General features: G+C 43.1%; 43 protein-coding genes (2 of these 43 running past the window's edge). 17 read left to right on the top strand and 26 right to left on the bottom strand.

The window, feature by feature from the left end:
* On the top strand, positions 1-491 hold the final stretch of the coding sequence (locus G5B30_RS01910; RefSeq protein WP_165318260.1) for a hypothetical protein. The gene continues 970 nt to the left of window position 1, outside the view; the window shows 491 of its 1,461 coding nt (coding positions 971-1,461); its start codon lies off the left edge, out of view; the stop codon is at positions 489-491.
* A gap of 119 nt (positions 492-610) precedes the next feature.
* Here the strand turns inward: G5B30_RS01910 and G5B30_RS01905 are convergent, their stop codons facing one another.
* Together G5B30_RS01905 and uvrA are read right to left on the bottom strand one after the other, a co-directional pair.
* Positions 611-1,297 carry a M15 family metallopeptidase gene (locus G5B30_RS01905; protein ID WP_165318259.1) on the bottom strand — a complete coding sequence of 229 codons (687 nt, stop codon included), beginning with the start codon at positions 1,295-1,297 and terminating at the stop codon, positions 611-613.
* A 112-nt stretch (positions 1,298-1,409) separates the two neighbouring features.
* Entirely contained in the window at positions 1,410-4,256 is a 2,847-nt protein-coding gene (gene uvrA / locus G5B30_RS01900) for an excinuclease ABC subunit UvrA (protein ID WP_165318258.1), read from the bottom strand.
* Positions 4,257-4,523: 267 nt separating this feature from the next.
* Here uvrA and G5B30_RS01895 point away from each other — a divergent pair, with 267 nt between their 5' ends.
* The 6 genes from G5B30_RS01895 (at position 4,524) to G5B30_RS01870 (ending at position 14,933) form a co-directional block, all read left to right on the top strand.
* Positions 4,524-5,093, top strand: a complete 570-nt coding sequence (locus tag G5B30_RS01895; RefSeq protein ID WP_165318257.1) for an RNA polymerase sigma factor — start codon at positions 4,524-4,526, stop codon at positions 5,091-5,093.
* A 171-nt stretch (positions 5,094-5,264) separates the two neighbouring features.
* A complete protein-coding gene (locus tag G5B30_RS01890; protein ID WP_165318256.1) occupies positions 5,265-6,431 on the top strand; it encodes a FecR family protein in 1,167 nt (388 codons plus the stop codon).
* Positions 6,432-6,626: 195 nt separating this feature from the next.
* Positions 6,627-10,040: a TonB-dependent receptor gene (locus G5B30_RS01885; protein WP_240903064.1), complete on the top strand. Its 3,414-nt coding sequence runs from the start codon at positions 6,627-6,629 to the stop codon at positions 10,038-10,040.
* Between the two features lie 7 nt (positions 10,041-10,047).
* Positions 10,048-12,030 carry a RagB/SusD family nutrient uptake outer membrane protein gene (locus G5B30_RS01880; RefSeq protein WP_165318254.1) on the top strand — a complete coding sequence of 661 codons (1,983 nt, stop codon included), beginning with the start codon at positions 10,048-10,050 and terminating at the stop codon, positions 12,028-12,030.
* Between the two features lie 20 nt (positions 12,031-12,050).
* Complete coding sequence (locus G5B30_RS01875; protein WP_165318253.1) at positions 12,051-13,409, top strand: DUF4959 domain-containing protein; 1,359 nt, start codon at positions 12,051-12,053, stop codon at positions 13,407-13,409.
* Between the two features lie 42 nt (positions 13,410-13,451).
* Positions 13,452-14,933, top strand: coding sequence for a metallophosphoesterase family protein (locus tag G5B30_RS01870; protein ID WP_165318252.1), 1,482 nt, complete (start codon positions 13,452-13,454; stop codon positions 14,931-14,933).
* Here G5B30_RS01870 and G5B30_RS01865 read toward each other — a convergent pair.
* Entirely contained in the window at positions 14,930-15,346 is a 417-nt protein-coding gene (locus tag G5B30_RS01865; RefSeq protein WP_165318251.1) for an OsmC family protein, read from the bottom strand. The two genes, G5B30_RS01870 and G5B30_RS01865, sit on opposite strands and share 4 nt — an antisense overlap.
* Positions 15,347-15,505: 159 nt before the next feature.
* Here G5B30_RS01865 and tpx point away from each other — a divergent pair, with 159 nt between their 5' ends.
* The 3 genes from tpx to G5B30_RS01850 all read left to right on the top strand — a co-directional run bounded on the left by tpx (position 15,506) and on the right by G5B30_RS01850 (position 18,250).
* Complete coding sequence (gene tpx, locus G5B30_RS01860) at positions 15,506-16,003, top strand: thiol peroxidase (protein ID WP_165318250.1); 498 nt, start codon at positions 15,506-15,508, stop codon at positions 16,001-16,003.
* A gap of 79 nt (positions 16,004-16,082) precedes the next feature.
* Positions 16,083-17,237 (top strand): GDP-mannose 4,6-dehydratase, encoded by a 1,155-nt coding sequence (gene gmd, locus G5B30_RS01855; RefSeq protein WP_165318249.1) that lies wholly within the window; start codon positions 16,083-16,085, stop codon positions 17,235-17,237.
* A gap of 77 nt (positions 17,238-17,314) precedes the next feature.
* The gene (locus tag G5B30_RS01850) at positions 17,315-18,250 is read left to right on the top strand and encodes a hypothetical protein (RefSeq protein WP_165318248.1); all 936 of its coding nucleotides are present in this window, start codon (positions 17,315-17,317) and stop codon (positions 18,248-18,250) included.
* 4 nt (positions 18,251-18,254) lie between these two features.
* Here the strand turns inward: G5B30_RS01850 and G5B30_RS01845 are convergent, their stop codons facing one another.
* The 5 genes from G5B30_RS01845 to G5B30_RS01825 form a co-directional block, all read right to left on the bottom strand.
* Positions 18,255-18,854 carry a hypothetical protein gene (locus tag G5B30_RS01845; protein WP_165318247.1) on the bottom strand — a complete coding sequence of 200 codons (600 nt, stop codon included), beginning with the start codon at positions 18,852-18,854 and terminating at the stop codon, positions 18,255-18,257.
* Between the two features lie 102 nt (positions 18,855-18,956).
* Positions 18,957-20,426, bottom strand: a complete 1,470-nt coding sequence (locus G5B30_RS01840) for a glycine--tRNA ligase (RefSeq protein WP_165318246.1) — start codon at positions 20,424-20,426, stop codon at positions 18,957-18,959.
* Positions 20,427-20,583: 157 nt separating this feature from the next.
* On the bottom strand, positions 20,584-21,045 hold the full coding sequence (gene bcp / locus G5B30_RS01835; RefSeq protein ID WP_165318245.1) for a thioredoxin-dependent thiol peroxidase: 462 nt from the start codon (positions 21,043-21,045) through the stop codon (positions 20,584-20,586).
* Positions 21,046-21,076: 31 nt separating this feature from the next.
* The gene (locus tag G5B30_RS01830; RefSeq protein ID WP_165318244.1) at positions 21,077-22,795 is read right to left on the bottom strand and encodes a M23 family metallopeptidase; all 1,719 of its coding nucleotides are present in this window, start codon (positions 22,793-22,795) and stop codon (positions 21,077-21,079) included.
* A 7-nt stretch (positions 22,796-22,802) separates the two neighbouring features.
* Positions 22,803-23,414, bottom strand: coding sequence for a fumarylacetoacetate hydrolase family protein (locus G5B30_RS01825; protein WP_165318243.1), 612 nt, complete (start codon positions 23,412-23,414; stop codon positions 22,803-22,805).
* Between the two features lie 363 nt (positions 23,415-23,777).
* Here G5B30_RS01825 and G5B30_RS01820 point away from each other — a divergent pair, with 363 nt between their 5' ends.
* The 6 genes from G5B30_RS01820 to G5B30_RS01795 all read left to right on the top strand — a co-directional run bounded on the left by G5B30_RS01820 (position 23,778) and on the right by G5B30_RS01795 (position 33,065).
* The gene (locus tag G5B30_RS01820; protein WP_165318242.1) at positions 23,778-24,347 is read left to right on the top strand and encodes an RNA polymerase sigma factor; all 570 of its coding nucleotides are present in this window, start codon (positions 23,778-23,780) and stop codon (positions 24,345-24,347) included.
* Positions 24,348-24,406: 59 nt separating this feature from the next.
* Entirely contained in the window at positions 24,407-25,543 is a 1,137-nt protein-coding gene (locus G5B30_RS01815; RefSeq protein WP_165318241.1) for a FecR family protein, read from the top strand.
* Between the two features lie 232 nt (positions 25,544-25,775).
* A complete protein-coding gene (locus G5B30_RS01810; RefSeq protein WP_165318240.1) occupies positions 25,776-29,066 on the top strand; it encodes a TonB-dependent receptor in 3,291 nt (1,096 codons plus the stop codon).
* A gap of 3 nt (positions 29,067-29,069) precedes the next feature.
* Positions 29,070-30,701 (top strand): RagB/SusD family nutrient uptake outer membrane protein, encoded by a 1,632-nt coding sequence (locus G5B30_RS01805; RefSeq protein WP_165318239.1) that lies wholly within the window; start codon positions 29,070-29,072, stop codon positions 30,699-30,701.
* A complete protein-coding gene (locus tag G5B30_RS01800; RefSeq protein WP_165318238.1) occupies positions 30,698-31,513 on the top strand; it encodes a metallophosphoesterase family protein in 816 nt (271 codons plus the stop codon). The genes G5B30_RS01805 and G5B30_RS01800 overlap by 4 nt, the downstream gene beginning before the upstream one ends.
* A gap of 4 nt (positions 31,514-31,517) precedes the next feature.
* Positions 31,518-33,065 carry a phosphodiester glycosidase family protein gene (locus G5B30_RS01795; RefSeq protein ID WP_165318237.1) on the top strand — a complete coding sequence of 516 codons (1,548 nt, stop codon included), beginning with the start codon at positions 31,518-31,520 and terminating at the stop codon, positions 33,063-33,065.
* Between the two features lie 72 nt (positions 33,066-33,137).
* Here G5B30_RS01795 and G5B30_RS01790 read toward each other — a convergent pair whose 3' ends face one another.
* The 5 genes from G5B30_RS01790 to G5B30_RS01770 form a co-directional block, all read right to left on the bottom strand.
* A complete protein-coding gene (locus tag G5B30_RS01790; RefSeq protein ID WP_165318236.1) occupies positions 33,138-35,600 on the bottom strand; it encodes a glycosyl hydrolase family 95 catalytic domain-containing protein in 2,463 nt (820 codons plus the stop codon).
* A gap of 87 nt (positions 35,601-35,687) precedes the next feature.
* Positions 35,688-36,671: a class 1b ribonucleoside-diphosphate reductase subunit beta gene (gene nrdF, locus G5B30_RS01785; RefSeq protein ID WP_165318235.1), complete on the bottom strand. Its 984-nt coding sequence runs from the start codon at positions 36,669-36,671 to the stop codon at positions 35,688-35,690.
* A 132-nt stretch (positions 36,672-36,803) separates the two neighbouring features.
* On the bottom strand, positions 36,804-38,909 hold the full coding sequence (nrdE, locus tag G5B30_RS01780) for a class 1b ribonucleoside-diphosphate reductase subunit alpha (protein WP_165318234.1): 2,106 nt from the start codon (positions 38,907-38,909) through the stop codon (positions 36,804-36,806).
* Positions 38,869-39,276 carry a class Ib ribonucleoside-diphosphate reductase assembly flavoprotein NrdI gene (gene nrdI, locus G5B30_RS01775; RefSeq protein ID WP_165318233.1) on the bottom strand — a complete coding sequence of 136 codons (408 nt, stop codon included), beginning with the start codon at positions 39,274-39,276 and terminating at the stop codon, positions 38,869-38,871. The genes nrdE and nrdI overlap by 41 nt, the downstream gene beginning before the upstream one ends.
* A gap of 30 nt (positions 39,277-39,306) precedes the next feature.
* Positions 39,307-39,540 (bottom strand): glutaredoxin domain-containing protein, encoded by a 234-nt coding sequence (locus G5B30_RS01770; protein WP_165318232.1) that lies wholly within the window; start codon positions 39,538-39,540, stop codon positions 39,307-39,309.
* A gap of 389 nt (positions 39,541-39,929) precedes the next feature.
* On the opposite strand from G5B30_RS01770, the gene G5B30_RS01765 reads away from it, so the two are divergent.
* Positions 39,930-42,344: a prolyl oligopeptidase family serine peptidase gene (locus G5B30_RS01765; RefSeq protein ID WP_165318231.1), complete on the top strand. Its 2,415-nt coding sequence runs from the start codon at positions 39,930-39,932 to the stop codon at positions 42,342-42,344.
* 73 nt (positions 42,345-42,417) lie between these two features.
* Here the strand turns inward: G5B30_RS01765 and G5B30_RS01760 are convergent, their stop codons facing one another.
* The 13 genes from G5B30_RS01760 to G5B30_RS01700 all read right to left on the bottom strand — a co-directional run.
* The gene (locus G5B30_RS01760; protein ID WP_165318230.1) at positions 42,418-43,272 is read right to left on the bottom strand and encodes a hypothetical protein; all 855 of its coding nucleotides are present in this window, start codon (positions 43,270-43,272) and stop codon (positions 42,418-42,420) included.
* Between the two features lie 238 nt (positions 43,273-43,510).
* A complete protein-coding gene (ilvA, locus tag G5B30_RS01755; protein WP_165318229.1) occupies positions 43,511-44,758 on the bottom strand; it encodes a threonine ammonia-lyase IlvA in 1,248 nt (415 codons plus the stop codon).
* 23 nt (positions 44,759-44,781) lie between these two features.
* Entirely contained in the window at positions 44,782-45,939 is a 1,158-nt protein-coding gene (locus G5B30_RS01750) for a 2-isopropylmalate synthase (protein WP_165318228.1), read from the bottom strand.
* A 25-nt stretch (positions 45,940-45,964) separates the two neighbouring features.
* The gene (gene leuB / locus G5B30_RS01745) at positions 45,965-47,041 is read right to left on the bottom strand and encodes a 3-isopropylmalate dehydrogenase (protein WP_165318227.1); all 1,077 of its coding nucleotides are present in this window, start codon (positions 47,039-47,041) and stop codon (positions 45,965-45,967) included.
* Positions 47,042-47,098: 57 nt separating this feature from the next.
* Positions 47,099-48,565, bottom strand: a complete 1,467-nt coding sequence (locus tag G5B30_RS01740; protein WP_206366973.1) for an ATP-binding cassette domain-containing protein — start codon at positions 48,563-48,565, stop codon at positions 47,099-47,101.
* Between the two features lie 15 nt (positions 48,566-48,580).
* The gene (gene leuD / locus G5B30_RS01735; protein WP_165318226.1) at positions 48,581-49,183 is read right to left on the bottom strand and encodes a 3-isopropylmalate dehydratase small subunit; all 603 of its coding nucleotides are present in this window, start codon (positions 49,181-49,183) and stop codon (positions 48,581-48,583) included.
* Positions 49,184-49,188: 5 nt separating this feature from the next.
* A complete protein-coding gene (leuC, locus tag G5B30_RS01730; RefSeq protein ID WP_165318225.1) occupies positions 49,189-50,586 on the bottom strand; it encodes a 3-isopropylmalate dehydratase large subunit in 1,398 nt (465 codons plus the stop codon).
* A gap of 116 nt (positions 50,587-50,702) precedes the next feature.
* Positions 50,703-52,184, bottom strand: a complete 1,482-nt coding sequence (gene ilvC, locus G5B30_RS01725; protein ID WP_165318224.1) for a ketol-acid reductoisomerase — start codon at positions 52,182-52,184, stop codon at positions 50,703-50,705.
* Positions 52,185-52,225: 41 nt separating this feature from the next.
* Entirely contained in the window at positions 52,226-52,696 is a 471-nt protein-coding gene (locus tag G5B30_RS01720) for a DinB family protein (protein ID WP_165318223.1), read from the bottom strand.
* 11 nt (positions 52,697-52,707) lie between these two features.
* The gene (gene ilvN / locus G5B30_RS01715) at positions 52,708-53,298 is read right to left on the bottom strand and encodes an acetolactate synthase small subunit (protein ID WP_165318222.1); all 591 of its coding nucleotides are present in this window, start codon (positions 53,296-53,298) and stop codon (positions 52,708-52,710) included.
* 1 nt (position 53,299) lies between these two features.
* Positions 53,300-55,042: a biosynthetic-type acetolactate synthase large subunit gene (gene ilvB, locus G5B30_RS01710; protein ID WP_165318221.1), complete on the bottom strand. Its 1,743-nt coding sequence runs from the start codon at positions 55,040-55,042 to the stop codon at positions 53,300-53,302.
* A gap of 111 nt (positions 55,043-55,153) precedes the next feature.
* The gene (gene ilvD, locus G5B30_RS01705) at positions 55,154-56,854 is read right to left on the bottom strand and encodes a dihydroxy-acid dehydratase (protein ID WP_165318220.1); all 1,701 of its coding nucleotides are present in this window, start codon (positions 56,852-56,854) and stop codon (positions 55,154-55,156) included.
* Positions 56,838-57,671: the 3' portion of a branched-chain amino acid transaminase gene (locus tag G5B30_RS01700; protein WP_165318219.1), read on the bottom strand. It continues 57 nt past the right edge of the window; 834 of the gene's 891 nt are visible here — the last part of the coding sequence; the start codon falls outside the window, past its right edge — the gene reads right to left on this strand; its stop codon occupies positions 56,838-56,840. Before G5B30_RS01700 ends, ilvD begins: the two co-directional genes overlap by 17 nt.

Here is a 57,671-nt window from a genome sequence, read left to right as displayed (position 1 = left end):
CGAACGGAAATGCCATGGTATACGGAGTGGTTGATCAGATTGAGGTGATGCAGGATGAGAGTTTTACATTTACTTTAGATAGATGGTATAGCCAGGTCTCCTTTGCGTTTACTGACACTGACTTAAGTCTGGCCGATCGGATAGTTGTCCGACCATTACATGCCCCCTTTTATTTTGTTCCTTGGGGGGAGATGATAGCTGATCCGATGCTGGATGCTACTGAGCTTGTTTTTGAAGAAGGTTTTGCTTCTGAAAAACAAATCATATTTAATCAGTTCTTAGGTCCACTGATAGAGGTAGGGGAGGTTTCTTATCAGCTTGAGGTGTATGCAGATGATCGACTGCTTCGGACCTTCACGGTGGGTGATAATATGAAAAATAATATGCAGCTGACCTTCACGGGAGAATTGATGGAAGATGTAGAAGCCCGGGGTGGTTTCCTTATCGATAAAAATGAAGTTTGGGAAGGCGTAATAGAGGCGGCTTTTTAAAGTAATTAGTCAATAAAAAAATGGTTTGAAAGTTATAGCTGATTTTCAAACCATTTTATGATGCTATTTCCTTTTTCAGCAATCTTCCTATTTCATTGTCTCACCCCACTGCTTGCAAGCTATCGCACTTTAAAATCAAAATAAATTTCCGGAAAGGGCTCGGCTCTGAGGGTATAATGCCACCACTCTTCGCTATAAGGCTGAAAGCCATGACGCATCATAATATTTTTCAGCAACTGACGGTTGGCTTGTTGTTGAGCGGTAACCTGTCGGCTGTCATGATGCGATATTTCACCAAAAAAATCGAAGGGGGCGCCCATATCCAGATCTTGTCCCGTTTGCAGATTGATTATAGTGAGATCGACCGTGCTGCCACGGCTATGCCCCGAATGACTAGCAATATAGCCTAATTGAAACAGCTTGGGTTTAGCCAGATCAGGATAAAAAACCGATTTCATAAGCGTATCGGTTGGTATTCTTGACCATCGGATAAAGTGATTAACAGCGGTCTGGGGTCGGTAGGCATCAAAGATCTTCAGACCAAGCCCGTTTTTATTAAGCTCTTTCTGTACCTTTTGAAGTGCTTGAGTGGCCGGTATACTTAAAATGGCAACGGGCTGTTCGTAGCCGTCTACTCGTCTACCCATAAAATTATAATCACTATAATATCGAATATCGTAAACGATATTGGGTATGACATCGTGTATATACACAAATCCCTTTGGTAGCGTAAGTGTATCGGTCGGTTGGGCGGAGCTGAACAATCCAATAAATAGTAAGCCAGCTATAAGTAAGATTTTTATCATAAAAAAGAATCCTATAATATCCTAATACCGGCTTGCCGGCAGAAAGCTAAGATAAAGTTTTATAGAATAGATTGCGAATTAAGGTTGATCTTTTTTGTTGTACAAACTCGATTTATGATGCCATTTCTTTTTTCAGAAATCTCCCTGTTTCACTGTTTTTTTGCTTGATCAGGTCTTCTGGTGTTCCGGCGAAGAGCAATTCTCCTCCGTTTTTGCCACCTTCGGGGCCCATGTCGATAATCCAATCCGCAACCTTAATGACATCAAGGTTGTGCTCGATGATTAATACCGTATTCCCACGATCCACAAGACGATTAATAACACCCAATAGTACATTGACATCCTCGAAATGAAGCCCTGTTGTGGGTTCGTCAAGGATATAAAAAGTATTACCCGTATCTTTCTTGGAAAGTTCTGTTGCGAGTTTGACCCGTTGTGCTTCGCCGCCTGATAGTGTCGTTGACGACTGCCCTAACGTAATATAACCAAGCCCGACATCTTGTAGTGTCTTAATTTTACGGTAAATAGAGGGTATATTTTCGAAAAAATCCACGGCCTCATCGATGCTCATATCCAATACATCGGAGATGGATTTGCCCCGATAGCGAACCTCCAGTGTCTCTCGGTTATAACGTTTGCCATGGCAAGTCTCGCAGGGTACTTGTACATCGGGTAGAAAATTCATCTCGATAATCTTCATACCTGCGCCCTGACAGGTCTCACATCGCCCCCCTTTGACATTAAATGAAAAACGCCCCGGTTTATAACCACGTATTTTTGCTTCAGGCAGTTGGACGAATAAGGTACGGATATCTGAAAATACACCCGTATAGGTAGAAGGGTTGGAGCGAGGTGTACGGCCGATAGGGCTCTGGTCTATTTCAATGACTTTATCAATGTTTTTCAAACCGCCTACACCTTTATAGGACATTGGCTTAGATTTGGCCCGAAAAAAATGATGGTTGAGAATAGGGTAGAGTGTGCCGGTAATTAAGCTGGATTTCCCTGATCCGGAGACACCTGTGACTAAAATAAGTTTTCCAAGCGGGAAATCGACCGACACATTTTTTAAATTGTTTCCTGTCGCACCGGTGAGCGAAAGGGTCTTTCCGTTTCCAGTTCGGCGTGTTTTAGGGATACTTACCTCTTTTTTACCATTGAGATAAGCGGCGGTGAGGGAGGGTGCCTTTAAAATTTGTTCAGGTTCCCCTTGGGCGACGACTTTTCCGCCATGCACACCGGCAGCAGGTCCCATATCAATGACATAATCCGCATTTAGGATCATGTCTTTGTCGTGCTCGACGACTAAGACAGAATTGCCGATATCTCTTAAATTCTTCAGGGAGCTGATGAGTCGCTCGTTATCCCGCTGATGCAGGCCGATACTTGGTTCGTCGAGGATATAGAGCACATTAACGAGTTGTGATCCGATCTGTGTCGCCAGACGGATCCGTTGGGCTTCCCCACCCGAGAGCGTTTTCGATGATCGATCGAGTGTCAAGTAGCTTAAGCCTACATCCAATAGGAAACCGAGGCGTGTGCGGATTTCTTTCAGAATTTCGGTGGCAATGATCTGCTGTCTTTCATCCATGCGATCTTCGAGACCGATAAGCCATTCTGTTAGGGTGGAGATATCCATGGCGGCCAATTCGCTGATATTTTTGCCGTCGATCTTAAAATGTAAGGACTCCTGTTCGAGCCTCGTGCCCTGGCATGCCGGACAACAGATTTTTGTTCTCAAATCCTCCAGTAGTGGCGAATCATCATTTTGTCTACCATGCATTTCTTCCAGCATTTTCAATAGGCCGGAAAAATTGATCCGGTATTCCCGGGCGCCATATGCACCATAAGAAACCGTAAGTGGAATAGGTTCATCAGCACCAAACAACAGCATATCGATCTGATCTTCGGCAAGTTTTTCCAAGGGAGCAGTTAGGGAAAAATCAAACTTATTTGCAAGCGCTTTGATTACAGCGAAGTTCCAAGATTCGCGATACGGGCCTAACGGAGCGATGCCCCCTTTTTGTATACTGATTTTACGGTCTGGAATGATGATGTTTTTGTCAATCTCAAAAATATAACCTAAACCGTCACATTTTGGACAGGCACCATAGGGCGAGTTGAACGAAAATGTATTGGGTTGCGGCTCGTCGTATGAAATACCGGATTCGGCATCCATCAGATATCGACTGAAAAATTGTTCTTTGGTGTTGTCTCTATTATTGATTTTTATAATACCTTTCGCAACCTTCATCGCCTGTAATACCGATGTATATAGACGTTTTCTGTCCTCCTGTGATACCCTAAGCCGGTCAACGACCACTTCGATATCGTGTACCTTGTAGCGGTCTACCTGCATTTTAGGGATAAGGTCAAGTATTTCTTTGTCCACACGAACTTTGGTATAACCCTGCTTGCGTATCTGTTCAAACAACTCGCGATAGTGACCTTTCCGTCCCTTGACAATCGGAGCGAGTATGTTAACATCATCTCCATTAAAATCTTTCAATAACCTGTCCACAATCTGGTCGTCCGACATGCGTTCCATTTTTTTGCCGGTAACATACGAAAAGGCTTCGCTGGCACGAGCATACAAGAGGCGTAGAAAATCGTAAATCTCCGTAATCGTACCTACTGTTGATCGAGGGTTTTTACTGGTTGTTTTTTGCTCGATAGATATAACAGGACTTAACCCCGAAATCTTGTCGACATCGGGACGCTCCAGTCCGCCAAGAAACTGGCGGCTATAAGCCGAGAAAGTTTCCATGTAACGCCGTTGACCTTCTGCATAGATGGTATCAAAAGCAAGAGACGATTTGCCCGACCCGCTCAGACCAGTGATTACTACCAGCTCATTTCGGGGAAAGGATACATCTATATTTTTGAGATTGTGAACACGGGCACCAAAAACTTCTACTTCTTGCTGATCTCCTAAATCTACTGCTCTTGTCTTAGCCATCTTATTTATTTTTTGCAACCTGCAAATTTACGGAAATAAAACGTCTTTTATACGTCCTATTAAGTTTGCATTTCTAAGAAGACTTATCTATCTTCGGATAATTATAAACACATGCTAATTTATTGTTGCAGCAAAGTTTTCTTTATATTACCATACTGTTATCAAATTTATTTTGACCTCTGGTGGTGTTGATGAACAAAATAAAATTTATAGTTTTGAATTGTTGCCTAGGTAATTTTTTAAACAGATGATAAGGAAATAGATCCAATGGAGTATTCGCAAATGATCGATAATCTAAGAAATGGTAAAGAAAGCGGCTTGATAGCGGTTTATAACCTTTATAAGCGCTCGCTACTTTACTTCTCTTCGCAATTTGTGGACCGAGAGACTTCGGAGGAAATTGTTTCGGATATATTTGTTAAGGTGTGGCGATTAAGGAAAGATTTTGAAACCGAACAAAAATTGAAGGCATTTTTATATATATCAACGAAGAATGCCTGCTTTAACCATTTGAGGAAGCCACAGACCCGATGGAACATGGAAGATATATCGAGCTGGAACGATATATTATTTGAAGATGCCGAGGTGTACACTAAGATTGTCCAGGCAGAATTGTTGGAACAGATTCACAGAGAAGTTGCAAAGCTATCACCGAAACAGCGCGAGGTATTCAATATGACCTATTTAGAGGATATGACGGTAGAAGAGATCGGCAAAAAACTTCGGATTAGTCCTACAGCCGTGTACGTACACCGAACCAGAATGATCGCCTTTCTTCGTAATTCAATAAAAATAAAGGATGCTTTATATATCTTATTTTTTGTATTAGCCTTCTAGTGATATACCTCCTTGTTTAATACCTCTTCTGCATTCATAATGTTGGATTAAGGAAACAGTTGACGGATACTGTGTTTTTATTTTATCGTGATAATCGATCGATTTTGAGTTTTTTAATAAAACTATGAAAGATATCTTTCAAAATGGTGTTTTTATATTAAACACTTGATCATGCACCCTATAGACGATGTTGTCCGGCTTTTGAGAGGTTACCTGAAAGGAGAGATACATCCCGATACAAGCGTAGAATTATATAACCTTTTGAATAAATATCCTACGCTCGTGGAACTTGTCAGGAAGTTGGATAGCGAAGAAAGTCTTAATCGTGCTTTAGAAGATTATAAGCGTTTCGCTAACCAAGAGGCAGAAGAGGATGATATGTTGGCGGGTATATTATCCCGGGTCAGAGAGACAGACAAACCCATGATCGTTCGACGCTATTGGCCAAAAATAGGAATAGCGGCATCTGTGTTCCTCTTGTTATTCATTGGATTTTATGTCTTTAGCAATCGTTTTATCAATAATGACGAGACCGTGGCTTTAGTAGCAGATTTTGATCCCGGTAGCAACAAGGCTATATTGACCACTTCAGACGGTAGAGAAGTAACGCTCAGCTCTTCCTACGAGGGTATTATAGTCGGCGATCAGTTGGTCTATGAGGATGGGTCAGTGCTGTTGAATGAAGAGGAGATAGATATGGATGGAGCTTTGACGTTAACTACGCCGCGAGGCGGTCAATATCAGGTGTCTTTGTCGGATGGAACAAGAGTATGGCTAAATGCCGATAGTAAATTGTACTACCCGCGAGTGTTCTCTGGTAACACCCGTACCGTTCAAATGGAGGGAGAAGCTTATTTTGAAGTAGCGAAAAATGAGCAAAAGCCTTTCATCGTACAGACAAATCGGCAAAAAGTAGAAGTTTTGGGTACACATTTCAACGTCAACGCTTATAGTGAAGAACCTATATCTGCGGTATCTTTGCTAGAAGGAAAGGTAAAAGTATCACTAGCAAACCAAGCTGAAGAGACACTTCTCCCCGGGCAGCAATCATTAGTAAAAAATGATGTTATCTATGTGCAGAAAATAGACATAGCGGAGAGCGTTGCTTGGAAAAATGGAGAGTTTATGTTCAATAATGAAAGTTTAAGCAGTGTCATGCGCAAATTAGCGAGATGGTATGATATAGATGTGGATTTAGCCTCGGACGTCAAGGATATCTCAATATGGGGATCAGTATCTCGCTACGATACATTTGATGAGGTATTACAGGTAATAAAAATGATTGATGAGCATATTCAATTTAAGATCGAAGGGAGGAGGGTTAGCATTATGCGGTAAGCAAAATCTTTAATAATATGCAAGATTTGAAAAAAAGCTAGAGAAGGTGGAGCTTCCCTAGCAGACGGTTCAATTCTTGAAAAATGTACTAAAGCAATAACATTTATAAAACTTAACCAGTCAAAGGTAATGAAAAATTACGTTTTATCCTTTGGGACAAGAAAACGGTTCCCTAAATATGAATATCTACTTATTATGAAGATGATCGTTTTGTTTCTTTTGATTACAGTATCTCAAATACAAGCAGGCGTATTAGCACAAACGGTAACTATCACTAGGAAGGATATGGCCATCGTTGACGTATTTCGTGAGATAAAGAAGCAGACGAGCTATACGGTAATCTGTAATACTGCGATCATCCGAGGAACCCCTGCCTTGGATATTGATTTAAAGAATATACCACTAGATAAGGCGCTGATGACAATCTTAGAGCCGAATGAATTGACCTACATCATGAAGGGGAAGGCGATTGTTATTAAGAAAAAGGCTTCCAAAGCTCCTGAGGTTTTATCGGGGAAAAATAGGCTTACAGCTGTTCAAGAGCAACTGATTACGGGGTTGGTGACCAATACTTCGGGACAACCGCTACAGGGTGTAACGATTACTGTGAAAGATAAAGGCCATCTCAAAACAGGTACAGATCTCAATGGCCGTTTTGTTCTGAATGTCGCTAAAGGAGAGACTATTATCATCTCTCTAGTTGGACATATCACGCAAGAATTGCTGATCGGTGATCAGAAGGAGATTGCTGTAATCATGGAAGAAGATCTCGAGGGCCTTGAGGAAGTGGTCGTGGTAGGTTTCGGAACACAGAAAAAAGAAAGTGTGATTTCGGCTATCACCTCAGTTTCTCCGAAAGATTTAAGAGTGCCCAGCAGTAATCTCACCACAGCTTTAGCCGGGCGTATCGCGGGTATGATTTCTTATCAGACCAGTGGTGAACCCGGACACGACAATGCAGATTTCTTCATTCGGGGTGTTACCACCTTCGGGACGGGTAAAGTTGACCCGCTCATATTAATTGATAATGTAGAAGTCTCTGCAACGGATTTGGCAAAGATGCATCCAGATGATATTCAGAATTTTTCTATTCTGAAGGATGCAACAGCAACTGCTTTATACGGTGCTCGTGGTGCGAATGGGGTGATACTGATTACGACTAAAGAAGGTAAAGAAGGTAAAGCTAAGGTAAGCGTACGTTTGGAAAACTCTTTTTCAGAACCTACTTCTACCATCAAAATGGCCGACCCTATTACATATATGCGTTTAGCCAATGAGGCGGCTTCGACACGCGATGCGCTGGCAAGTACTCCTTACCTGAATAGCAAGATCGACGCCACCATGAATCCTGACCGAAATCAATTTGTATACCCGGCAGTAGATTGGATGGATATGGTCACGAAAGATATAGCCGTAAACCAGAGGGCAAACCTGAACATCTCAGGTGGCGGTACGGTAGCGCGCTATTACATTGCGGGTTCTTTTGCCAAAGACAACGGTATACTGAAGGTGGATCAACGGAATAATTTTAATAGTAATGTCGATTATGAACAATATATGCTCCGATCTAATATCAATATTAACCTAACACCGTCAACAGAAGCTATTATTCGTTTACACGGCACGTTTGATGATTATAACGGACCAATTTCAGGTGGTAGCGATATGTATAAAAAAGTCCTTCAAGTGAGTCCTGTGCGTTTTCCAGCCTATTTCGAACCGGATGAAACGTTTGCTGGAGCGGGCCATATCCTGTTTGGAGGATACGAAGACGACAAATACATGAACCCCTACGCGGAACTGTTGCGAGGCTATCGACAAGAAAGCCGATCTAAGATGATGGCTCAGATGGAGTTGAAACAAGATCTGAGCAATCTGGTGCCAGGGCTTACAGGTAGGGTGTTAGGTAATACCACGCGAATATCGGGATTTGATCTTACGAGAGCCTATGATCCATTTTACTATCAGATCTTACCGGGACAGTATGATAGGTTCACTGATGAATATAGGCTAGCCGAATTAAATCCTACCACTGGAAATGAATATATTGTCTATAACCCAGGATATAAAACTGTACAGAGCTCTTTTTACGGCGAAGCGTCTTTGGCTTATAACCGGACTTTCAATGAAATACATGCCGTCAGTGGGATGGTCGTCGGTATCGCTCGTAATTCGCTAACTGCAAATGCTAGCACCCTTGCGGCTTCCCTACCCCAACGTAATCTTGGTTTATCCGGAAGACTTACGTACGGTTACAACAGTCGTTATTTCGCGGAATTTAACTTTGGTTACAATGGATCTGAAAAGTTTGACAGGGGACATCGCTGGGGTTTTTTCCCCTCTGTGGGTTTGGCATGGTCTATAGATAAAGAAGATTTTTGGAGAGGTGAGCTGAAGGAGGTTATTTCCAAATTGAAATTGCGCGGCACATATGGTCTTGTCGGAAATGATGAGATAGGTTCGCAACGCTTCTTTTATCTTTCAGAAGTCGGCATTGGCGATGGAGGAAATTTCTCTACGGGCTATAATTTCAATGGTATCGACCATAATGGCGTATTGATACGAAATTATGCTAATCCAAACATAGGATGGGAAATAGCCCGAAAGACTAATTTGGGAGTAGAGGTGGGACTTTTTAATGGGAAAATAGATATGATCGCGGATCTATTCCATGAATATAGAACCAATATTCTTCAATCTAGAGCGGATATTCCAGCCGAAATGGGACTCTGGAGTACGCCACAGGTGAATGTGGGTGAAGCACAGGGGAAAGGTATCGACGTGTCTCTGGATTATAAGCACAGCTTAATGGGTGGTGCTTGGTTGGTTGGAAGAGCAAATTTTACATATGCACATTCAACTTATGTGTATTACGAAGAGGCAGAATATTCGCGTCTCAATATGGACTGGTTGTCGAAGAAAGGACATGCCGTCAGACAACAGTGGGGATATGTAGCTGAACGGCTTTTTATAGACGATGCCGATGTCGCAGCTTCTCCCCGTCAGGAGTTTGAAGAATATATGGCAGGCGATATAAAATATAAAGACATTAACGGTGATAATGTTATCAATGAATTGGACAAAGTTCCGATTGGCTACCCGACTATTCCCGAAATAAATTATGGTTTTGGTCTGTCTGCTGGATATAAAAACTTGGATGTATCTATCTTTTTTCAAGGTTCCGGCCGGTCGTCATTTTGGATTGATGCGGCGGCTATGTCCCCTTTTCGGGAATATTCGTCTGGTGGGAAGACGCTCGAAACAGGCTTAGCCCAGTTTATTGCCGACGACCATTGGACAGAGCTGTCTCAAAACCCCAATGCTGCCTGGCCCCGATTGTCGAATAGACTTATTGATAATAATAATCAGCGAAACACTTGGTTCTTACGGAATAATTCATTTTTACGGTTCAAGAGTGCAGAGGTGGGTTATGAACTTCCGAAAAAATGGGTTGAGCGAGCTAAGCTAGCTTCCTGTCGTTTTTATCTAAGCGGCACCAATCTATTGGTGTTCAGTAAATTTAAGGAGTGGGATGTCGAGATGGGGGGTAATGGATTGGGGTATCCGCTTCAGCGCGTTTTTAATTTAGGTGTTAATCTTTCGTTTTAATAAAAACATGAAAAATTCAACTAATATAAGATATACAGGGCTACGCCGTGTCAGCAATCGAATAAACATATATCTGCTGTGGATATTGTCCTTTTATGCAACAGCATGTGGAAATTTTCTGGATGTTATTCCCGACAATATTCCTACTGTTGACCATGCGTTTAAAACTCGTTATCAAGCGGAGGCGTTTCTATATGGTTGCTTCAGTTTTCTCCCTAACTTTGCTGATGCAGGTTCCAACCCTGCGTTGCTCGGTGGTGACGAAACTTGGTATATAGATCCGGTAGATGGTATGAGTCCACGACTTTGGTACATTGCACGAGGGGCACAAGGAACTAACGAGCCTTTGGCCAATTATTGGGCAAGTAAGCAAAATTCAAACGTTCTGAATGGTGGGAGTCCAATTTTTACAGCACTGAGTGACTGTAATATTTTTTTAGAAAATATACATATCCCTTATGACTTAGGCGATGAAGAGCGTAATCGTTGGATTGCCGAAGTCAAATTCTTAAAAGCCTTTTATCATTTTTGGCTATTCAGAATGTATGGACCTATTCCGTTGATCAAGGAAAACCTACCTCTCAGTGCCAAGGGAGAAGAGGCTCAACGATACCGCGAACCTGTAGATGACGTTGTCGATTATATTGTTTCGCTAATCGATGAAGCGATAGAAGACTTGCCTCCTCAGATAGAAGATCAAGCTAATGAATTGGGTCGCCCTACGAAGGCAATCGCATTAGCTGTTAAAGCCCAAACATTAACCCTTGCCGCAAGCCCTCTGTTTAATGGCAATACAGATTATGCGGGTATTGTAGACGAACGGAATATAGAGCTTTTCCCGCAGACGTACAGCCAGGAAAAATGGGAGAGAGCTGCTGCGGCGCTAAAAGATGCGATTGACGCGGCACATGAAGGCGGTCATAAATTGTACGATTTCACAGTAACAAACCCCAGTAATGCGGCACAATTGAATGAGAAAACAATTCTTGCTATGCAGGTGAGAGGAGCAGCTACGGAACAGTGGAATGAAGAGATCATATGGGGAGATTCCGAGACCAATACGTTGGCTTTACAAAGAGCCTGTCATCCTGTCTTCTTTGTTGCGCAAAATGGTGGAGGGCTATACCGGACTTTTGCACCTACTTTACAGGTCGTCGAACAATTTTATACGAAGAATGGGGTACCTATAGAAGAGGATAAAGACTGGGTCGGCGTGGATCCCATGGAGATAAAAGCAGCTACTGCAGCCGATAAATATTATATCCGGGAGAATCATCGTACCATCCAGCTTCATTTTGATCGGGAGGCTCGCTTTTATGGGTCTATTATGTTCGATGGGGGGACGCTCTATGGCAATAGTAGAATTACTTCCGATAATAATATGTGGGTAACCGATCTGCAGGCGGGGAAAGTAGGGGGCGGCGCCAATCCAGTGCAGCGGTATCCTTCGACAGGCTATATCTGTAAAAAATGGCTTCATTTCCGTTCTGCAGTGCCGGATAATAGCAACTCTTTTACGGCCCATCGGTATGCTTTTCCCATTATTCGGTTGGCCGATCTCTATCTAATGTACGCCGAAGCATTGAATGAATCTCTTCCTGCGCCTACAGCGGAGGTGTATAAGTATATTGATGAAGTCAGGGTGCGCACTGGCTTGAAGGGTGTGGTGGAAAGTTGGCAGGATTATGCTATTGATGCGAATAAACCGTTGCGACAGGAAGGTATGCGCGAAATTATTCGACGGGAGCGACTAAACGAATTAGCCTTTGAAGGCGCGCGCTTCTGGGATCTGAAACGATGGAAACTTGCCGAAACATATATGAATCGTCCCGTGCGAGGCTTGAATATTCGTGGCGAAACACCCGAGGATTTTTATCAAGAAACAGAAATATATCCCTTGACCTATAAAAAAAGAGACTACTTGTGGCCCATCAAACAGAGTACACTGCTTACCAACAGGAAATTGGTGCAAAATATAGGATGGAATTAACGGAATGAAAACGCATAGATATGAAAAAGTTAGCATTATATATAGGTGTGCTTGTGTCCGCTCTATTGGAGGGATGTACAGAGATAAAAGATTGGAGCGATCCACAAGATAAAGTGCCTCCAGGTAGCATTACGGATGTACAAGTTGAGAATACAAATGGAGGCGCAATACTGCACTATACATTGCCCGAAGACGAAGACTTGTTAGGAGCGAAGGCTGTTTTTAAATTCAGCGAAAATGAAGAACCTATGGAAGTTTATGCCTCGGCATTCAATAATTCAATTGTTTTAGAAGGGTATGCCAATACCGATGAACATGTTGTTCAGTTGTATGCTGTAGATAAAAGCGATAATTTGTCGGAACCTGTATCGGTAACCATTAAACCGTTGACTCCTCCTGTGACGCTCATACGTCGGACATTAAAGACACAAGAGACATTCAGCGGTGTACGTGCAAGGTGGGAAAACCCTTTAAAAAAGCCTATTGCAATATCGTTGTATACCATTGACCCCTCTGGAGAACGGACGCTTTACGAACGCCATTATTCCAGCGCCGAAAATGGCGGTTACACGTTCAGGAATTTCGAGGCTATTGAGCAGCCCTTCTCTCTTGAAGTGACTGACCGATGGAATCATGTTTCGGCTCCTTTAGACACCCTGCTGACGCCGTTATATGAAACACAAATATTAGGGAAGGTAAATAACACTAACCTGTGGGATTTGTATGATTATGACCACAGTGTCTATAGAGGCGAACTGCTTCAGGCAAATGCTGGATCTCAAGGGGTCTACCGTGGTCGGGTACGGAATCTTTATGACGATAATACATGGGATAATTCTGGCTATTTTTACTATCGACCACCTACAATGAACCAATACGTTCCGGGAGCAAGTACGTCCGCATTCCCATCCCCCAATTATGTGACGTTTGACTTGGGCGTAGCAGCTAAGTATAGCAGATTTAAATATTATACGCGGGGGCGGACACCTTACTATTCCGCTTGGGTGTGGTATGAATTTGAAGTCTGGGGAACAAATAATCCAAAGAAGATAAACGAAATTGGTGACGGCAGTCAGGCGGATAACCTCAAGTACTGGACCTCGTGGCCTGACGCTGGAGGCACCGATGAATGGAAGAACGATTGGGAAAAGCTGGCAGATTGTGAAATTAAGTTTCCTTCAGGAACGCCTGCTAATGCACCACAGGTTGAAAGTGCTGAGGATGTTGCTTTTGTTATGGACGGTTTTGGTTTTGATATTGATCCGAATATGACAGGGAAAGCTTTCCGTTATATACGGTTTGTTCTCAAAAAGAACAATACAGACAACGTTCCTTATATTCAATGGAGCGAGCTGCAGTTCTGGGGTTCATATCAATAGTAAAAGAGCGCATATTTAACCAAAATCACCTGTGTCAAAAAAATGAAAAGGTTTATTCTTATTTTGTTCGTTTTTATTTCGGAATATTCGCTGGTGCAAGCCAACCGGGTTGTGTATCCGTGGCGAGCGTGTCCGGCTATTGTGTTAGTTGGGCAAACAATAGACATCCTGTATGATAATACGACGGATATGCCAGTTGATTCGGTCATTTTGGAAGGCCCTTATAACCGGATGGTTTTGTCGGTTGATAGCGTTAGAAAGGGATGGTTTGAATATGATACTTTTACTAAAGCTGTTGTCAACAATAAAATTCGAATAACTATTCCTGAAGGTACGCCGGAAGAACTGTATGATTTGATCATCAAAAGCAATGGTGAAACGAACATCTCAAAACGATCTGTTAAAGTATTGAAAACCTATCGTAATCCTCATCGTTTTATTCATATCAGTGACCCGCATGTGTCTCGGCAGTGGGTAGGTTCTCCAGAAAATGGCTATGCTAAAGAACTGGAGTTATTGGATCGCTTTATTGAAGTAGCAAATATTATTCATCCCGAATATATTATTGTAACCGGTGATATTATTCATGACTATACACGTTTTGATGCGGACTCACTAGGGTGGGGCGGTACAGTTCGTTCCGGGTTTAAAAATCCTCCCTTGGCAGAGGAGAAATATAAGAATTTCTTTGAGGGGGCACATGGATTTTCGGGGGCGTATGGCTTTGATGCCCCCGTATTTTCTATTCCTGGAAATCACGATTTTTATGGACCGAAAGCAGACGATTTTCCGGCAAAAGCTGCCCAGTGGAATCGGCTGATGGGGAAAAGGACTTATGGGTTTTCCTATTTGGATACACGAATTATTGCTTCGGACGATTATTTGGGAGACCCGCGAATAGATATTCCGGATAAGGCACCCTTGAGCGGACTTCAGGGCATATTATTAGAAAGCTTCCTGAATACCGCCGGACCCGGCAAGATTCGTATACTTGCGCAGCATCGGCACAATCGTGTTGATACTGCCTTTATCAATCGACACAAGATCAATGTCGTGCTTAATGGGCATAGTCACCGTCCACGTGAGGCGTTGGTGGGGACAACGCCAACCCTCAGTATTCGGCCAGGGGCAGTATGCAGGAGTGGCGAGATCGCCAACTGGAAAAAGACCTTGGGTTTCTTTCGTGTGTTTACAATTGATGGTGATACCTTCACGTATTCGAAACCACTTCGGTTCTGTAAAAATCCTACTGCAGCTTATGAAGAGTTAATCATGAATCTGACGTTGAATTTCAAGAAAAGCAATATGGGGGAGTCGACGTCCAATGAAGCTCTAATAAGCAATGGCTTTGATGTTGACTTGCCGAACTGCAACGTGCGATTTGTTATGGCCAAGGGAAAATACAAAATTTCGGAAGGAGTTGTTTATCAGATTATTGAAACTTCAAAATTCTCTGTATTAGATGTACGTGTCGACGTAGAAGCGCTGAGTAATAAAAAGATAAAAATCACAAGACAATTCTAATTCACCTGGATACTGTACGTAATCTCTACTCCTCCAGCAGCGAGCATATCATGTACAGAACAATACTTTTTTACAGCAAGCTCTGCTGCCTTTTGGGCTTTTATCTCGTCAATTTTCCCTTTTAAGGAAAAGCTGATATGTATACTTGTGAAAATGTTAGGCACTTCCTCCCGCCTTTTGCCACTCACCTCGATGTGGATATCATCGATTTCCTGACGTTGTTTTTGGAGGATGGTGGTTAGATCGAGTACACTACATGATCCCAACGCCATGAGCACGAGTTCCATGGGGCGAACTCCTTTTCCTTCGCCTCCAATTGCTTCCGAGCCGTCAATGTGTACTTTGACGTCGGAAAGGTTGCTGGAGGCTTCAAAATGAACGGCTTTATTTACTCTGTTTAGCTCTACTTTCATGTGCTTGTCTTTTATTGTGTAAGACAAACTTAACTATTTTTACGCATCCTACAAGCATAGCTTGTGTTTTAGAAAAATCATTTTTTTAATTATTTCGAACGACCGTCCCTTTTATTTGTTATCTTACTTACCGTTCACTAAACATTAAAACATTACGATATGAGTCAAGTAAAATTTAAAGGAAATACGGTCAATACAGCAGGTGATCTACCTAGCATAGGAACTAAAGCACCCGACTTTTCATTGACCGCTGGTGATTTGTCGCAGAAATCTTTAGCAGATTTTAAGGGTAAGAAAGTAGTCTTAAGTATCTTTCCGAGTATTGATACAGGTACATGTGCGGCTTCCGTACGTGCATTTAACGAGAAAGCAGCTCAATTTGAAAATACTGTTGTCCTTTGCATTTCCAGAGACTTGCCTTTCGCGCAGGAGCGCTTCTGTGCTGCAGAAGGATTGGATAATGTCATCACCCTGTCGGAGTATAAAAATTCAAACTTCTCCGATGCGTACAACGTGAAGTTTGTAGACGGTCCATTGGAGGGATTGTTGAGCCGTTCCGTTATTGTGCTGGATGAGACAGGTGAAGTCATCTATACCGAACAAGTTGCAGAGACTACAAACGAACCGAATTATGATGCGGCTATAGCAGCATTATAGTCGTTCTATAGGTGATTAAGCCCATTTAAAATCACATTATCATGCAATATTATCCGATTTTTTTGGATAATATTGCATTATGAAGGAAACAGAACACCAAAAAGTTGCGCTGATAACAGGTATAACGGGGCAAGACGGTGCCTATTTAGCGGAATTTTTGTTGAAGAAAGGATACCAGGTTCATGGTCTGAAGCGAAGAAGCTCTCTCTTTAATACGGACCGGATAGACCACCTGTATCAGGATCCACATTTAGATCATCGCAACTTTATACTTCATTTTGGTGATTTGACAGATTCGACCAATCTCATACGGATCATTCAGGAGATTCAACCCGACGAGATTTATAATTTGGCGGCGCAATCGCATGTCAAGGTGAGTTTTGACACACCCGAATATACGGCCAATGCGGATGGTATTGGAACGTTGCGAATTTTGGAAGCGGTGCGGTTATTGGGTATGAATCAACGGACAAGAATTTACCAAGCTTCAACCTCCGAACTGTATGGACTGGTTCAGGAAACTCCGCAAAGTGAGACTACACCTTTCTATCCAAGAAGTCCTTATGCCGTTGCTAAATTATATGGATATTGGATCACCGTTAATTACCGGGAAGCTTACGGTATGTATGCGTGTAATGGTATTCTGTTTAATCATGAAAGCCCTATTCGGGGCGAAACCTTTGTCACCCGAAAGATTACACGTGCAGTGGCGAAAATCGCTTTAGGATTGCAAGATAAGATGTTTCTGGGTAATCTATCCGCACAACGAGACTGGGGGCATGCGAAAGATTATGTAGAGGCGATGTGGCTTATTCTCCAACAGGAGAAACCCGAGGACTTTGTAATTGCAACTGGTGTAACGACTACTGTTCGCGACTTCGTAAGACTGAGTTTTGCTGAGTTGGGGGTTGATGTAGAGTTTAGCGGTAGGGGTGAGCAGGAGAAAGGCGTTATCATTGACAAGGATAGCGAGCAGTTGTTGGCGCATGGTTTAAATCCGGACACTATTAAACTTGGTCAGACAGTAGTTAAAGTGGATCCTGCATATTATCGCCCGACGGAAGTGGATCTACTCATTGGAGACCCACGTAAAGCACAGGAGAAATTGGGTTGGAAGCCTCAGTATGATTTACAGCGGCTGATTGCGGATATGGTGTTTTCCGATCTAAAGCTTATGCGTAAAGAGCAATACCTTAAAGACGGAGGGTTTGACATTTTAAATTATTTTGAATAATAATTATCCATTTGGAATAGTTTTTGTTACGTGATTGTTACAAATGCGGGATTGTCGTTGGATAACTTATTTTGGTAATGGAAGTACAGACTAGTAAGGAAAATAAAAGTGAAATTCAGGTAAGAAAAAAAGATAATTCCAAGGTTTATTTTTTTATCATCGCTATTGTTGCTCTTCTTTTGACGAATGTCTATTTCTACGTGAAGTTCAAGTCGTCAGGAGAAAAACTATATACTATCGCTTTGCAGAAAGAAAATCTGCAAATAGAGATCGATAGGATCGAGGCAGAATTGGATAACATCCAAAGAGAAGGAGAGACTATGGGCTCGGAAGATATTGTGTTGAGCGAGCAGAAGGTGCGGGAAGGAATAGCAAATTTACGTTCAAACCTCGACGTTGCTAACCTGTCTGAAGATCGCTTAGCAGATTTGAAATCAGAAGTCCGACTATTGAAAAATAGCGTCTCCGACCTAAAAGTCAGAATTGAAGAACTCAACCTTCAAAATGAACTTCTGCAAAAAGAAAATGAAGAACTGAATAGTACTGTTAATTCGCAGACAGACAAGGTTCAGACGTTGGAACGCAGCAATCGTGCCTTACGGGAGAAGGTGGGAGTAGCCTCATCCATTAAAGTCTCTAATATGGTGATTAATGGGGTTGAAATCAAGCGAAGGGGTAACCGTGAAATTGAGACAAAAGCCAGGCGGGTAGACGAATTACAAATTCAGTTTTCAATCGCTGACAATCCATTAGCGACGAAGGGAAACAAAGATATTTATATACGGATTGTAGATCCAAATGGTAATCTCATTGTGAAAGAGGAAAATATCTTTCAGGTCAATAATGATGATCTGCAATATACGTTCAAAGAAACCATACGTTTTACAAACAATGGCGAAGAATACGAGTTCTTATGGAACAATAATAATCAAGGCTTCCGGAAGGGTGCATATACTGTACTTTTGTATGCGGATAATGCTATTATGGGCCGCGCGAGTATCGTCTTAAAATAAGCTCCTATCGGAGCTTATTGATTTCTTTTTCATTCTGTTCCAAATCCCTACGAAGTTCTTTCAACTTAATTTTTTCTTTGCTGATTTTAATTTTTACTTTTTCCTGATCGATACCACTTAGTTTCTTCCGATCCATTTTTTTGTCGAAGTCTTTTTGGAGTTTTTCAATTTTCTTTCCTTGCTTGACAATTTTCTTTTCGAGTTTTTCAGACTTCTTTACCGCCTTATTATATCTTTTTTCAGCTTTCTTTCGTGCTTTTTCTGCTTTTGCAAGTTCCTTTTCACGCTTTGCGAGCTTCTTTTCTCTTTTCTCTGCTTCTTTTTCTGCCTTAACTCTTTCTTTCTCCGCTTTTAATTCCGCTTTTCGGGCCTCCTCTTCTGCTTTTGCTATTCGTTTTTGCTCCGCCGCAGCTTCCCGTCGTTCTGCATCTATTGCCCGTTGTTTTTCAGCAGCTAACCTTTTTTGTTCAGTGTCAATCTGAGAGATAGGAATAGTGTCTAGCGCAGTTTGTTTAATTGGTGTGTCGCTTTGTGCATACGATAGGTGTGTACCGATTATGCCGAAGAAAATAATACATACAAATCTTGTAATAGTCTTTACCATAGATAAATTAGTTAATGTGTATGGTACAAAAGTACAAAAAGAAAAAGGCAACACCTTATATTGTATTGCCTTTATCCAATTTTGTAGTATTTGTTCGATAGCTTAGATGAGCTGCTCTAAGAGTTTCGTCCAACTGACCCGTTCACCGATAATCTGGTGTAATTGACCAATATGTATACGCTCTTGCTCCATGCTGTCGCGATGGCGTATGGTGACTGTTTCGTCTTCTAAAGTTTGGTGATCTACCGTGATACAAAATGGTGTGCCGATAGCATCCTGACGACGATAGCGTTTACCAATTGAATCCTTTTCATCGTATTGAATGTTAAAATCCAGCTTTAGCTGTGCCATGACTTCACGTGCTTTTTCAGGAAGACCATCTTTCTTTGTCAAGGGAAGTACCGCGGCCTTTACCGGCGCAATAACAGGATGGAATTTCAGAACAACCCGTGAATCTTGTTTTTCCGCAGTGGATAAATCCTCGTGCACTAATGAGTTAGCCAATATACTGAGAAATAATCGATCGAGCCCGATCGACGTTTCAACAACATATGGAATATAATTTTGATTGATCTCCGGATCAAAATACTGCATTTTTTTCTTCGAATATTCCTGATGTTGCTTTAAGTCAAAATCCGTACGAGAGTGGATACCTTCTACTTCTTTAAAACCAAAAGGGAAATCATATTCAATATCCACTGCTGCATTCGCATAGTGTGCCAGTTTTACGTGGTCATGAAAACGGTATTTGGAGGGGTCCGCACCTAAAGCCAGATGCCATTTTAAACGCGTCTCTTTCCACTTTTCATACCATTCTAATTCAGAACCAGGGCGAACAAAAAATTGCAGTTCCATCTGCTCAAATTCGCGCATCCGGATAATAAATTGACGAGCAATAACCTCATTACGGAATGCTTTACCGATCTGTGCAATACCAAAAGGTATTTTCATCCTTCCGGTCTTCTGGACATTTAAGAAGTTTACAAAGATTCCCTGTGCCGTTTCAGGACGTAGGTATACTTGTTCTGCACCGTCGGCCATAGCGCCCATCTGTGTGGCGAACATCAGGTTAAACTGACGTACATCAGTCCAGTTTTTTGTGCCTGATATAGGACATACGATATTATGTTCCTCGATGATGGCTTTTAAGCGAACTAAATCATCTGCATTCAACGCATCGTCCAGATCTTTTTGGAGTTGTGCAGCCTTATCCGTTTTTCCGTCTTTTTCATAGCGATCAATCTTATCTTCGATCAGTTGGTCTGCACGGTACCTTTTTTTTGAATCTTTATTGTCGATCATCGGATCATTGAATCCATCAACATGCCCCGAAGCTTTCCATGTTGTTGGATGCATAAAGATAGCGGCATCTATCCCGACGATATTTTCGTTCAGTTGCACCATGGACTTCCACCAATAGGTCTTCAGATTATTCTTTAGTTCGGAACCTAGCTGGCCATAATCATACACGGCACTTAGGCCGTCATAAATTTCACTGGAAGGAAACACAAAACCGTATTCCTTAGCATGTGAGATAATGCTCTTGAAAAAATCGTCTGTCTGTTTGCTCATAAGGGCAAACTTAGATAAATTGCTGTTTATATACAATTATATTAAGATATAAACAGCAATTTTCGTTCTCTCCTCAGCCTTTGAAAATTTTCTATAGAGGAAATATAGATATTAGTATTTAGATTTTAGATATAAGATTCTTCAGTACGATCTCGGTCTAAATCACCAAATCCCGAATCTGCTGTGACGCATTCTTATTGTTTACTTTTTTGATGATGTGTTGGATAATACCGTCTTCATCGATCACGAAAGTGGTGCGTGCTGTACCCATATATTTTATGCCGTACATGTTCTTCTCTACCCAGACGCCGTAGTCGCTGACGATCTTTTTATCTTCATCGGCCAACAAAGTAAACGGCAATTCGAATTTGGCAATGAATTTTTGATGCGATTGTTCGCTATCGATGCTTACGCCGATGACTTCAAAGCCGTCATGCAGCAAGCTCTGGTAATTATCCCGGAAATTGCAGGCTTCCGTCGTACAGCCTGGCGTGTTGTCTTTCGGGTAGAAATATAAAATTACCTTTTTACCCCTAAAATCTGAAAGCTTAACGGTTTCACCATGTTGATTCTTCGCGATGATTTCTGGCGCTTTATCCCCTTTTTTTAGCTCTGTCATATCTATTAAATTTTAAAGTGAGACATGGTCTCTATCGTATAAATGTTGCTTCGTATACACGTTCATTGTCTTTCCAGTCCCTGACGATCAGCTTCAACTTATGTGTGCCTTTGGAAAGATCTTTATCAAATCTATGCCACAAGTGTCGGTTTTTAGAATCATATTCCATTAGTACCCATTTGTCGTCTATATAGCCGTTGAAAGACTGTATACCCGAAAAGTTATCCGAAATTGTAAAATCTATCTTCGATTGCCGGGCGACATTCTTGCCATTGGTCAGATTACGTGCGGTGATTGTAGGTGGGATAGTATCTACGGCAACATAGAATGATCCTAAATTTCGCGTATTGACCGTCACCCAGCCATTTTCGAACTTACCACCTTCCGAACCTGACTGAACGGATGCAATCAAGGCTTTACTTTCCAGATGTTTGGGAAGATCTGTGGGTTTGATCTGGAGCTTATAAGTCGAAAAAAGAGGGGTAAGGTTATTGCCGATGTGATGTAGATGTGAATAGGCGTTCGTTATCGGTGCACTTTCCTCATACATGAAATCCAAATCACCGTATAACACGCCGACCGGCATTTCGAGTTTTACGGCAGGAGTTGCAAAAGTATTCGCTTTATTATAAGCGAAAAGTTCACCTCGGATAGTGTTAGCAAGAGGTTGAAAACTACTGTTATGCTGTACCTTGAAATTTAATTCACTGCAATTGCCTTTCACATCTTTGACCACATACTTGACTTCGTGTACCGCATTATCCTTGAGTTCCATGATTCCTCCATTTTGCAGATGTTTAAATAGTTCGATAGGATTTCCCGGATCTTTAAAGCTTTTCTGTACCTTATTTTTTGACAATTTCCAGTACGGGTAATCGATATAGGCATGTATAGCTCGGCTGGTATTGAAGTCCAGCTCTTCAAAAACTACGGACGATAGCAGTTTCCCGTCCAGAAATAGCTCGATGGAGTATACTCCATTTCGAAATCCGCCAGCCCGATGTCTGTCGGTGGTGTTGATGCCCAGCCCAAAGGCACCATTAACCGATATAGGAGCGTCATTGACAAGTGCGTAGCGACCTGACCCGATGGCTCTAATACGCTGATGACGTCGCGGCGTATGTTCGTTGAAAATTTTATCATGGAGATCATAAACGGTTATCCCGTTAATTGTTGGAGGAAAGTTGTCCGTAAAACGTAGGCCAAATAATTGTGGATTAAGTGGCCGTTGTGTCTTGGTATCCCGTATTTCGAAGTGCAGATGCGGTCCTGCGGAGCCTCCGGTATTTCCGGCATTTCCGATATATTGTCCTTTGGTGAGCTTGACTTGTCCCACTTGAAGCATGATATCCACATCAAAACGCTGTTGCTTATATTGTTCAGCGCGCACGATATTCGTCAGGGCGTCATTAAATCTATCCATATGGAGATACACCGTCGTATAGCCGTTTGGATGATCGATATACACCGAATTACCACCGCCGCCGATCTGCACGCGCACGCGGGATACAAACCCTTCAGCTGCAGCATGTAAAGGCAGACCTATTCGCTGTTGCGTACGATAATCGTCGCCAGCATGAAAATGCGTGCTACGTAATTCGCCGAATGTCCCCGAGGCATCGGGAGGAATGTTCAGTGGATTACGAAAATAACCTTGCGGGTAAGTGCGTGAAGTAGTGATGCCTTTCTGTTGCGCAGATGCCAGCTGAAAAGTGAGAAGTAGCGCTATAGTCAGTTTGAAAATGTACATCTTCCTATTATTTAATCGTGCAGGTAAACATGGAATTACCTTGCAAAAAGCCTTCCAAGCTGTCGCCAATCTGTACAGACCCTACGCCCTCAGGTGTTCCCGTATAAATGAGATCACCTTTACGTAAAGTAATATACTGAGAAATAAACACGATGAGATCGTCAAAACTGAAAATAACATCTTTGGTGTTGCCTTCCTGTACGATATTATTATTCTTTCGTAATGAAAACGATAGATTCTGTACATCATCAAATTCCTCCTTGGGAATAAGCGGACTGATAACGGCAGAATGATCAAATGCCTTCGCCAGTTCCCAGGGCAATCCTTTTTCCTTGTGCTGATTTTGGATATCGCGTGCGGTGAAGTCTATGCCAAGACCAATAGCATCATAATAGCGATGTGCAAATTTTCGGGACACATGCTTCCCCTCATTACAGATGCGAAGTACCACCTCCACTTCGTAATGTATATCTTTCGAAAAATCGGGGTAGTAGAAGTCTTTGTTATCCTTTAGTACGGCTGTATCCGGTTTTAAGAAAATGACGGGCTTTTCCGGGACAGGGTTGTTAAGCTCCATTGCGTGATTACGATAGTTACGGCCAACTGCTATTATCTTCATCGGTTTAATTTGCTTTATAGTCAATTCTATTTAAAAACAAACTTAGATAAAATGCTTGGCATATACGAATGAAAGAGTTAGGACGTTTGTACAGATGGCTTCGCTCTTCTTATGAAAATGAGTACTCGTTTTATTCAAATTGAGTACTCATTTTGTACAAAACGAGTACTCAATTTATAAAAGTCGCTTAGGCGATTTTTTAAAGTGGCCTAAACGGTTTGATTATCTTGCCTAACAGACTAATTCATGTGACCTGTTGCATTTAATAAAAATATAATATATTTATAACCTGTTAGCGGCATGAAGTGCTAAAAAACACGCTAACTTTGTAGCCAGTTTGCCTGCTTCGTAAAAGATCAAGTATTGGAAAGGTATAAAGAATATTCGGATTTGGACTTGCTGATTAAGCTGCGTGAAGGTAGCCAGTCGGCCTATACGGAAGTCTATAACCGTTTTAAATTGCCCCTTTACACTTTTTTATGGGAGAGAACGCATGACAGGGAAATTGTACGGGATATTTTGCACGATGTCTTTTTGACGATTTGGGAGAAGCGGGGCGATATACAGTATGAGACCTCTCTCTCGGGCTACCTGTTCTCTTCGGTGAAGAATAGGCTTTTGGATTGTATTGCACGAGATAAGGTAAAGCAACGTTATATCGATAGCTTTTACAGTTATGTAAATGCCACAGAAAATACCACTGACCATTTGATCCGCACCAAAGAGCTGTCTACACGTATTGCGGAGGAAATTGCTGACCTGCCGCCGAAGACACGAGAGGTTTTTGAGCTCAGCCGTACATCCCACCTAAGCCGGAAGGAGATTGCTTCGAGACTTGGCGTTTCCGAAGAGACCGTGAAAAGTCACATGTATCAGGCCTTGAAAACCCTCAAGCTGAAATTGGGCCACTTACTACATTTTATTTTTTTATAATTTTTTCTAACCCTTTTGCCGGGCTTTCCCGTCTACCTACTAAATTATAGCCAAGGTATATGGAGAAGTCAGAGATTATTACCCTATTTGAGCGATATAAAAGAAGAGAGTGTACGGCGGAAGAAATTCGTCTGTTGCAGGAATGGTTGGACCGTGGAGAATTTGGTGCAGATAGAATTTCCCAAGAGGAGATACGGGATGATTTTAAACTCTTGGAAGCCAGACTTCCATTAAGACGCTCTGAGAAAACGCGAAGACTATATCGCCGGATAGCAGGCTATGCAGCCTCGATTGCACTTGTTTTGGGTATAGCCTACTATTATTATCCCTTTGGCTCTTCGACCCCCCCCGATGGGACAACTCCAGTCGCCTTGCAGGCCTTAGAACCAGGAAGCAATAAAGCCATATTACAGCGTAGCGACGGCACTTCCGTAGTATTGGATACCTTGACCCAAGATCGGTTGGTCAACATCGATGGTGCTTGGGTAAAGCTGACTACCGATGGGCAGTTGATTTATCAGGCTGGGCAGGCATCCGGTACAGCAAAGCAGAACCAGATCATTACCCCAAAAGGCGGGCAGTATGAGGTCCGTCTTGCGGATGGTACACAGGTATGGCTCAATGCCGGGTCGAAGCTGTCGTTCTTCAATAATTATGACAATCAGCCGGAACGGCATGTAGCATTGGAAGGAGAAGCTTATTTCAAGGTCAGCAAAAATGCAGATCAACCCTTTGTAGTGTCTGTTAATGATCAGCACGTCAAGGTTTTGGGTACCGAGTTTAATGTCAATGCCTATGGGGACAATACATATATAAAGACCAGCTTGGTCGAGGGCTCGGTACTATTCAACGAGAGCCGTTTGAAGCCGGGTGAATCGGCCATCTATTCGGATGAGAAAGTACGTGTCATTGAAGAAAATATGGACGATATCATTGCCTGGAAGAACGGCTATTTTGTATTTTTTGAAGAAAGTCTGGAGGAGGTCATGAAAAAGATAAGCCGCTGGTACGATATCGATGTTTCCTTTGCAGACGAAGGCGCCAAGTCCATCCTTTTTGGAGGAAGTATCTCGAAATATGAAAATGCCTCACAGGTATTTAAGATGATCGAGAAAGCCGGTGATGTAAAGATAACCGTGCAGAATCGTAAGGTCATAGTCAATAAAGTTCAAACTACTAAAGAGTCGAAAATATGAAGAAATAAAGATCAGGGAAAAGATAAGGAAAATTGGGAGTGCTGGAACCACCCCCAATCTCGAAGTATCTAATTAAAATCTAAAAACTGTTTAGCCAATTAAAAATTAATCAGACTATCAAATGTATAAAATTTACACGACAATTTTATGTCGGTGGGTCTTGGCGTTACAAAAGCGTTCCTCAAGGGGAATCCACCGATTCGATGACGGTATTTTAAAAAGAAAGTTCATCATGCGGATTAATCTCATCTCTCTTTTAATCTTATTGGGTTTTGTGCATGTATTCGCCATAGGCCATGCCCAGAAAGTATCCTTCAAAGCTTCTACTTCCTCTGCTGAGCGTCTCTTCAGTGAGATCCGGAAGCAAACCGGCTATTCTGTCCTGTATTCTGGGCTTCGGCTCAAGCATGTGCAGCTGTCTAATATTGACTTTCAAAATGTTTCTTTGAAAGAAGTATTGGATCAGGTAGCACAGACACAGGGATGGGATTATGAGGTGGAAGATAAGACTATTATTCTAAAGCCAAGAAAAGTAAGCCACATGCCGGCCCGTAGGGCGGTAGATATTCAGGTGCCCATACAAGGTGTGGTCAAAGATACGCTGGGCAATACGATTTCTGGAGCAACGGTACGTATTAAGGGGCAACCGGGATCGGGCGTGAGTTCGAATGCTCAGGGGACCTTTTCTATTGCTGCGGCAGAAGGAGCAGTCTTGCAGATCAGCATGATCGGTTATCTGAGTCAAGAGATCACCGTGGGAGCGGATAGGAAGTTAGAGATCATGCTGCAGTCCGATCTTTTGGATGTCGAAGAAATAGTCGTATTGGGCTTTGGTCAGACCCAAAAGAAGATAGCTCAAACAGGTTCTACGGCATCGATCTCCAATAAGGAGCTGATGCAAAGCCCTGTCAGCAACATTACCAATGCGCTGGCGGGAAGGCTGCCGGGACTGATCGCTATACAGCGTTCAGGTGAGCCAGGCCGGGATAAATCTGATCTGTATATACGTGGTGTCGCTACATTAAACAGTGCGGCTCCTCTAGTGACTATCGACGGTGTACAAAAAGAGTATTCTGCTATTACGACCCTGGATCCGAATGAAATAGAGAACATCACTATTTTGAAAGATGCTTCGGCCACGGCACTATACGGCGTTAAAGGTGCCAATGGGGTCATTATCGTGACGACCAGGAGAGGGAAGGAAGGAAAAGCGACGATAACCGGGCGTACACAGACGGCCATACAGTCGCCTACACGAATCCCTGAATTCTTGGATTCGTATGGTTTTGCGACCTTGTATAATGAGGCTTACAAAAACGATAATCCCACTTCCAGTACCATACCTTATCCGGATGATGTCCTGGAAGCTTACCGCACCGGATCTGATCCGCTCAAATATCCCAATGTAGATTGGGCAAAGGAGCTTTTGACCAATTCATTGTCTTCGCAGACAAATTTCAGCTTATCCGGCGGCAATACGAAGGCACGATATTTTGTCAATATGGGATATATGTATCAAGATGGTATCTATAAGACCGAACCGAATGAGCTCTATAACAATAACTTTGAGATGAAACGTTACAATTTTAGAAGTAACGTAGATATTGATTTTGATGAAGACCTATCCCTTGCGCTTAATCTGTATGGAGCTATAGAGGACCGTAATTATCCACGAGTATCGGCAGGGGTCATGTTTGGCTCTATTATCTCACGTATTCCACCCAATGCGTTTCCTATCCGATATCCGACTGGATTCTGGGGGATACATCCTACGGGGTATTCGAGCCCACATGCCTTGATCAATAGCTCTGGTTTTACGCAAGAGTTCAATTCGTCATTATCCGGGATGGCCAGCCTGACCCGAAAGCTGAACTTCATCACAACAGGACTATCCATAAAAGGTAATTTTTCTTTTGATGGTTATTTCAAGAATAACTTTTCGCGGAGCATGAATGTGCGCAAGGCGGTGTACCTGGGAACCGGTGACTATAATGATCCTACAAACTACAGTTATAGAGACCAAGATCTTCCGCTCGGTGCGCCTACGGCTTCATATGGACAAAATCGGGATACCTGGCTGGATCTCAGCTTGAATTACAACCGAAGTTTCGGAAAGCATAATTTCATCGGATTATTATTAGCCAATAGGCAGCAACATATCCTTGGCGGGCAGATTCCGTTTGTTTCACAAGGTCTGGTCGGCCGTATCGCCTATAATTATCAAAATGAGCTGTTTGCTGAACTGAATGCCGGATACAGCGGTACGGATAACTTTGCCAGGGAACATCGTTACGGCTTCTTCCCGGCGGTATCTGTGGGTTGGGTAGCGATACAAAACCATCCTATGATCAATTTATTAAAATTCCGTGCTTCTCATGGTATCTCCGGAAATGACCAGCTGACCGTGACAAACAGACGTTGGTTATTCATCGAGGAATATATGGCGGGGACAGGCTATAGTTTTGGAGAGACCTTAGCCAATATACCCGGAGTGGTCGAAGGCCCTCTGGCCAATCCTTTGGTCTCCTGGGAAACGGCATACCGCTCGAATGTCGGTTTTGAGCTGAATTTATTTGGATCCAGGCTTTTCAATGCGACTATAGATCTGTTTTACGAAAAAAGAAACGATATGTTGGTGCTGCCACAGAGTATTCCGTACATGAGTGGGGTTCCGTCGGATAACCTGCCTCCGGCAAACTTTGGGAAGACAGAAAATAAGGGCTTTGAAGTGGAAGTCAAGCATGCACATAAGGTAGGCGCAGTCAATTATTTTGTCAACCTGAATACGTCCTTTGCCCGGAATAAGATCTTGGAAATGGATGAAGAAACAAGGGCATATCCTAATCTGATTCGTACGGGTCAACGTATCGGTCAAGAATTTGGATTGAAAGCGATTGGCTTTTTCGAAAACGAAGAAGATATCATTAATAGCCGACAGCAAACTTTTGGAAGGGTCATTCCCGGAGATTTGAAATACTATGATGCAAACGGTGATGGTATTATAGACAACAATGACGTCATGCCGATCGGAAAGAGTACAATTCCCGAAATGATGTACGGACTCTCGGGAGGAGTAGACTACAAGGGATTCGATGTGAGCTTTCTGTTGCAGGGCGCCTCGGGGTTTACCTATACCCGTGAATTGGAAACGGCATATGAATTCTACAACGGGGGGAAGGTCATGAAAAGCCATCTTGGGCGTTGGACTCCGGAGACTGCGGCAATAGCTACTTATCCGGTATTGCATGCTGATTTTAACGATAATAATCATCGTAAATCGTCTTTTTTCGTACGGAAAGGAGATTACCTGCGGTTGAAAAATGTGGAAATTGGCTATACTTTCCGAAATGTCAATCTATTTGACAAAAAGCGGTTGAACAATATCCGCCTATATGCGAATGGGATGAACCTGTTCACCTGGGATAAGACCGAGGGCGACTTTGATCCTGAGTCTCCGGGAGGCCGATATTGGACCTATCCACAAGTGCAGATATTTAATTTTGGTTTATCTACAAATTTTTAACTCATGAAAAGACTGATTTTTATACTCACTATACTATTTTTATATAGCTGTGATATCGATAAATATTTGGATAAAGCTGAATCGGGAGGTATGACCTTAGACGAAGTTTTTGGAGACTATGGACAAGCAGAGCGTTTCTTGTCCAATATCTATTCCAGACTGCCGGTAGATTATGCTAATAAGTACACCAACGCATCTGACGACTCGGAAAGCCCACACGGTACGGCTGGTGAAAACCAAATCAATAATGGTGTGTTTTCTCCGGCTAGTAACCCGTTCAACAATTGGACGGCCACCTACACAGCGATCCGTACTACAAATATATTTTTGCAGAATGCGGACCGTATCCCGACCTTGGATGCCAATCAATTGGCTGGCAAACCGAGAATGATCGGTGAAGCAACTTTTTTGAGAGCCTATTTTTATGCAGAGCTGTTTCGGAGATGGGGTGGAGTGCCTATTTTGCTTGAACCACTAGATATCAATGAGGATATGAAAATCCCGAGGAATACGGCTGAGCAGGTGGTGGAATTTATTGTGGATGAATGTGACAAAGCAGCTGGTTTGTTGGAGTTGGAATACCCGGCTATCCATCTGGGGCGGGCAACAAAAGGGGCTGCTCTAGCATTAAAATCTCGTGTCCTGTTGCATTATGCGAGTCAGCTGCACAATCCAACGAATGATGTGGGACGTTGGCAAGATGCGGTAGATGCCGCCAAAGATGTCATGGATTTGAATTTTTATGAATTGCACCCCGATTACAAGGGACTATTTCATACCCGTAATTCAAAAGAGATTATCTTTCAGAATACGGCGAACTATACTGATTTTACCTTACAGACCTTTGTGCCTTCCCAAGGTGGGCAGGTGGGAATTACTCCTTTACAAAATATAGTCGATATGTACGAGATGAGGAACGGTGAACTGCCTTTTATAGAGGATAATCCGGGACTTGCACCGACGATCAATCCGGCTTCCGGTTATAATCCCACTAATCCTTATGTGGATCGGGATCCCCGATTTTATATGTCGATATTATTTAATGGTTCGACTTGGCGTACGCAACCGATCTTTACCTACCAAGGTGCTCCGGAGAATGGCATCGGCGGTGGATTTAACAATACGACTACGGGATATTATTTGGCTAAAATGGTAGATCAGAACTCAAGTCGTACACCAACAATACAGAACGGGACATATTATTGGATTTATTTTCGATATGCCGAAATTCTGTTGAATTATGCAGAAGCATTGAATGAAGCATTGATTACCCCGAGTAGTGAGGTCTACGGCGCTATTAATGCTATACGTTCACGTTCAGGAGTAAATATGCCGGATCTTCCATCCGGTCTGTCGAAAGAACAGATGCGCAAACGTATACGAAATGAACGTAGGATAGAGTTGGCTTTTGAAGGGCAGCGCTTCTTTGATGTGAAGCGTTGGCGCATCGGTGCACAAGTCACACCCAATGCCTATGGGACCAGGGCTACCAATAATGGAGACGGGACGTATACATATACAAGGTTTTTGGTCGAGAATAGGGTGTATCCAAGTTATTTTGACCTCTTTCCGATCATGCAGACCGAATTGAATAGAAATACAGTATTAGAACAAAATCCAGGTTATATAAAATGATGGACAGACGTAAATTTTTACAAGCGATAGGGGCAACGACTATTTTTCTTGCCTGTAAGGGGACGGATTCTGATCCTGTGCCTGACCCAAAGGAGGAGCCTGTACTCTTCCGTTTTGCGGTGGCATCCGATCTGCATTGGGGTGAGGCAAATACAGACTATGAAATGCATACGCGCAATTTTGTCTCTGCTTTCAAGGACTTCAATACGAAGAGCTCCTGTGGTTTTCTGGTGCTGAACGGTGATATTATCCACAATGATCCGGTATTTTTGCCGCAGGCTTATGAGGCGTTGAAAGATGTACATCCCAAGCTGTATGTCACACAAGGCAATCATGACCGGGTGTCGGAGGCCGTCTGGCAATCGACCTGGAATCAAAGCTTTAATTCGGATTTTGCAATAGATGATATGGCTTTTGTCTTTGGTACGACGTCGGATAGTATAAGCCAAAACTGGTTGAGATGCCCGAATATAGAGTTTTTGGAGAATAGTCTGGAAAAATATAAAAACAAGAAACATGTGTTTATTTTCTGGCATATACATCCACATATGGATACTATGGGCTGTACGGACGATGTCAAAGCCGTGATGAAGAACTATACTAACGTGCGGGCCGTGTTCAACGGGCACGATCACAATGATGAGAGTATCAAGACAATTCAAGGGGTACCCTATATGTTTGACGGGCGCCTGGGGGGAAGTTGGGGGTCATTTGACCGTAACTTTCGGGTGGTAGAGATCACAAAGAGTGAGATCGTAACCTATCTGATGACTCCGACAACGAGAAAGAAGTTGAGTAGATTTAAAATGTAAAAAAATGAAAAGATTATATGTTTATATATTTACCCTCTTTGGGCTGACATTTTCAGCCTGTAAGCAGGAAGGGTTTCAAAAAGCAGATCAAAATCCGTCAGATTACGATAAATTGGTCCAGATCGCAGATCTGGTTTATCTGTACGAACAGAATAATGAAAAACAATTTGCGAAATCGCTGTATATCGAAGGTACGGTCAATGGGACAGACCGTAGTTCTATCCATATCCAGGATAATTCGGATTTTGCTGTACGGGTATTTGTGCCTAATCCGTCGGCTTTTGCCGTAGGTGAACTGGTACGCATAGCGGTAGGAGAGGAGAGATTGGAAGTGGAAAATTCTCATTTTGTCTTGAGGGATCCGGGTGAAGTTACGGTCGTCGGTAATGGATTTATCACAGCTTCACAGGTGACATTGGACGATCTATCGGCCAATATCAGCAGATTTACCTCTAAGGTGGTCAGCCTGAGTGAATTGGATTTTGCCGAGAAGGAAGATCGAGATGGCCTAACTACGTATCTTATAGAGCAGGAAATAACTTCTGGTTTGAAATTTTGGGTCACTATCCCAGAGGAGTTGGAGTATGATATGCCGATGAGCATCAGTTCGGCGAAGGGGTATATCACATACGAAAGCGGAAACGTGTATCTAAATGTACGCGATGTAGACGATATCCAGGAAATCTATGTTGAACCTACGATGATGGAAAAGGTCTTGCAGAATAGCTCATTGGTCAAGACTGTGGTGCAGAGTACTGAAAGAGAAATTGCGCCCGGCGTGAAAATGGCTGAAATAGCTTATATGAATAATGATACTGACCCTGCTAAACAACTGGTATCATGTACGGTTTTTGAGGTAGATTTAAATAATCCAAAAGTAAAACTGGAGCCGGGGAATCCGAATGACGCAGCACCTCCTTACAATGTTATACAAACGCTCGCAGTCATGGCCGGTCATAAGAATACAACTTATGCGGGTACAGATTGGCGTGTCTTGGCAGCTATCACGGGTGATTTTTATGTCACAGCGTCTAGTCCAACAACTTATATCTTAAATGGGCCGCTTGTTAAGAATGGTCAGATACTGAAATCCGACTTCTACAACACCACAGATCAATTTTTCGGGATAAAGAAAGATAACAAGGGCTTTGTTGTAGGCGGCCGGACAGAATTTGACGTGGAAAAGAATAACTTGGAACAAGCTGTAGGCGGACGTATTATTTTACGTGATGGTGCCTTTGTCAGCGTTCCGGCAGCAAGAGAACCCCGTCCTTCTATCGGTTATACGACTAGGAATAAGGTGTATCTGTTTGTGGGAAATGGAAGATATACATCCATTTCGAATGGTTTTTCTCCGGACGAGATGGCGGAATTCCTGAAAGCCTTAGGTTGTGAAGGAGCCGTATATATGAACGGAGGTGGGGCAACTGTAGGCGTCTTAGAGGATCCAAACAACGGAGCCTATAATGTGTTCTCTGTTTCTCATGCTAGCAATCTTAATCATAATCCAAGTATTGCTTCATCGTGGATGATTGTGACGGATAGGGAGTAAAATCAATGAAGAGAAATCTATAGTTAAATAGCGGCACAAGTTCTATGACTATAGATTTCTCTTTATACCTCATTAAAGTGGCACTACCGAATACGTCTTCCCTTTCCTAGTTTTGAAATTCAATATAGTGGATGCTTCGTTAGATATAGTTTTCAAGCCCACGACCCGAATAGGTGCTGCGCTTTTTATTTGACAGTCACTTCCAGATAGTGATTTTATATAGGCTTTCTGTAATTTCCCCTCTGCCCAATGGAGGTCAATCTCAAAATTACCGCGGGCTTTGATTCCTTTGATGTATCCCCGTTGCCAAGCCTGGGGAAGCGCGGGAAGTAAATGGATCTCCCCTTCATGACTCTGCATCAACATCTCAATAATACCGGCAGTAGCACCAAAGTTACCATCAATCTGAAAAGGAGGGTGAGCATCAAAAAGATTAGGATAAGTCCCGCCACCTCCCATGGTTTTCATAGTCTTATCATTCGGGTTGATATAATTGAAAGCCTTTGTGAGTATCTTATAGGCATGTTCTCCATCCTGTAGACGGGCCCACCAATTGATTTTCCAGGCCATACTCCAACCTGTGCTGACATCTCCTCTATGGATAAGTGTTTGTTTTGCCGCGTTTGCCAGAATAGCGTCTTTTGCTATACTGATCTGGGTGCCGGGAAACAATCCAAATAGGTGAGAGATATGTCGATGCTTATCCAGCGGGTCATCCACATCGTCGAACCATTCTTGAATTTGACCATACTTGCCGATATGATAGGGATAAAGATTAGTTAAGGCTGCCTCTACTTGATTCCGAAATTTCTCATCCGTATCTAAAATCTGGGTTGCTTGTATGACATCTTGAAATAATTCCCGGATAATCGCTATATCCATGGTCGTTGCTTTACTGATATTGTAACGCTCTCCTTTATGCGTAAACACGTTTTCAGGAGAGGTTGAAGGGGCGGTGACTAAATAACCCGTTTGAGGGTCTTTTACTAGCCAATGTAGCATAAACAGTGCAGCTCCTTTCATTAACGGGTATCCCTCGTGCTTTAAAAATTCTTTATCTAACGTATATTGATAATGTTCCCAAAGATGGGTACTCAACCATGCTCCCCCCATATGCCAGCAAAAAGCACCCGGATAATATGTTTTATCCTGATCGTAATGCCCAACAGGTGAAGTCTTTGCCCAAAGGTCGCTATTGTGGTGTGCCACCCAACCTTCGTCAATTCCATAGTTAACTTTGGCCGTTTTCGCACCATTTACCGCAAGTTCATGCATGAAGTCAAAAAGAGGTCGATGGCATTCAGACAGGTTCGCATTCTCCGCCGGCCAATAGTTCATCTCCGTGTTGATGTTGATCGTATAATTGCTGCCCCAAGGTGGCTGGATATGGTCATTCCATATTCCTTGCAAGTTGGTGGGCCTGCTTCCCGGTCTCGAACCTGAAATCATCAGATAGCGGCCAAACTGAAAATAGAGCATTTGAAGCTGATAGTCTGTCGGGTTACTGGCAAAGGCCTTCAGACGTGCATTTGTCGGTAGGTGGGAGAGATTGCGATCGGTTTCGATACGGAAAGAGACCCGGTTAAACAAGTGTTGATAATCTTGGATGTGTGCCTTTCGCAACGCGTTAAAGCGCTTTTTGTACACGGTCTCCATTTTGCCCGAAGCCGCTATTTCGGGATCTTTCCCTTCCAGCCCGGGAGACTTGTCGAAACCATTGAAACTGGTGCTTTCAGTGAGGTAAATCGTGACCTCATCAGCATCTGTAATGTGTAACAAGCTGTCTTTCGACAGAACCTTGCCTCCTTTTGTCTTGACGCGGATTTGACATACAAAAGCCATTCCTTCTTTATCGTCATAAACCACTTGCTCCGGAAAATAGTGTCGAGCAGCGACATATTTGGGTGCCTTCCCCTGCATGACTAACCGGTCGCCATCTGCATTCGTCTTATATTTTAACTTGCTGGTCAATCCGGCCGTAAAATTAATTGTACCTTTCTTATTGGCTCGGATTTGGACAACCATCGCCCTGGCGGGGTGGCTAATAAAGGTCTCGCGTGTAAAACGAATACCATCAATCGTATAGCCAACCTTTGCAGTGGCGGTCGTGAGATCCAACGTCCTATTATAATGACTGGCGACACTGTCCTCATGTTCAAAAGTGAGCCAGAGGTCACCTAAGGGAAGGTACCGGGCAGAATAGGGGCCTTGCATCCTGCGCCATGTTTTTTCTGCGCCTGCATAATCTTCCGTAAATATCTGTTGTCGGATAACAGGAAGTAATTGGGCTGCTTTGGGATTGTTCCCGTCTTGAGGATAGCCGGACCAGAGGGTGTGGTCATTTAGCTGATAACGTTCCTGATGTATCCGGCCAAAAACCATAGCGCCCGTTTGCCCGTTGCCTAAGGGCAATGCTTCTTCCCATATCTCAGCAGGATTGTTGTACGACAAAGTCAATACGTCTGACGGTGTATTTTGACTGTATACACATGCCGGCAAGATCGAAAAAAGAAGAAAAAAGTATATTATATGCATGACTGATAACCGCGTAAGTTGTTAAACAACGAAGCCTCTTTCTAGTCGAAAAAGGCTTTAACGTTAATGCGTAAGACCATGTAAGGCTTAAATATCTACCGTAGCGTCCATCTGGAAATCCTCATGCTTGAGGTGAACAATTTCCGTAGCCTTTTCATAGTTGGTTGATTTTTTGGAGAAAAAGTCATGTTGCGTCGTCTCCGTATTCAGACCGTTCAACACGATGGGATTTACCTGCTTCACTTCGAAGATCGGGTCAAACCCTAAGTTCATCAAAGCTTTGTTGCCGTTGTAGCGTACATACTCTTTTACTTCAGCTGTCAGACCAACCACCGTGTAAAGTTCCTCGGTATATTTGATTTCATTCTCGTACAGCTCATTCAATAACGTCAGAAACCGTTGTTTTACTTCTTCCTTATTCGGAAGTTTGGCGAATATTTCCTGCGCTATTAAGCCAACGAACACGCCATGTATAGACTCATCGGCAACAATCTTCTTGATGATGTCTGCTGATGCGACCATCTGCCCTTGTCCACACAGCCAGAGGGGTAAAAAGAATCCAGAATAAAATAGGAAAGATTCCAATAATACGGATGAGGCCAATGCCATAAACAGTTCTTCGTTTGTTGGATTTTCCTTATCAACACCCCGATAATGCTTGTCAATAGTTGAAGCTTTAAATTGCAAGAATTTATTTTGGGCTACCCAACCAAAGACATCATTGATTTCATTGGTTGTAGATACCGTCGTAAAGATTGTTGAATACGACTTCGCATGAATGGCTTCCATCATACACATGTAGGACAGTACCGCTTTGTTCTGCAAGGAGTCGATATGGTCGATGATCTTCGGCATCCCAGTATGGCTCTGTAGCGTATCCAATAGCGTCAGCCCACCCAATGCTTTTTTGTAGCATTCTTTCATATCCCAGCTTAAGCCCTTCCAGCTATCGATATCCTTCGAGGGGATATATTCTGTATCGATCCAGAATTGTTTAATATTTTGTTCCCAGAACATCAACGCATAGTCGTTGTCCGGTGTATTCCAATTTACTGCAGTGAATTGTTTCATTTTAAATTAGTCGTCAGTGTTTCAGTCGTCAGTGATCAGTAAATCCTTATTCTTTGATCTTTTTTCCTCGTTCTCCAATCTCAGTACCTGCCTACCGCAGGCAGGCGCATATCTCAATACTCAATACCCAAATTACGCCGAACAAGAGATACACTCTTCGATAGTCGATTTTCGCGTACGGGTATAATACAATGATTTCAGGCCGAGCTTATGCGCATATATATAATACTTTGCCAGATCACGTGTCGAATCCTTTGAATTGGTGTGCAGGATAGTCGATACACCCTGATCGATATGACGTTGAATGACAGATATCAATTTCAACACCTTCATCTGATCCATGTCGTAAGCAGATTTAAAATAGAAATAGTTGTCATTTGTCAGGTAAGGCATCGGGTAATATGTTGTACTATCCCCATATTCACGCACTTCGATAATATCGACGATAGGCATCACGGATGCTGTAGCATTCATGATATATGAAGTGGACTGATTAGGCGCGATAGCCAAGCGGTATGCATGGTAAATTCCATGTTCCTGTATCTGTGCTTTCAGATTGTCCCAGTCTTCAATAGTCGGTATGTGGATACCTTCGAACAGTTCTTTAACTTTATCTGTTTTGGGCATATAATCCCGATTTAAATAGTTGTCGAAGTAAGTCCCATCGGCGTAGGCAGATTTTTCAAACCCAACAAAGGTTCTTCCACGCTCTTTCGCAATTTCCATAGAAGCTTCCAGTGAGTAGTAATTCATCATCATGAAGAACGTATTTGCAAAATCTAAAGCTTCATGCGACTCATACATAATGAAGCTCTTCGCCAGATAGCCGTGCAAATTCATCGCTCCTAAACCTACAGAATGTAACTCTCTGTTCGCTTTTGCAATAGAAGGTACCATTTCTATGTCCGTCACATCTGTCACGACGGTCAATGCACGCATAGCTGTTTTGACGGTTTCTTTGATACGCTTGTTGTCCATGACCGTAGCGATATTCAATGAGCCGAGGTTGCAGGATATACCATAGCGAATCGTATCTTCTTTACCATAAATATTGATATCCGATACTTCAGAAACTTGCATAATCTCCGTACAAAGATTTGAAAATTTGACCTTACCTATCCCGTTCAATGCATGGGCACGGTTGGTGTTTTCTTTGAAGAAGATATACGGATATCCCGATTCTTTTTGTGTCTGTGCAATTTTCACCAACAGGTGACGTGCATTGATTTTCTTTTTCTTGACATTCGGGTTGGTGATCAGCTCGTCATACATCACGTCCATATCCACCTCATCCAGGTACTGTCCGTACTCTTGCATGACGGTGTGCGGATAAATCAGGTAGCACGGCTCGTCTTTCTCGGCCAATTCCATGAATTTGTCCGGAATAATAATACCAATAGATAGCGATTTGATACGTACCTTTTCGTCAACGTTGATCTTTTTACAGTCTAGAAACTCCTCAATGTCGGAATGGAAAATATTCAGATACACCGCACCGGCACCGGGACGTTGACCAAGCTGGTTGGCATAAGAGAACGTGTCCTCCATAATCTTCATGATAGGCAATACCCCTCCCGCACGACCGTCTACTCCTTTGATGGCTTCACCACGACCCCGGATTTTAGATATATTGAATGATACCCCTCCTCCGATAGAAGAGAGTTTCATCGCCGAGTCAACCGCATAACCGATACCATTTAGGTTGTCACCGATCTCATCCAGAAAACAGGAGACCAGCTCACCTGAGCGTTTTTTGCCGGCGTTCAGGAATGTGGGGGTAGCGGGCTGATATTCCTGATTGATCATGATCTCGGCATATTCAATAGCCTTCTGCACACCTTCTTCACGAGCAAGGAACAAAGAAACAGCTACAATGCGATCTTCGTAACGCTCAAGGAATTTTTCACCGGAATCATCGCGCAGCGCATAGCTCTGGAAAAATTTGAAAGCTGCCATGAAAGATTGGAAACGGAACTTTTTAGCAAATACAAAGTTGTACACCTGCTCCATCTCTGCGAAGGTAAACCATTGGTAGAAATCAATGTAATAATTATGCTCGATCAAATAATCAACTTTTTCCTTAAGGGTATAAAAGAATACAGTATTCTTATTGACGTACTCTAAGAAATAGGCGCGTACAGCTTCTTTGTCTTTATGTAAGCTGTACTCGTCATCATGTTTGATCATGATTTCGTTATTAAGCAATATCCAGTTTTTTGCTACCTCGTTTACTATCATAGTATTGATTCTTAATTATATCGATAAATTGATTAATATCCTCCATGGTGCCCGACAATTCGAATTTAAAGGCCAATGGGATATCGTACATTTCTGCTACCTTATCTCCGGCAACACCAAAGTTTCTTCCCCAGTTGCGGTTGCCGCTAGAGGTTACGGAAAAGATCTTGTCGTTATGACTTTTCATAAAGTCTTCCGTTAGCGTGGGTATCTTGCCGAAGTTGGTCGTGAACGTAACCAAGTGGCCAGGAACTTCTACATCCATATGCTCTTGGATGCGATGTGCCGACCAACCTGTGACCTGTATTACCTTCTCGATAAAACGTCGCACATTACCAGTTTTACTATCGTAATATAAATGGATCATGTTGCCCTCCAATTTTTACAGAGAATGAACTTATTTAGCAATTGCAGCTAGCTCCTCAGGTTTAAAACCGATAATACGGTGTTTGACTTCATCATTTTCTAACACAATAACCGTAGGCACGGTACGAACCTTAAATTTAACAGCAAGCTCCGGTTCATCGAATGGATTGACCGTCTCATAAGAAATCCCTTTACCGTCCAAATAAGTAGACACCTGTGCGCAAGGCGCACAATCGTTTTTTTCAAATTTAATGATTCTAGCCATGTCTTTCTATGTTAGTTGTTTAACGTTTTCCCTTTCGGTACAACGTCTGAAGTTTATAAAATAACGCTGAATTGAGATCGTGTTAATCTCATCTAAAACAAATATCCTATATTTTATGAGCTAGAGGTAGCTATACTTTTCCACATTATCTCCCATCTTCGATACAAAAGCTGCTTGGTGTTGTGTGATTTTTATTAAAAACTTGTAAATCAGATTGTATGATATGTGGATAACTTTAAAATTGTTTTTTACAAGTAGCTTTTTGTATCTTTCAAAGATACGATTTTTTTATCAAAAAACCTTGAGAAATAGTGGGTTTATCTACTGAAATGTTTATATTATAAGGCTAATTTTTTTGATCTTCGTAGCATACTTTAACACTAAAATTTATGAAAAAATCAGTAGTCCTCTTGTTTGTATCGATTACCTTTTTGGTGTATGGGCAAGAGCGTTTAACTTTTCAAAAACCTTCTGCAGAGATTTTAGCGTTGGCTGATTACCAGAGACCACCCGCTATTCAAACAAGTCCGGACAAAACGTGGCTACTTTTTATGTATAGACCGACGTATAAGTCATTGGAGGAACTGGGACAGGAAGAAGTACGTCTGGCTGGTCTGCGTATAAATCCAAAGACAAGAATATCGAGTCGGGAAACGTACTACAATAACCTCCGGTTGAAAAACCTCGCGGATAACAAGGAATTTGAAATTCAAGATTTACCTCCGGATGCGCTGTTGTCAAATATTGCTTTTTCGCCCGATGCACAAAAAGTAGCTTTTACAAATACGACCGACAAAGGTGTCGCCCTATGGGTGGTCGATGTGACCACGCAACGCGCTAAGCAGTTGACCGATTATGAACTGAATGCCGTGTTGGATGAGCCGTACAAGTGGTTTAGAGATAGTGAACAGTTGTTGGTCAGCAAACTGCCTTCCGATCAGAAGCCGTTAGTAGATCGGCGTCATGATTTACCCCAGGGTCCTGCTGTTGCGACGAGCGACGGGCACATTTCCCAATTGAGGACCTATCAGGATCTGTTGAAAAATCCACAGGACGAGCAGGACTTTGAGCATTTGGCTACATCTGAATTGCATGGGGTAGATCTTAATGGTAATCAGCGAAAGCTTTTAGACGCTGCTATGTATTTGAAATCTTCGTTCTCTCCAGACGGACAATATATCTTGACCACCGTGCTAAAGCGACCTTTTTCTTATATCGTACGCTATACGTCTTTTCCGCAGGAAACTACAGTCTATGAGGTGAATGGAAAATTATTGAAGCAGGTCAATGAATTGCCCTTGATAGAAGTGATGCCCAAAGGGTTTTCCTCAGTCCGGGCCGGAAGGAGGAGTATGGGATGGCGACAGGACAAATCGGCGAGTCTCTTTTTTGTAGAAGCGTTGGACGGCGGCGATGCCAATGTGGAAGCGACCTATCGCGATGAACTGTTCTCCTGGGATGCTCCATTTTCAAGTCCACCCCGGTCGTTGATGAAAATTGTCGATCGCTTTGCTGGTACTACCTGGGGCAATGATCAGTATGCCTTAGTGTATTCACAATGGTACGATACGCGTAATGTAAAGACATTCGTGCTCAATCCAACGACAGGCGAATCGAAAATCATCGATGACCGAAACAGACAGGATATCTATGCAGATCCCGGAGATGTGTTTAGAGATAAAAACCAATATGGGACCTATGTTATGTATATTCATAAAGGTAAAACCTATTGGGTAGGCGGAGGCTTTACCGAAGAAGGAGAGTTCCCATTTATTGATGAGCTGGATATGAAGAGCTTCAAGAAAAAGCGGCTATATCAAGCGAAACCGTCCGATTTGCAGGAACGCATTTCCCGGATTGTCGATGTCGCCAAAGGGGAGATTCTCATATCCTTGCAATCGTCGAGTGAATACCCTAATCTCTACCTAAAAAATATCAAGACAGGTAAGCAACGGGTCGTTACAGCTATTCCAAACCCATTTAAATCGTTGGAAAAAGTACATAAAGAGGTGCTTAATTATAAACGTAAGGATGGAGTAGATTTATCGGGTACATTATACCTTCCGGCTGGATATGATTTTGATAAAAAAGAAAAGCTTCCTTTGCTCATTTGGGCTTATCCACGAGAGTATAAGGATAAAAAGACGGCAGGACAAAGTACGGCCAACCCCAAGCAATTTACCTTTCCAAGTTATGGCTCCTTTGTGTATTGGGTTTCTAAAGGATATGCGGTGTTGGATAATGCTGCTTTCCCTATCGTAGGTGAGGGGCAAACTGAGCCCAATGATACTTTTATTCCGCAATTGGTCACTAATGCAGAAGCCGCGATAGATGCTGTGGATAGGTTGGGGTATGTCGATAGGAAACGAGTAGCGATAGGAGGACATTCCTACGGTGCTTTCATGACGGCGCATCTGTTGTCCAATTCGGATCTTTTTGCCGCTGGCATTGCTCGTTCGGGTGCTTATAATCGTACATTGACGCCCTTTGGCTTTCAAAGTGAGCAACGCAATTTTTGGGACGACCCGCAGCTGTATATAACGATGTCTCCGTTTATGAGTGCAGATCGTATGAAGACGCCGATGCTATTAGTACATGGGGCAGCTGATAATAATCCAGGTACATTTACACTGCAAACCGAACGTTATTTTCAGGCGCTTAAAAACTTGGGAGCTCCTGTCCGGATGGTCATTCTCCCGCGCGAATCGCATGGATATGTTGCGAAGGAAAATATTCTCCATCTGCTTTGGGAGCAGGATCAGTTTTTGGAAAAATACTTGAAGAATAAAGAGGAATACCGGTAATTTGGCACATGGTCAAAAAATAAGGGGCAATCATCGATCGCCCCTTTGCTTATTTTTGTTTTAATCGAAACGATTAAAAGTGGAAAGTTAACATCAAACGACCGTTTGTTCTGGTGCCGAAACCAAATCCACCGATTTTATCGTTGGTATTGTCTTCGGTTTCAGTTTCTACCTCGGTACCGTTCCAAGATTCAGTAGTTATTTTTCCTTCTTTCATATTACCAGTAATAACACTCACTCCTAATTCTCCTCCAAGAGAGATTTTAGGTGCTACAAAGTACTCTACACCTGCGAATCCACCGATGCCGAAGAAGAAAGCACCTCCATTTTTTGCTGTAAGTGTACGAGGAGTACCTGAAAATGCACTTGATGGATTGGTGTTTGTTGAAGTGATCGCATTACCATAGGTGTATTTTTCAGACGAATTCGCAAAACCTACAGAAAGTTCTCCACCATAGTAACCTTGAAGACGGCCGTATCCGCGACGCATTTCGTAACCAAGACCAAGTTCTAAGGAATTATTTTTTGTTGTTCTTTTGTCAGTTACTTGTGCGTCTGATGTAGCGTCAGCAGCTACAGCAACATCGTCTTGAACACCTCTTGACGTTTTTGCAGATGTAAAATCAAAAGAAACTCTTGCACGGACAGCAGATTTGTCTGTTAAAAAGTATTTACCGTAAATCGTGTTTGGATTGAAGAAACTCTCAGGGCCGTTAAATTCAGGGGCGTCGTTATAGCCATCTGTAAAGAGGTTACCTGCGTATTCCAAAAATGGAACAGCATCTACACCGATAGCGATATCGCCTTTAGCCGGAAGAATGTTTTGTCCTTTTTTAGTTGTTGTTCCTAGCGCACGTGTGTCTTCTTGTGCAGAAGCTGCACTCACGATCAATACGCCTGCTGCAATCGAAAGTAAAAGTTTTCTCATAATAAATTGTTTAAGTAATGTAGCTGATTCACCACCATGGTAAATCTTTTCGGGGGCAAAGGTAAAAAAAATAGATAGTATCCCAAGGGAATGAAGCAGTATTGATTTACAATAAAAAAATATATAGTGAGACAGTTAGTCTAATGTCTTGTCTATCAGCGATGAAGTCGTGCAAAACAAAATCGACAAAGAGAAAATATTTATTCCTTTGTCGATTCAAAAAAGTATGAGATCGGGACTAAACGAGATATTCGAATAATGTCTGATCTTTATTAAGCTCGATAAAATCAAATTTATACGCTTTCAATCTTTCAATAAAGGTGATGTAATCTTTAGGATCGTTAAGTTCAATACCGATGAGCGCAGGGCCTCGTTCACGCTCTGTCTTCTTGATGTATTCAAAGCGTGTGATATCGTCTTTGGGTCCGAGTACTTCTGTGACTAACAGTCGCAAAGCACCGGGTCGTTGTGGGAAGCGAACGATAAAGTAATGTTTAAAACCTTCATACAGCAATGACATCTCTTTGATCTCACTCATGCGATCAATGTCATTGTTTCCTCCGGATACGATGCAGACGACTTTTTTACCTTTGATTTCTTCTTTGTGGAATTCCAACGCCGCAATAGCTAATGCCCCGGCAGGTTCGGCGACTATGGCGTCTTTATTGTAAAGTTCCAAAATCGTCGTGCATATCTTGCCCTCAGGAATAGATTTTACACTATCCAATAACGCGCTGCTTATCGCATACGTCAATGCACCGATCTTCTTCACCGCTGCACCATCGACAAATTTGTTGATGTGTTCTAATTCAATTGGACCGCCGTGGTTCAATGCCGCTTGCATAGAGGCAGCACCCTCGGGTTCAACACCATATAGTTTGGTCGTGGGTGAAAATTTCCGCATATGATAGCTTACACCGGACGAAAGTCCCCCTCCACCGATAGGGATTAGGATAGCGTCCACATCAGGCAGATCTTCAAGGATCTCCACAGCGACTGTACCCTGACCTTCGATAACCTTAATGTCGTCAAAAGGAGGGATGAACGTCATCCCATTTTCGCTTGCATACTCCAGCGCAGCCTTCTGACAATCATCAAAAGTGTCGCCGGTCAATACAATCTCGATGTTCCCATTTCCCCACATTTCGGTTTGTGTAATCTTTTGGCGAGGAGTAGGACCAGGCATGAAGATGACACCTTTGATGTCCAGTTTTTTGCAAGAGAATGCGACACCTTGCGCATGGTTTCCTGCACTTGCACATACGACGCCTCGTTGTCTATCCTCTTCAGCAAGGCTACTGATTTTGTTAAATGCTCCACGGAGCTTATACGAGCGTACGACTTGAAGATCTTCTCTTTTCAGGTAAATATCTGCACCGTATTTTTCGGACAGGTGAAGATTATACTGTAGGGGCGTACGGGTAACGATACCTTGGAGCCTTTCCTTAGCCGCTGTGGTGTCTATATGTAGTGTTGATAAATCCATTGTTTTTTGTTCTTTTTCCCGGCTTATTGTTGCACCAAGGATAATAGATCTTCGTCGTCTATATTTTTCTTCGCATCTGCTAATACCAAAAAGCGTTGATAAGTATCAGCTAAGGTGTCTTTATCTAAGTGATAACCCAGACGCTCTAAATGGTGTTTTAAGGCATGTCGCCCTGACCGTGCTGTGAGGATAATGTCGGCTTCCTCCAATCCAACATCCTCCGGCCGAATAATCTCGTAGTTTTCACGGTGTTTCAAAAAACCATCTTGATGGATGCCCGAGCTATGTGCGAAGGCATTACGCCCCACGATAGCTTTGTTGGGTTGCACAGGCATATTCATCATCTCGCTGACCTTGCGTGAAATATAGGTAAACATCGTGCTGTCAATGTTGGAAGTCAGATTACCAAATGCTTGGTGATGAACTTTTAGTATCATAGAAACTTCCTCCAAAGACGTGTTACCCGCCCGCTCACCAATACCGTTTATCGTACATTCGACCTGGCGGGCCCCATTTTGTACGGCCGCGATCGAATTGGCTGTTGCCAATCCAAGATCATTATGACAGTGTGCCGAGATAATAGCTTGATCGATATTTTTTACATGTTCTTTGAGGTACTTAATCTTTGATCCGTACTGATCGGGAAGACAGTACCCATTGGTGTCGGGAATATTGACTACCGTTGCTCCGGCAGCAATGACGGCCTCAACCATCTGTGCTAAGAACGCCAGGTCTGCACGACCCGCATCTTCGGCGTAAAATTCGACATCCTCGACATGTGATTTAGCATGTCTAACGGCAGCAACCGCCCGTTCTAAAATCTCTTCGCGTGTGCTGTTAAACTTATATTTGATATGCATATCCGAAGCGCCTATCCCCGTATGGATACGTGGCCTCTTCGCATATTGCAAGGCATCGGCAGCCACGTCAATATCATTTTTATTCGCCCGTGTCAATGCACAGATAATGACATCGTCTACGGCTTTTGATAGTTCTACTACCGACTGGAAATCTCCCGGACTGGAGACGGGGAAGCCCGCTTCTATGATATCGACGCCAAGGCGTTCCAGATCTTTTGCAATATCTATCTTCTCCGGTGTCGTCAACTGACAACCCGGTACTTGCTCGCCATCACGTAATGTGGTGTCAAAAATATAGATGTGATTTGGATCGTGTAGCATAATGTTCAAAATAAAAAAGTAAAAATTAAAAAGTCAAAAATTCTAACACTTTTGCTCCCATTTCATTTGTTCCTAATATTTTGTCAGCAGGTGTTTCTGCATTCGCAATATCGCCTGTTCTCCACCCTGCTTTTAAGGTCTCGGCTACAGCCGTGGTGACAGCTTTTGCTTCTTTCTGCAATCCAAAAGCGATATCCAGCATGAGTGCAGCAGATAGAATAGACGCCAACGGGTTAGCTTTGTTCTGACCTGCAATATCGTGGGCCGAACCGTGGATAGGCTCGAAGAAGCCCGTGCCGTCGCCCATAGATGCAGACGCCAGCATACCCATAGAGCCCGCGATCTGGGATGCCTCATCGGTCAAGATGTCCCCGAAAAGGTTAGCCGTTAATACGACATCAAATTTCTTTGGATTTTTGACCAACTGCATCGCCGCATTGTCAATAAACATGTGTTCGGTCTCCACGTCCGGGTACTCTTTAGCGATTTCCTGAACCACCTCGCGCCATAGACGGGAAGTTTCTAAGACATTCGCTTTGTCGACCGAACATAACTTCTTGCTACGCGTACGTGCGGCTTCGTAGGCCTTGCGGGCGATGCGTTCCACTTCATAGCGGTGGTAATTCATCAGATCTGAAGCAAACGTATTGTCTGCATTTCGATTTTTTTCGCCGAAATACACGTCGCCCGTCAGCTCCCGAAAGAACAAAATATCCGTTCCACGTAATACTTCCGGTTTTAAGCTCGATGCATCCAACAATTCGTCAAACAATAAAATAGGACGTAAGTTGGCGTATAAGCCGAGCTCTTTACGGATTTTGAGCAAACCTTGTTCGGGACGTACTTTGGCTGAAGGATCGTTATCGTATTTGGCATGGCCGATCGCACCGAATAAAATCGCATCAGAAGCTTTTGCTTTTTCCAAAGTCTCATCCGGCAAAGGGTTTCCGGTGGCTTCAATCGCTGTATGCCCCATAATGGCTTCGTCAAATACGAATTCATGATCGTAATTGCTCGCTACAGCCTCTAATACCTGTTTTCCCCAAGTTGTTACTTCTTGTCCTATTCCATCCCCTGGAATGATAAGGATATTTTTCTTCATTTTTTTAATAAAAAGTTATGTTATTATGATAGTTATGGAAGTTATGCAGGGCTTTCGTCACGACATAACCCTCGTAACCTCCTTCACTTCTTTTATTTTACCTTTTTCCAATACAATCTTATGTTCGATGCAAGATGGCAATTGACTCTCGTAATGTCCGACGTAGATCAGTGTCTTGCCGTGCAAGGCCAATTCATCCACCACTGCATTAAAATATCTGGTCTGTTCACTATCCAATCCCTGACAAGGTTCGTCCAACACCAACAACGGTGGGTTTTTGACGATCGTTCTCGCCAGCATGGCCAGCCGCTGCTTCCCTAATGGTAGCGTGCGGAGTAACTGATTTTTATGTGCCGTGAGATCAAAAAACTCCAGCAATTCTTCGATCTGTTTTTTCTCTTGGAATTTAACATCGATAAACCATCCTATACTGTCGTAAAATCCCGAAGCTATCGTATGCCACACTGTGGCATTCTGGTCAAAGTACCAATGCATTTCGGGAGATATGATCCCTATTTTTTCCTTAATATCCCAAATACTTTCGCCTGATCCACGTTTATGGCCAAATAAAGAGATATCATGTCCATAGGCTTGCGGGTGATCGCCGTTGATCAGGCTCAATAAAGTCGACTTGCCCGAACCATTCGGTCCTTGCAAGAGCCACTTTTCACCTACTTTGATCTCCCAGGAGACATTCTTTAAGACCTCCTTTTCTCCATATCGTACGCTTACGTTACGGAGCTGGGCTATGGTGTCGTAAGGTGTTTCAGGGATAATTTTAAGAAATGACGGTAGCTCTTTCCTTTCCCGGATAGCATCTTTTGTGAGTAATGAAATATCACTTTCGATCGCGATCTGCCCATTTACAATATGTGCAAAACGATTCATGGCTTGGGGCAAATTGCGGTCGTTGGTAATCAACAACAGCTGTAGGCCTTCGGCTGCTAACTCGTCCAACCAATCGTTTAATGCCCCTCTGGATTGCTTGTCCAGACCCGTGTACGGCTCGTCAATAATCAAAAGCTGGGGTCTGGCCCACAACCCTTTAATGAGCTGTAGTTTTTTATGTTCGCCACTGGACAGTTCGATCAATTGTGACTGTTGCACATCCGCAAATCCCAGCTCTTTTATGCGGTTCTCGATAGCTGAGAAGGCGAGACCTTCCTCTTGTGCAAAGTGTTCTAATTCGGCTTTTACCGTCAAGGTATCTTGACCCTGATGATGGTTATAACGTTGCTGATAGTAAAAGTTGCGATCCCCTTCGAGATTGGTAAACTGGTACCAGTTTGAAATATAAATGACTTTTGCTGGCAATGAATGGGTACGATCAAAAGAAATAGAGATTGTACCTTGATAGGGAATCAGGCCAGCGATTGCTTTTGCTAAGATCGTTTTTCCCGAACCGCTTTTGCCGCCCAGTACATAGTGTTCTCCTTTATTTATCGTCCATGACAAACTATTCAATACCACCTGCGGTGGATACTGAACAGTCAGTTGGTTGATATACACAAAGGGTTCTTTCAAAATAAAAATTACTTTTTATCGGTAAAAAGAAAACGGTCTTGTTTGCTCAAAATTTTCAATCTCCGCTGTATGGCTAAGAATGAAGTCAATATCATCATAACCGTTGATCAAACAAGATTTTTTGTAGGGATTGATCTCAAACTCAATCTGCTCGCCCGTCTCCGCAAGGGTTACCGTTTGCGCTTCCAAGTCAACAAGAATCTCGGCTTCCGGATTGGCGAATGTCACGGCGAAGATCTTTTCAAGGAACTCCTCCGGAACAGTAATGGGTAATACACCATTGTTTAAGGCATTGCCTTTAAAAATGTCCGCGAAGAATGAGCTGATAACTACATCAAATCCATAATCCTGGATCGCCCAAGCAGCATGTTCCCGCGATGAACCACAACCAAAGTTTTTGCCCGCGACGAGAATCCTTCCGGTATACGTCGGATCGTTCATCACGAAATCTTGTTTGGGTTCGTTATTGCTATCAAAACGCCAATCGCGGAATAAGTTATCGCCAAACCCTTCCCGTGTTGTTGCTTTCAAGAAGCGCGCAGGAATGATTTGGTCCGTATCTATATTTTCAATAGGTAACGGCACTATCCTTGATTTTAGCTTTTCAAATTTTTTCATGTTTCTTAAATTAACTCTCTTACATCCACAACTTTTCCTGTAATTGCAGCAGCAGCAGCAGTAAGCGGACTGACCAGCATGGTACGTGCATTTGGTCCCTGACGCCCTTCGAAATTACGGTTCGATGTCGATACACAGTACTTACCGGCAGGAATTTTATCCTCGTTCATGCCGAGACAAGCCGAACAGCCTGGTTCCCGTAACATAAAGCCGGCTTCCTGGAAAATCTTATCGATTCCTTCTTGCTTTGCTTGTGCTTCTACCTGTTTTGAACCGGGGACAATCCATACTTCTACATTTTCTGCCTTTTGCTTGCCTTGGACAAAGGCGGCTACCTGGCGCAGATCTTCAATACGTGAGTTGGTACAGCTTCCGATAAACACATAATCCACCGGTTTGCCCAATACCTTTTCTCCATCTTGAAAACCCATATATCCAAGCGCCTTTTTATAAGAAGGCTGCTCACTTTCCGGTTGGGAAGCGGTCGTTGGAATGTTTTCCGTCACACCTATACCCATGCCCGGGTTTGTACCGTACGTAATCATCGGTTGGATGTCAGCCGCCTCAAACACCAATACTTCATCAAACTGAGCATCTTCATCGGAATAAAGTGTCTCCCAGTAAGCCAGCGCTTCATCCCATTTCTCACCCTTAGGGGCAAGCTCGCGACCATAAATGTAATCAAATGTGGTCTGGTCAGGAGCGATAAGACCACCGCGGGCACCCATTTCTATACTCATGTTACAGATTGTCATACGACCCTCCATACTCAACGAGCGAATAGCGGAACCTGCATATTCGACGAAATATCCTGTACCTCCAGCTGCGGAAATTTTCGAAATGATGTATAAGATGATATCTTTCGCACCTACGCCTGCACCTAAGCTACCGTTAACTTCGATCTTCATAGTCTTAGGTTTTTGCTGCAAGAGACATTGTGTTGCAAAAACCTGCTCTACCTGCGAAGTACCGATACCGAAAGCTATGGCACCAAAAGCCCCATGTGTTGAGGTATGGCTATCGCCACAGACCATCGTTTTCCCAGGCTGCGTAATACCGAGCTCCGGACCGATAACGTGCACAATACCTTGATAGGGGTGACCTAAGCCGTAAAGCTCAATACCGAACTCTTTACAGTTCTTCGTCAGCATATCCACCTGATAACGGGATAATTCTTCCTGGATAGGAAGGTGCTGATTTAAAGTCGGGACATTATGATCGGCTGTTGCCACCGTTTGTTGCGGACGATAGACGGGAAGACCTCGTTTACGTAATCCATCAAATGCCTGAGGCGACGTAACTTCATGAATTAGGTGGGTATCGATATATAAAATATCCGGAAACCCCTCCTGACTCTTGACGACATGTGCGTCCCAAATTTTTTCTACTAATGTTTTTCCCATTTTCTCTCTCTTCTTTCTTATTTAAAAGTGATGGAGGTGAAGGAGGTTACGAAAGTTATGTGGTCTTTATGGCCCCCATAACCTTCGTCACCAGTATAACCTTCGTCACTTCGATTTTAAACCGTCTTAATTGCTTTCATCGCAGTCATGGCCTTACGCAGACGTTGACCAACGATTTCCACAGGGTGGTTGCGTAGTACTTCGTTTATTTGTACCAATTTTACGTTATCTACAGCGCCATCTTTACCTTCATTGAAGTTCTTACCCACTACATCGGTATCGATTTTAGCCATGAAATCAGTCAACAACGGCTTACATGCCTGATCGAATAGGTAACAGCCATATTCTGCTGTGTCTGAAATAACGCGGTTCATTTCGAACAATTTTTTACGCGCGATGGTATTGGCAATCAATGGCGTTTCGTGTAAGGATTCGTAGTACGCCGACTCGGGTTTAATACCCGCATCCACCATGGTTTCAAAAGCAAGCTCGACACCTGCCCGTACGAAAGCCACCATCAATACATAGTTGTCAAAGTATTCTTGCTCACCGATTTTTACATCGCCAGCAGGTGTTTTTTCGAAAGCCGTTTCACCGGTCTCCGCTCTCCACTTCAATAGGTTCGCATCCCCATTTGCCCAATCTTCCATCATGGTTTTGCTGAACTCGCCCGACATGATATCGTCTTGGTGTTTTTGGAATAAAGGACGCATGATATCTTTTAATTCCTCCGAAAGTTCAAAAGCTTTCACTTTTGCCGGATTGCTCAAACGATCCAACATTCCACTTACACCACCATGCTTTAAAGCTTCTGTGATGACTTCAACACCATATTGAACCAGTTTGGACGCATATCCCGGTTCGATTCCTTTTTCGACCATTTTGTCGAAAGATAAGATAGATCCTGTTTGTAGCAATCCACAAAGGATGGTCTGCTCACCCATTAAGTCCGATTTCACTTCAGCTACAAAAGAAGACTTCAATACGCCGGCATGATGCCCGCCAGTACCTACGCAATACGCTTTTGCTTCTGCCCAGCCTTTACCTTGCGGGTCATTCTCTGGGTGTACAGCGATCAATGTCGGCACACCGAAACCTCTTAGGAATTCCGCACGGACTTCTGAGCCCGGTGACTTTGGAGCAACCATAATAACCGTAAGATCTTTACGGATCTGCATACCTTCTTCCACGATATTGAAACCATGTGAATAGGAAAGTGTTGCACCTTGCTTCATCAGCGGTTGTACCGCATTGATAACGTTCGTATGTTGTTTGTCAGGCGTCAGGTTGATTACTAAATCCGCTGTAGGAATCAGTTCATCGTATGTGCCCACTTTGAAGTTGTTGTCTGTTGCATTTTTCCACGAATCTCTTTTTTGTTCGATAGCTTCTTTACGCAAAGCATAAGCGACATCTAAGCCACTATCTCTAAGGTTTAAACCCTGATTCAAACCTTGTGCGCCTGCACCAACGATTACAATTTTTTTGCCTTTCAGCGCATCTACGCCATCAGAGAAATCTGCAGGATCCATAAATTCTGCCTGTCCTAACTGGATTAATTGTTCTCTTAGAGATAACGTGTTGAAATAATTTGCCATTGTTCTATTTATTTAATTTTGTCTGTTTAGATTTTGATTATTTATTTACCGTTGTTGATTATTCGTCGTTGTGCCAATGCATAGCCAAAGTGTAGATTGTCATGACCCGCGGTCATCACAATCACATCCGCTATGGTAGGCATCATGGCATGGTATGTACCCGTTGCAAAGGGTGTAATTTCCTTGAAAACACCTGCATGGTAATCCTTTTCAATCTGTTCGATTGTCGTTATCGCTAATGTCTTGAGATCGTCCACCTCTTCCTGCGATACGGTATACGTAGGCTTGGATCCCTTTGTATAAGCCGCACCGTACTTGATCGTATAATCTGGCCTTACACCTGTACGCAGGTAACATAAGCCTTGGGTGGCGACAACAATATGACCAAAATTCCAGATGATGTTATTGTTAAACCCATCTGGGATATGGTTCAATTGTTCTAACGTCAATTCTTCGATTAATGCGATGAAAGCCCGACGTGCCTGTATGATGTACTTAAATGTTTCTTGCATTTCTCCCAGCCCTACATCGTAAACACTTTGTCCTGCTGACCCAAAAATTCGTTCTCAACGACCTCTTGGGAAGGCTCTGCTTTTTCAAACTTTTTAAGTTTAGCATGAAAACCAGCACTATCCTTAATGATGGCTATCCGAGCACCCCGTACGAATTCGATAAGGCTGTATTTTCCCAGCTCTTCAGTCAGACGATCAATCTCTTCCCGGTGTCCAGCTGTTTCAAAGACAATATAGTCATTGCGGATCACCACAACATTCGCACCATACTGACGAAGCAGGCGTTCCACATACGCCTTTTCTGCGATCACGTCAGCCGGAACTTTATATAAGGCTTGTTCTTGCCAGATGAGCTCATCATTCGTATTGAAATATGCCTTTAAAACTTCCACCTGTTTCTCGATCTGACGGCAGAGCTTGCGCACAACCTCTTCACTTTCCGTGATCAGAATAGTAAAGCGATGGATACCTTCTACCTCAGAAGGAGAGGTGTTTAAGCTTTCGATATTGATTTTCCGACGAGAGAATATTCCAGAGATACGTCCAATCATTCCGATAGAGTTCTCGGTATATATAGTGATGGTATATTCTTGTTTTTCCATTTTATTTCAATCTAATTTCCGATACCGCTGTACCTTGTGCCACCATAGGGAATACATTGTTTTCCTTACCTACGACCACTTCCAATAGGTAGGATCCGTCATGTTCTAACATCGTTTTTAGGGCTTGTTCCAGATCTTTCCGTTCCGAAATTTTATTCCCTTCGATGTAATACGATTTCGCCAAAGCAACAAAGTCCGGACTGGTAATATTGACAAAAGAGTAGCGTTTGTCATTGAACAATTGTTGCCACTGTCGTACCATACCTAAGAAGCTGTTGTTTAAGATCAGGATTTTAACTTTGGCACCAAACTGCATGATGGTCCCCAACTCTTGCAATGTCATCTGGAAACCTCCGTCACCGATGATGGCGATGATGTCACGATGCGGTGCTCCATACCATGCTCCGATAGCTGCCGGCAACCCAAATCCCATCGTTCCCAATCCTCCCGAAGTAACATTAGATTTACTTTGGTTGAATTTCGCATACCGACACGCGATCATTTGGTGCTGGCCTACATCCGTCGTGATAACTGCATTCCCGTTTGTCAGTTCGTTCAATACACGGACGACTTCTCCCATTGTCATGACATCCGACGTAGGATTAAGTTCGTCTTGGATCACTTCCTTAATTTCTTCCTGTTCCAATGCACGGAATTCCTGCACCCAGGCGCTGTGATCCCCTTTGTCAATATATTGTGTCAATAAGGGTAAGGTTTCCTTACAGTCACCCCATACCGGAACAGTTGTTTTTACATTCTTATCGATCTCGGCCGGGTCAATGTCTAAATGGATGACTTTTGCCTGTTTGGCATATTTATCCAAACGGCCGGTCACCCGGTCATCAAAGCGCATACCTACCGCGATGAGGACATCACAGGAATTTGTCATCACATTGGGTGCATAATTGCCGTGCATACCCAACATCCCCACATGCAAAGGATGGTCGGTCTCCAAGGCACTCAGCCCCATGACCGTTGTTGCTGCCGGAAAGCCTCCCTTTTCGATGAAAGTCTTAAACTCTTGTTCGGCTTTCCCGAGAATGACACCCTGGCCAAAAATGACAAAAGGTTTCTTCGCCGCATTAATCACTTTTGCAGCCTCTTCTATATACTCTTTTCGTACGATAGGAGCAGGCCTATAGCTCCGGATATGGTTGCATTTTTCGTAACCCTTATAGTCGAATAGCTGGATTTGTGCATTTTTGGTGATGTCGATCAACACCGGCCCCGGGCGACCCGTCTGCGCAATGTAGAAAGCTTTAGCCAGTACACTTGGAATTTCGGTCGCGTCTGTCACCTGGTAATTCCATTTGGTGACAGGCGTAGTAATATTAATGACATCGGTCTCTTGGAAGGCATCTGTACCCAACAGCGAGGCAAAGACTTGACCGGTCACGCAGACAATAGGATTACTGTCGATCATGGCATCCGCTAATCCGGTCACCAGATTGGTCGCTCCGGGACCGCTTGTTGCAAAAGCAACACCCACACGTCCCGAAGTACGCGCATATCCCTGTGCAGCATGGATTGCCCCCTGTTCGTGGCGGACAAGAATATGTTTCAGCTGCTCGGAATAATCATACAATGCGTCATAGATGGGCATAATCGCACCACCCGGATAACCAAAAATGGTATCCACCCCTTCCTGAATCAAAGCTTCCAATACAGCCTGTGAGCCACTTATTTCTGTAGCTGCCGCCGTAACCGTGGATTCCTTTGTTTCTGTTTTTTCCAGTGTACTCATTTTTTTAGTATTGAGATATTAGTATTGAGTATTGAGATATACTTGTTTGCTTCCTATCGTTTAGGTAGTGAGACCCTTCGCAAGACGCACTACGCTATACGCATTACATTTTTAAAGATCCGTCACACATCCTTGTGAAGCGTTGGCTACGGTCTTTGCGTATTTATACAATACACCTTTAGAGACCTTTAATGCGGGCTGCTTCCAATTCGCACGACGTTTTGCAATTTCATCGTCACTTAAGTGAACATTGATCGTATTGTTGACGGCATCGATTTCGATGATATCCTCATCTTGTACCAGACCGATCAAACCACCTTCATAAGCTTCGGGTGTAATATGTCCCACCACAAATCCGTGTGTACCTCCCGAGAAGCGACCGTCCGTGATCAGCGCTACCGAGTTGCCTAGTCCTGCTCCGATAATCAGCGAAGTCGGCTTCAACATCTCCGGCATACCTGGAGCCCCTTTAGGGCCTTCATTTTTAATGACAATTACATCACCCGGTTTTATCCTGCCCGATGCGACCCCGGCAGCTAAATCATGTTCACCATCAAATACCCGAGCTGGACCGGTGAATTTTTCACCCTCTTTACCGGAGATTTTTGCTACCGAACCCTGTTCTGCTAAGTTGCCGTATAAAATTTGCAAGTGACCTGTAGTTTTAATCGGGTTTGACAAAGGCTGGATGATAGGCTGATTATAATCCATAATAGATTTCACGTCAGCCAAGTTCTCCGCTACAGTTTTGCCGGTTACCGTCAGGCAGTCGCCGTGCAACAATCCTTCGTCCAACAAGTACCGCATAACAGCCGGTGTTCCGCCATATTGATGAAGATCCTGCATGAGGAATTTTCCCGATGGTTTGAAGTCGGCCAATACCGGAGTCTCGTCCGACATACGTTGGAAATCATCCGGTGTAATATCTACGCCTACAGCCTTACCGATTGCAATAAAATGCAATATCGCATTTGTCGAGCCTCCCATAATAACAATCAGGCGCATCGCGTTTTCAAATGCCTTGCGTGTCATGATATCTGTTGGCTTGATATCTTTTTCTAATAGTATACGGATATATTTACCTGTCTCCAGACATTCGTTTTTCTTTTCTTCCGATACAGCCGGGTTCGACGAAGAGTATGGTAAGCTCATGCCTAATGCTTCGATCGCCGAGGCCATGGTATTTGCCGTATACATTCCCCCGCAGGCACCCGCGCCTGGGCAGGTATGACGGATAACACCATCATAATCTTCATCGGAAATCGTGCCGGCAATTTTTTTGCCCAAGGCTTCGAAAGCTGATACAATATTTAACTCTTCACCTTTATAATAACCCGGTGCAATCGTTCCCCCATACACCATAATCGCTGGGCGGTCCAACCTACCCATAGCCATAATGGCGCCGGGCATGTTCTTATCACATCCCGGGATGGCTACGACACCGTCATAATACTGCCCACCACAGATCGTCTCGATACTATCCGCAATTACGTCACGTGATACCAACGAGTAGCGCATACCATCCGTACCATTACTCATACCATCACTTACACCGATGGTGCCGAAGGTAAGCCCCACCAAATCATTTGCCCATATACCTTTTTTTACAAATTGTGCCAGCTCATTCAAGTGCATATTACAGGTATTGCCGTCATAACCCATACTTGCAATACCTACCTGCGCTTTGTCCATATCCGCATCGGTCAACCCGATACCATATAACATCGCTTTCGCAGCAGGCTGCGTTTCATCTTGTGTAAAAATACGGCTGTATTTGTTTAACATGTCTCCGTTGTCAGATGATGACTTCATAATTTTCTTGCTCTAATACTAAGTTTTTATATTTTCGTTGAATCGATGCTCCGATTGTATGCTCCCATTCTTCTGGATACCGGACATGATCCACTTGCTTGATACCAATGATCTCTGCGGCCGTTCCACTTAAAAAGGCGCTATCCGCTGTATACAAGTCCTGGATGGTCAGCTTTTTCTCCATAATGTCAAAACCCAATTGTCGACAGATCGCAATGACCGTTTGTCGGGTAATGCCGGGGAAAACATGGTCTACAGGAGGTGTGTATATTTTTAAATCCTTTTCGATAAAGATATTTTCACTGGAAGCCTGTGACACAAAGCCTTCATGGTCCAGTAGGATGGCCTCATCGAATCCCTTTTTTATCGAATCACTCGTCGCTAAGATCGAATTGATATACTGGCCTGACACTTTAGCGTTGATGTGAAATGACTTGGGGTTTGGCCGTTCGACGGACGAGATATTTACACGCAGTAAGTTCTGTCCCAAATAAGGCGCCCATTCCCAAGCTGCAATCATGATGTGCGCATCTTCGGATGTCGTCAGATGCATGTTGGATCCCGAAAACACCAAAGGCCGGATATAGGCTGCACGAAGATTATTCGCTTCAAGCAATTCGTAACTCTTTTCGATGAGCGTACTATTTTTCCAGGTGTAGGGAAGGCTGATGGCCTCACATGATCTTTGCAGCCTGGCGAAATGTTCCTCTGCCTTAAATATACGTGTGCCGTTGTGGGTACTGTATGCCCGAAGACCTTCGAACGCGCTATAACCATAGTGGAGGGATTGTCCAAATAAATCAACTTTGGCCTCGCT

It is taken from the genome of Sphingobacterium sp. SGG-5 (genome assembly GCF_011043525.1).
GTDB lineage: Bacteria > Bacteroidota > Bacteroidia > Sphingobacteriales > Sphingobacteriaceae > Sphingobacterium.
Note: the sequence above shows the minus strand (reverse complement) of the source record. Positions and strands in the feature narration are given on the sequence as shown.

Coding starts and splice junctions, on each gene's coding strand:
- G5B30_RS01905 (WP_165318259.1), bottom strand. CDS start 1,297: ATGATAAAAATCTTACTTATAGCTGGCTTACTATTTATTGGATTGTTC.
- uvrA (WP_165318258.1), bottom strand. CDS start 4,256: ATGGCTAAGACAAGAGCAGTAGATTTAGGAGATCAGCAAGAAGTAGAA.
- G5B30_RS01895 (WP_165318257.1), top strand. CDS start 4,524: ATGGAGTATTCGCAAATGATCGATAATCTAAGAAATGGTAAAGAAAGC.
- G5B30_RS01890 (WP_165318256.1), top strand. CDS start 5,265: ATGCACCCTATAGACGATGTTGTCCGGCTTTTGAGAGGTTACCTGAAA.
- G5B30_RS01885 (WP_240903064.1), top strand. CDS start 6,627: ATGAAGATGATCGTTTTGTTTCTTTTGATTACAGTATCTCAAATACAA.
- G5B30_RS01880 (WP_165318254.1), top strand. CDS start 10,048: ATGAAAAATTCAACTAATATAAGATATACAGGGCTACGCCGTGTCAGC.
- G5B30_RS01875 (WP_165318253.1), top strand. CDS start 12,051: ATGAAAAAGTTAGCATTATATATAGGTGTGCTTGTGTCCGCTCTATTG.
- G5B30_RS01870 (WP_165318252.1), top strand. CDS start 13,452: ATGAAAAGGTTTATTCTTATTTTGTTCGTTTTTATTTCGGAATATTCG.
- G5B30_RS01865 (WP_165318251.1), bottom strand. CDS start 15,346: ATGAAAGTAGAGCTAAACAGAGTAAATAAAGCCGTTCATTTTGAAGCC.
- tpx (WP_165318250.1), top strand. CDS start 15,506: ATGAGTCAAGTAAAATTTAAAGGAAATACGGTCAATACAGCAGGTGAT.
- gmd (WP_165318249.1), top strand. CDS start 16,083: ATGAAGGAAACAGAACACCAAAAAGTTGCGCTGATAACAGGTATAACG.
- G5B30_RS01850 (WP_165318248.1), top strand. CDS start 17,315: ATGGAAGTACAGACTAGTAAGGAAAATAAAAGTGAAATTCAGGTAAGA.
- G5B30_RS01845 (WP_165318247.1), bottom strand. CDS start 18,854: ATGGTAAAGACTATTACAAGATTTGTATGTATTATTTTCTTCGGCATA.
- G5B30_RS01840 (WP_165318246.1), bottom strand. CDS start 20,426: ATGAGCAAACAGACAGACGATTTTTTCAAGAGCATTATCTCACATGCT.
- bcp (WP_165318245.1), bottom strand. CDS start 21,045: ATGACAGAGCTAAAAAAAGGGGATAAAGCGCCAGAAATCATCGCGAAG.
- G5B30_RS01830 (WP_165318244.1), bottom strand. CDS start 22,795: ATGTACATTTTCAAACTGACTATAGCGCTACTTCTCACTTTTCAGCTG.
- G5B30_RS01825 (WP_165318243.1), bottom strand. CDS start 23,414: ATGAAGATAATAGCAGTTGGCCGTAACTATCGTAATCACGCAATGGAG.
- G5B30_RS01815 (WP_165318241.1), top strand. CDS start 24,407: ATGGAGAAGTCAGAGATTATTACCCTATTTGAGCGATATAAAAGAAGA.
- G5B30_RS01810 (WP_165318240.1), top strand. CDS start 25,776: ATGCGGATTAATCTCATCTCTCTTTTAATCTTATTGGGTTTTGTGCAT.
- G5B30_RS01805 (WP_165318239.1), top strand. CDS start 29,070: ATGAAAAGACTGATTTTTATACTCACTATACTATTTTTATATAGCTGT.
- G5B30_RS01800 (WP_165318238.1), top strand. CDS start 30,698: ATGATGGACAGACGTAAATTTTTACAAGCGATAGGGGCAACGACTATT.
- G5B30_RS01795 (WP_165318237.1), top strand. CDS start 31,518: ATGAAAAGATTATATGTTTATATATTTACCCTCTTTGGGCTGACATTT.
- G5B30_RS01790 (WP_165318236.1), bottom strand. CDS start 35,600: ATGCATATAATATACTTTTTTCTTCTTTTTTCGATCTTGCCGGCATGT.
- nrdF (WP_165318235.1), bottom strand. CDS start 36,671: ATGAAACAATTCACTGCAGTAAATTGGAATACACCGGACAACGACTAT.
- nrdE (WP_165318234.1), bottom strand. CDS start 38,909: ATGATAGTAAACGAGGTAGCAAAAAACTGGATATTGCTTAATAACGAA.
- nrdI (WP_165318233.1), bottom strand. CDS start 39,276: ATGATCCATTTATATTACGATAGTAAAACTGGTAATGTGCGACGTTTT.
- G5B30_RS01770 (WP_165318232.1), bottom strand. CDS start 39,540: ATGGCTAGAATCATTAAATTTGAAAAAAACGATTGTGCGCCTTGCGCA.
- G5B30_RS01765 (WP_165318231.1), top strand. CDS start 39,930: ATGAAAAAATCAGTAGTCCTCTTGTTTGTATCGATTACCTTTTTGGTG.
- G5B30_RS01760 (WP_165318230.1), bottom strand. CDS start 43,272: ATGAGAAAACTTTTACTTTCGATTGCAGCAGGCGTATTGATCGTGAGT.
- ilvA (WP_165318229.1), bottom strand. CDS start 44,758: ATGGATTTATCAACACTACATATAGACACCACAGCGGCTAAGGAAAGG.
- G5B30_RS01750 (WP_165318228.1), bottom strand. CDS start 45,939: ATGCTACACGATCCAAATCACATCTATATTTTTGACACCACATTACGT.
- leuB (WP_165318227.1), bottom strand. CDS start 47,041: ATGAAGAAAAATATCCTTATCATTCCAGGGGATGGAATAGGACAAGAA.
- leuD (WP_165318226.1), bottom strand. CDS start 49,183: ATGAAAAAATTTGAAAAGCTAAAATCAAGGATAGTGCCGTTACCTATT.
- leuC (WP_165318225.1), bottom strand. CDS start 50,586: ATGGGAAAAACATTAGTAGAAAAAATTTGGGACGCACATGTCGTCAAG.
- ilvC (WP_165318224.1), bottom strand. CDS start 52,184: ATGGCAAATTATTTCAACACGTTATCTCTAAGAGAACAATTAATCCAG.
- G5B30_RS01720 (WP_165318223.1), bottom strand. CDS start 52,696: ATGCAAGAAACATTTAAGTACATCATACAGGCACGTCGGGCTTTCATC.
- ilvN (WP_165318222.1), bottom strand. CDS start 53,298: ATGGAAAAACAAGAATATACCATCACTATATATACCGAGAACTCTATC.
- ilvB (WP_165318221.1), bottom strand. CDS start 55,042: ATGAGTACACTGGAAAAAACAGAAACAAAGGAATCCACGGTTACGGCG.
- ilvD (WP_165318220.1), bottom strand. CDS start 56,854: ATGAAGTCATCATCTGACAACGGAGACATGTTAAACAAATACAGCCGT.